The organism is Candidatus Steffania adelgidicola (genome assembly GCF_020541225.1).
GTDB lineage: Bacteria > Pseudomonadota > Gammaproteobacteria > Enterobacterales > Enterobacteriaceae > Steffania > Steffania adelgidicola.
The window spans coordinates 346,028-403,698 of sequence record NZ_CP045889.1 but is presented as its reverse complement, the minus strand read 5'-3'; the positions used below and the strand labels follow the sequence as shown (position 1 = coordinate 403,698).

Below are 57,671 nucleotides of genomic sequence, written 5' to 3'. Positions count from 1 at the left end.
TCGTTTTCCCCGTCTAGCATGTAATTTTAGTCACCAAGAAAGGGTAGGATATCAGCACCCAATAAAACAAAATGAAAATCATCTATATTTTTATTGGCCAATTAAATAATACTGCTTGCCATCTTCAGAAAAAACGATATGGCGCTCAAAACTAGTAGGCCCCTTGATAATTCCAGACAGCGTGAAGAATTATCCGGTTTACCCAATCCATCCAATTGAGGGTATTCAATCGGATTTTATCAACCTACCATACAATAATCGCTCGATACTATTATTTATCGTCGTCATACTTCTTAGTATTCTTCTTCCATGATAGGAAATCTCGAGCCTAGCTAAACCAGCTTGAAAACTATAATAAACTGCAATGAAGTGGCGTCTGGAAATATTCAACAGCATTCTAAAATTAACACAAGACCTCAAGAATTTTAATCTACCGGTGTCAGTTTCAATTAGATGGTCAGTGTAATAGTGAAAATGATAACAACTCAGCAACATTTTCTTTCCGATATTTCTTATGAACTCCGTACACCTCTTACCCAATTGCAGTTGGCTACTGCACTGATATGAGACATCGGCATGGTGAAGAATGTAAACTTGCGCGTATTGAAACGGAATTACAGCGGATTAATAGAATGATTAAGGGTTTACTAGTTCTATCTTAAAATCATCATAAAGATATACTATCGGAAGAAATCTACCGAGCTAACGATTTAGGGTTAGAGGTACTTAATAATCTCCAATTTGAAGTAGAACAAACAAGAAAAATTCTAGAGGTTGCCTCGCTACCAAACAACTTAACGCTATTAGATAACGCTACCGCGCTGAACAGCGCCCTAGAAAATACCACTCAAAATACCCTAACTTATTCAAATCATCAGATAATTATAATGTTTAGTACTGATCATAATAGAATTACCACCGCTATAGACGATGATGGTTCCGGTCTCTATCCAGAGACCTACAAAAAATTGCGATCATTACACTTCCTAAGTTTAGCGGAAGTGGGCTGAGACTATCGATTATCGAAAGTACAAGAATTCCGCAACCTAGGATCAATAAGAACCAAGAATAGTCCGCTTGGCGGGACTACGGCTGATTATCTGATTTCCTCGATTACTTTAGTACAAAACAGTACTGGTCATGGATGAGATTTTATCTCGACGGACAGGGAACCTTACCAATTTTTAATATTATAGGACAGGAGGTACCCTAGAGAAAACATTTTCTATTCATAGTTGTGATAAAAATCTTTTTTCTATAAAACATTTATATATCTATAAAATAGATGGGTCTCCTTCTATTTAAAGAATTTATTTTTACTTACTAAATAAGTCGCCGACTCTTATAACATTGCTACGCCTCAATCTATATTTAAAATTGTGTACTTTTTCCAATGGTGTACTCAACGTTTGATTACACTATAATATCAACTCTTTTCACTTAATCTTTTCCATAAAAGATACAAGATCTATAGAAAAAACATGATCATCGCTCACCCTACTATTCCAGAATAGGAAGCGTGTAAAAATCAGAGCGTTATTGCTTTATATACCTCATGAATCTATATCTACATTTCTCTAAATCTTATAGGATCTTGGCGGAGGATTTCTAAAAAGCTTTAAACATCATAGTGATAATAATCTTAAGTCTATTGCTAGCTCTTTAGACATGTTAGTATCTAGTACATCCATTGGCAAAGAATTAACTTTCAATGTTTTAAAACGCTATGCGGGGTCATTTGTAGGTAAATGTAAAGTACCTTTTAGAGATGGTATTTAAAACTTCATAATACTCTTTTTTCTATAAAAATGTAATTTAGTTACATAAGTACTACAGTCAAAATTTACAAAGGATTGCTAATCCTTCACCCAGACTTTATCAATGCCATACATCAATACGCTCTTTTTGAGCTGAGCACGCACTCCGCCGAGTGATTAATGTTCCAGTCGATATCACTTTATATATAACTTTCATGGTTAACTTAAAGATGAAAGGTATAAAATATGTGCTTTAAAACTATTTTCATCATCTTGATCAAGCATATAAGTTCACACCGGAGCGATTTATTTTACTCTACAATAGGATCTATAAGAAATTGCTAAGCTATTCAAGCTTCTCATTTAATTAAAGAGTGCGATGCCTATCTGGTAGATAATGGAATCTCCCGTTTTTAACGTTTCTTAAAATGAGAAAACAACCCCCTCTAATTATAGAGGGATTATCTCGATACTCAGGCATCTTGCAGAGATAAGCCCTGCTGCTCTTAGGTATAGATAAAACGTGAAGCGGCTTCATCCCAGTTTACTACATTCCAAAATGATTTAATGTAGTCTAAGCGTCGGTTCTGATATTTCAGATAATAAGCATGCTCCCAAATATCTAACCCTAGAATTGGGTAGCCAGAAGTTCCAGATATTGCTTTTCCCATTAAGGGGCTATCCTGGTTAACGGTAGATACTACAGCTAATATCTCATCTTTTTTTACAAGCCATACCCAACCGGAACCGAAATGAGTCGCAGCAGCTTTCTCAAACACCACTTTGAAAGTGTCAACACTGCCAAAATCACGCTCAATAGCATTTTTTAATTCACCTTGAAGGACAGTACCTTGTTTTAAAATTTTCCAAAAGAAACTATGATTCGCATGACCACCAGCGTTGTTACGCACTATGTTTTTTTTATCTAAAGGAACCTGGTCTAGTTTTTGAATAAGATCTTCAACTGGAAGATTCGCAAATACTGGCAAGCTTTTCAAAGTATCGTTGGTATTGTTGATATAAGTTTGATGGTGTTTAGCATGATGAATTTCCATGGTTTCTTTATCGAAATATGGTTCTAAAGCATCATAGGCATAAGACAGAGCTGGTAGCATAAAAGTCACAATAATTTCTCCATGTTGTATTAAAGTGGTTCCTTTAAAATATATCTAACATATCGCGTCAAGATACTGCTGATTATGTGAATAAATATTAATGGATATAAACACTCCATGAAAAATAGAGTGTAGCCATTATTCCACAATATCAAATTGTATGGTAATATTTTTACTACGTTAAACGGCCAGTCCGTGACTTTATTAATGTTTTTAACGCTGAATTTCCAACGTTCATCTGTTAAGTGAAACACAACTTAAACAAGCTGCAGCGCTTTCTTATATTTTTCATTAATAACAGCCTGGATTATTAGACTGGAATGAATACTTTGCTACCCAATACTGTTATTGACAAGATTTTTATCCAGTTTGCTATAGTCTATTATGGCAATAATATCTATTATACATTTAAAGATGTATATTTGCATTCCATTTTTGCCTGACCACCTCACGCCTTCTAAGACAAGATTCTTTGCTTATATTATATATCGAAGAAGTATGTTAAATATTGTTAAATTTTAATCACCTCGAAATGCTTTCTTATTTTTAAATATTCATAATTCGATTTAGGTTCATTATCTAATATGCTTAGCACCTTATTTTAAAAGAAGCTAGATACTTAGAAAGTGATACACTTGAGCACAACACATCATAATAATACATCTCTATATAACTAGACAACGATCCCGTTTAAACTTAAAGAGCAGTTAGAAGCCACAAGTCTTCATGTTTTTTTTGGAATAAAATTCCGCGTGATTTGAATTAACTATTTATGATTCATGGCAATATAGTGATATTAATAATTAAGATTTCATGTTTTATAAGTACCCAGTAATATAGATTGAGTAAATCATCTTGTGGTTCTCTAAAAATAAGCGACTCTTATGATCCCTGAAACAAGAAATAGGAGATGTACAAAAAAATAAAATAAAAAAATACTAAATCAATAGCAAAAACACTAAAATATTATATTTTCCGTCGTTTACATGAAAATTTTAAAGTCAAGCATAGTACTTCACTTTCTTTTAATTACTGGTTTATACAAAGCATATCCATCTATACTACAACCATTTTATATGGACTCTAGGTCCATATCAGATACGTTTTTACTTAACACATCTACAATCTTTAACTACACCTAAGCAATAGATTAACCAATCTAAAATTAAAAAAGATCTCAAATAATATAACGAGGTTTACTAACAGTAACTGAGTGCGAACTTTACTATTTCGAATTAAGGTTACTGAATGCATATCTAAAATAGATAGATGATCATAGATCATGATAATTTTTACTAGATCAACAGTGTTTCTAACAGATTTACATTGAGAAATCGAGCTATTTTTATAGATTGAAACTTTCCTCAATCAAGAAAAATAACCCACTATGGGGTTTCTGTTTCTTTAAACAGAACTCTAACTTTTAAATTATTCATTTATTTTTCTATAAAATACAAAATCAATCCCTAGTCATCAATATTGCTTTCGCACATTCTCGCTCCTGCACGATATCATACTGATTTCCCATTTTTCGATGACTAGCAATATCAAGACATTCCGGATAACATTCGATCAACGCTACTCTTTCTAGTAAGATGCCACACTATCCAACCTCGCTAACATTGCCACAAAGGAGACACCAGGTACGCCCGTAATCCCTTTAGAAGTAAAACCATTAAAATCAACACTCACACTATCTGCGGATCGAGAGATCACTCAATTCCGTAAAGTTGAGCGATGAAAATAACGGTAACACTTTGATATAACGCCGAACCATCTAAGTGATATGAATAACCGATCGGCACCACGAAGCGCCTAATGGCTGCCGGTACATTATATTCCTCTATTTTTTTCGATAATACACTTTATAAACTAGCAACAAAAAAAGCCAGAAATAACCCCTTTTTTAAAATTTAGATTAACGTCAAAATCCTAAGGCGACAAAGCCGAGCTACAGCTCGCAGGACAACTAGCACAACAAATAATAGCACTCTAAACTAGAAAAACTAATTTTGCTAGTTTAGAGTGAAGTCATACCAAAGGTCGCTACAGTGACTGAAATTACTGAAAAACCCCACTGGGGAATATCCCATGACCATTTACATGACTTTAAACATCGTTTCGGCTATTACAATAGAACAAATACAGAAGAGGCTCTCTGGTATTTATCAGTAATGCAGCTAAATCAATCCTAAATAAGACAGAAAAGAAAACAATTAGTAACATATCCTCCCAAGGCTATTAAAGCTAAAAGCTCCTCTGGAATCCGAGGAGGAAATTATTTTCACCAGAAAATAAACGCCAGATTGCCTTACAACAATAGTTTGTTCGTATTTAGATATATCCACTCCCATCAACGTGGATATATCCAATCCATCTCCAGATGGATTACAAGAATCGTGATTGTCTCGACATATACGATAACTTTACATCAGATACTTTTAAACCTTTTATCATCGCCAATATCGGCAATCCCGACAACCAAAGTTGGCACCACAATAGTAACCACGATCATTTTGATTATCTGGATAAAAACATCCCTAACAGGGGAAAGAATATTGAAAATTACCCAATCACCTACTTTTCCCTGGTTATGAAATACCACTCCAAGCAAAATGCTGAATATCAAAATAATAAGAATTTTCCAGGCAAGCGTAATTTTAAACTGCTTTTATAAAAAATACCTTCTATAGTAAACCTCATCGTCACAAATATTTCTCAATCCCTGTTACCAACTTCATTTCATTGATCTCTTATCATCATGCATAAACCAAGGTGTTTTAAAAAACTTTATAAACCGAAAACAAAAAAGTATTGGCCATTCTGAGTAGCCAGTTTAGACTTGATTTGTAATTATTACTTGAAATCAATATTTCATTACTGTACGAATTTTATAAAAAACTCTATTCAATTATTGATAAACGTTAATTAACATAAATTAACCCACAATATTTCTTATTATAAATCTTGACTATATTTTATCTATGTTTTAAAAGCGGATAAAAATAATGAAGTGCTATAAAATAGTGTAAATATGTCATGTCTGTTTATTACCTCAGTGTTAGTAAAAATATCTTTTCCGGTACTTTTAAGCGATACACAATCTATTTTAAAAAAAGAAACAAAGCACATTTTATTGAATTTAATCAGAAAATCGTTGAGGCTTTATTGAGAAAATGAAGGAAAAAGAAGTCAATATCAATTGACCTTATCCTTACCTAATGTGTTTATGAACATATGATCTAGAAAGTAATATAATTGGTTTTAAAATAACTTAAGTTTCAACATGTGCCAGTCCATCATAAACTGCAGTGGCATGTTATCACCCATTAATAATCAATTCATTTATTTATTATGGAATTATTCATATTCATGCCAAATAAACCAACACTCCTCAATAAAGGAAGATAACAGTGCATTCATATCTTCTGTATTGAAAATGTAAAGCCGAGTGAAAACAATACTAAATATCAATCACTACATGTAATTGCTCATTTTAATCTATTACTCTGATCAGATAGATATGAAAATTTAAAAAAAACTATCTATATGTTACCTAACCATGATCTTAATAATACCTTAACGAATAGTAACCAAGCAGCAAACTTTTCATCTTAATAACAGTCTTACTGTTATTAAGATGCATATTGATTTATTAAGTTCTATAATTCATATAGATACAAGATATCATAATAAACTTTTAAGGATAGGATGCCTCACTCAATGAGGCACAAGTTCAGGAAAATATTCCAGCTTCTGGGTTATATCACTACAAGCAACGGCTTAAATTTTCATTACTGCATCGCTTTATAGAAATGATTTGCTCTGTACCGATGTAAAACGTATTTTACAAATCTGATTAAACAATATTCAGCTTGGTACATTGATGTGAAACAACCAAAAAATCATTGAGAAAAAAATGTTTTTTGTTGGAAAATCATTATCGCTTTCTAAATAAATTTAAGTGTTATCTGAATAAGAATAAGAATAAGAATAAGAATAACCAATATATCTTTATTCTTTATCATTACTATGTTTTCCATGTCAGAATACAGGCAGTGCAGAAATATCATAATATTAAACTCAAGTAGAAACAGCGTTGTCACTTTTCTTGAATTTCGTTTTGATGTTAGGCATCGTCTGTAATTAGCTATAGTGATTCACGGCTATATGAACTTAATAATAAAGTATGTAGATTACATTACCTGGTCATTTTGTAATAAAAATCTTATTAAACAAACACCTTGGTAAGGTATACAGTTAAATATGTTAGCAGACTGCTATTTGGAGTTTTTTAATAGAAAAAAAGCACGTTAGCCATGCCTTTTTTCGTGCGATTGGTACATCATTTCTTTATCAGTCGCAACTTAGATGTAAGAATTAAATATATGTGATATTTTAAATATATACTGACATTAAGAACAATGTTATTAATCTATTGACTCATCATACCGATCGATACAAATCATGCTGATCATGAAGAGTTCTATAACTATAGAAAGTTTTTTAGATATTAGAAATACAATCGTTTTTCACTACTTTGTGATAAATATCATACATCTACTTAATTTTAATCAGACTTAAATCGCTATCTATTTCTAAGATATCTTCAAAGAGTTGCTTTAGCTACAATAAAAAAAACACCATGCTCCTCGAGACAGCTAGCTACATGTAGTATGACATATCTAAAAAAATAAAAAACATCAGGATTTTGTCGTTTCGTTAAATAAATCATAAGGCTTTATAAGTTTTATATCTTTTACGCAATAAAAACCACGATTAGGATAAAATCCTTCTTATGGAATCTTAATCCAGCATACTTTATCTTTATCTATATTGCTTTATTCATTATAGATATATAATAAGAAGGAATGGACACAGTATCTTCTTGATTTAAGATGCACCATCACATAAAGCAAGATACATTCGAATAGTTGCGTTCAAAGCTTAATATAAAATCGCTTGCTTAGGCTATTGTTACATCTGAAAAACAAAAGCATGAATGAAAAGATTCCAACAACTGATTCACATAGAAAAAAATACCATACACGCAATACTATATGACATATAGCAATATTCAGTTACAGTACATGCATATACTTCACATCACACTTAGGTATTCTTACAATGACTAATCCAACACTTGTTAGTCTCTAAAACACTAGGAAACACTGACACTGGAAATCATCTTTCCTTTCAACAACCAATAGCCGTTCTATTTTCCATTTTATTTAAATTCTCTCAGTCGGCAATTCCTTAGAGATACTCTTAAGGGTGCTAAAGATATCTATTTACATTCATACTTACTGTTAAGGATTTACAATTTTATATTGTTTGATAATGATCATTTCGCATTTCCTGTGTCTTTTTCTACTTGTTGCTCTCATTCAATGCGGAAGCATGAAGGATTGATCACTTAAAATCGTTTTTTACGCCGAATGCTGGCGCGAAAACCTCTGTACGGTTATGCTGGCCATCGGTTTTAGAACCATCATCACAGCAACAGTGTTTCCTTTAAACTATGACAATGTCACTCAAAGAGTGAATGGATTTTTTTCACGGGAATTTAATGCTTGTTTGACCTTAAATATTCGGAGCGTAGATTAAATTGATTCCTAGTCACCTGAATCAGTACAGTAAAATTAACACCGTCTTTAAGATAAAGGTTTGCAGGAGGAAGTAACGAATGTTTACCCAACGTCAATTGTTGCTTACCGGTCTGATTACCGGGTTACTCATAGCTGCTTCTGTATCCGCTAAGCAGAAAACGCTACATGTATATAACTGGTCAGGTTATATTGGAGCGAATACCGTATCTAATTTTGAAAAAAAAACCGGTATCAAAGTGGTTTATGACGTTTTTGATTCAAATGAGGTACTCGAAGGCAAACTGATGGCCGGTAGTAGCGGATTCGATATTGTAGTCCCCTCTGTGAGCTTCCTGGAACGCCAGCTATCAGCTGGGGTATTTCAGCCTATCGATAAAAGCAAACTACCAAATTATAAAAATCTTGACCCTCAGCTACTTAAAGTTATTAGTCGCCATGATCTCGGCAATAAATATGCCATTCCATACATGTGGGCTACGACTGGTATCGGTTATAATATCGATAAGGTAAAATCAGTATTGGGCACGGCTGCACCCATAGATCACTGGGATCTAGTACTTAACCCGGATAACCTTAAGAAATTTAAAAGCTGTGGAGTCTCGTTTCTTGACGCACCTTCTGAGATTTATGCAACAGTGCTCAACTATCTAGGGAAAGACGCTAATAGCGAAAAATCCACTGATTATACCGAAGCAGCTACTAACCTACTGTTAAAACTACGACCTAACATTCGGTATTTCCAATCATCGCAGTATATTAATGACCTTGCTAACGGTGATATTTGTGTCGCGATCGGTTGGGCTGGAGATGTAATATTAGCTGCCAACCGAGCCAAAGAGGCGAGAAATAATGTCCATATTGCGTATTCGATTCCAAAAGATGGAGCATTAATGTTTTTTGATGTGTTGGCTATTCCAGCAGACGCTAAAAATCTCAATGAAATATATCAGTTCATTAACTATTTACTCGATCCACAAGTAATTGCTAACGCTAGTAATCAGATTTTTTATGCTAACGGAAATAAGACTGCGACGGCGCTACTGAATCCAGAAGTCCGTAACAACCCGGGTATTTATCCACCACCGGAGGTATGCACTAAATTGTTTATGCTAAAAGTTCAGCCACCCAAAATTGATCGCGTGATCACTCGCTCTTGGATGAAAGTAAAAAGTGGTAAATGAGTTAATATGTTATTGTATTCACAGCTTAAGAAATAGGCAGATTCCCTCCTGCCTATTCTGCTTTGTTCACGGTGATGCACCGTACCGCCTAATCTGGTCTGCTTCCTCGCCGATATCGGAGAGTAATATTAGTGAACGATGCCATACCCCATCCCCTGTCCAATGGAACCAAAAAAAATGGTTATACCCCTCCTAGAAATCCGAAATCTCACCAAGAGATATGATGGACACATAGTTGTAGATGATGTGAGCCTAACGATCTATAAAGGGGAAATATTTGCTTTATTAGGCGGTTCTGGCTGTGGAAAATCTACACTGTTACGTATGCTAGCAGGTTTTGAAACACCAACCCACGGCGATATCATTCTTGACGATCAAGATCTCTCTCATACACCCCCCTATCAACGACCTATCAATATGATGTTTCAATCCTATGCGCTATTTCCCCACATGACGGTAGAACAGAATATCTCCTTTGGTCTAAAACAGGATAAACTGCCAAGCCAGGAGATTAAACAAAGGGTGACACAAATGCTAGCGATGGTACATATGCAGGAATATAAAACGCATAAACCACATCAGCTTTCCGGTGGTCAACGCCAGCGGGTTGCTCTCGCACGAAGTTTAGCTAAACGGCCTAAACTTCTTCTACTTGATGAACCATTGGGAGCATTAGATAAAAAGCTACGCGATCGCATGCAGTTAGAAATAGTAGACATTCTTGAGCGAGTCGGTGCGACCTGCGTCATGGTGACCCACGATCAGGAAGAAGCGATGACTATGGCAGGTCGTATCGCTATAATGAATCGTGGAAAACTTATACAAATCGGTGAACCAGAGGAGATTTATGAACACCCGAATAGCCGATTTAGCGCCGAATTCATTGGGTCAGTAAATATATTCACAGGATTATTGAAAGAACGTTCCGACAATGCACTTGTCCTCCAGAGCACAGAATTAGTCTCTCTTCTACGAATTAACACCGATGCATCAGTAGTAGATGGCATACCAGTTTACATAGCACTGCGACCAGAAAAAATTATGTTTTGCAACGATAGACCGGCGGACAGCTGTAACTTCGCCATCGGCGAAGTAATCAATATTGCATACTTGGGGGATCTATCTATTTATCACATCCGCATTAAAAGCGGGATGATTATTATCACTCAACTAACTAATGCATACCGTTACCGAAAAGGCATGCCTACCTGGGGAGATCAGGTAACTCTATGTTGGGATGCGGATAGCTGCATTGTTCTTACCGTATAGGGAGGGGTATGTTTAATCCTCACTCCACCCAAGCACCCGGCGGGATACGAGATACGCTCATTCCAATATTTTTAAAATATTGGAAAACATTACATAGTCGTAACTTAATCATTTTCCTGCCATATCTTTGGCTACTGCTATTTTTTATGCTGCCATTACTCATCATATTGAAAATTAGTCTAGCTGAAACAGCACGCGCAATCCCGCCATATACAGATTTGCTTAACTGGCTCGATGGAACGCTAACAATATCACTTAATCTCGCTAACTTTATGCGACTCTTAGATGACCCTTTGTATATCGAAGCTTTCCTACAATCCCTACAAGTGGCAACAGTATCAACCTTCTGTTCACTGCTACTAGGTTATCCCATGGCTTGGGCAATAGCACATAGTCGAACATCCACTCGTAATATTTTGTTACTGCTGGTAATCCTACCCTCGTGGACCTCATTTTTAATTCGCGTATACGCCTGGATAGCTATTTTAAAAAATAATGGTATTCTAAACAATATACTAATATGGTTAAGGATTATCGACCATCCTCTGATTATTTTACATAACAATCATAGCAATCTAGCAATATATATTGGTGTCGTATACGCTTATTTACCCTTCATGATCCTACCAATCTATACTGCGCTAACCCAACTAGATTATTCACTAGTAGAAGCTTCGCTAGATCTAGGAGCACGCCCATTCAAAACCTTTTTTAAAGTCATTTTGCCACTTACGAAAAGCAGTGTTATAGCAGGTTCCATGCTTGTATTCATCCCAGCTTTTGGAGAATATGTGATCCCCGAATTGCTTGGCGGATCAGGTAACATTATGATCGGCCGAATTTTGTGGGAAGAGTTTTTTTATAACCGAGACTGGCCAGAGGGATCGGCAGTGGCAGTAGTAATGCTGGTAATGCTGATCGCGCCTATTATGTGGTTCCACAACTATCAGAAAAAAGCCATGGAGAAACCCTGATGAGCCATTTACCGATCGTGCGTTCACCATGGCGTACTTTAATTTTACTGGTAGGCTATGCGTTTCTCTACACACCGATATTAATGTTGGTAATTTATTCCTTTAACAGTTCGCGGCTGGTAACTGTCTGGGCTAGCTGGTCTATAAAATGGTATCAAGTTCTAGTGCATGATGATGTGATGATTAGGGCTATGACATTAAGTATGATCCTGGCTGCCTCCACAGCTACCATGGCATCAGTACTGGGGACCTTGTCATCGATCGTGATTGTCCGATTCGGCTACTTTCGGGGTTTTAATGGGTTTGAATTTATGCTCACTGCACCGCTTGTAATGCCTGATGTGATTACCGGCCTCTCTCTACTACTGCTCTTTATCTCTATGGGGAATTCGATAGGCTGGCCTGAAGAACGCGGTATGCTCACTATCTGGTTAGCACATGTTACCTTTTGTACTGCATATGTAGCAGTAGTAGTGAGCTCTCGTCTACGCGAGGTAGATCAATCAATCGAAGAAGCTGCGATGGATTTGGGTGCAACTCCAGTGAAAATATTTTTTATTATTACCTTACCAATGATTATAACAGCTATTATTGCATCCTGGTTCCTGGCTTTTACCATATCGCTTGATGATTTAGTTATCGCTAGTTTTGTTGCTGGTCCCGGTTCCACCACGCTACCAATGCTTGTTTTTTCCAGTGTTCGCATGGGAGTCAACCCTGAGATTAATGCCCTAGCAACGCTTATTTTAATAGCAGTAGGCATGATCGGATTCATGGCTTGGTGGTTAATAACCCGGAAGGAAAAGCAACATAAGCATGAGGGCCAACGATCTTCCCGTAACTAAAATAAAGAGGTTTGCCCATACTAAACTAGTATCGTATGCAGAGAAAAAACGACACTAAAAGTAATGCTATCTAATCATCTCTCTTTAATAGAAGAGAGATGATTTTAAAATCACTACCAAACATTTTAACAGTAATTTTTATAACCACATGATGATATTCATGTATTTAAATACTAATTTAGTAACATCTGTTTATTACAGATAAACAGATTCATGCGAAATCTTTTATACTCTTTGCGAAAAATGGAAATACCAATACTATATCTTATACGATTATTAAAACACTTAGCTATGTCTTAAGTTTCTCATGTTCTTCTCTATCTTCGTCTCTAAATAAAAGCAGATATATGTATATCTCAATTTTTACGAAGCATTATCACAACCTACCCCCCTCGCTTAATAAAGCGACGTGATATTTAATTTAAAACAAGAAAAAGATATTATGTATTTCACTAAAGCTCTGTCTACTGACAATACACGTATCACAAATCATCATGGCGAACAATCTGCATCAATGCTGCTCTATCGGAATAAGCATTAATATTATCATCAGGAATCACTGTACACGTATGTATAGAAAACCTCACTTCTTTTACCTAAAACCGTAAAGGCACACTTTTTACCGTTCGGATTTAATTCCATACATATTCTTTTTTCCCTTTCTCAGGTAATGTGAGAAAAAAACTTGATCAAGAAGTAGAGGAATTTATGTATTATTGTCAAAACTCATTAAGACATCAGGCATTTTTTCCGGACACCAATATGACTTATTCATGAAGCGAAAACGTCTTCTAGACAGAAGAGAACACCCAGTTATTCTTCACTAAACTATCTGTCTTGTACCGATTGAAAGACAATACGGTATATTGAAAATATTCTCAGCTACCTATGCAGAAGTCCATAACGATTTCATGCCTTCCATAATTCCTCGGAATTATACTCTTATCATAAACATGTCTGACAAACAAGGATATCTCTAATAATCTTTTAGATTAAAATATTCAGTTATATCTGAGTCGTTTAAAAAAACTACAAACTTTCTCATACATGACACCAACCACTTTCCTAGGAATAAAAGGTTATTCGCATCCCCTAACGCACAGAATAGAACTGCTATGCTATACTAGCACAATTTACAACAATCAGGGAAAATGAACCCCCTGAAAGACTGGTATAACGATACCCCCGATAGTAGTATCCATTGGGGCGAATAGTACAAACAACGAGATCGTGGCAATTAATAATGACTCATTATCTAACCTTTCCTGAAATTGATCCTGTTATCTTTTCTTTGGGACCATTTTCTCTTCGCTGGTACGGTCTAATGTACCTAGTGGGTTTTATTTTTACTATGTGGCTAGCGATACGGCGAGCAAAGCGCCCAGGAAGTGGATGGGGAAAAGAAGAGGTAGAAAATTTTCTCTACATTGCTTTTCTAGGACTATTTCTTGGCGGGCGTATTGGTTATGTTCTATTTTATAATTTTCCGCTATTTCTTGAGAACCCCTTGTATCTGTTTAAGGTGTGGACAGGGGGCATGTCATTTCATGGCGGTCTTATAGGCGTCATTATGGTAATGTTATGGTTTTCCCATCATACTCAGCGTCATTTTTTTCAGGTAGCCGACTTTATTGCACCAATGGTACCTTTCGGGCTAGGTGCTGGCCGTTTAGGTAATTTTATTAATGGAGAGTTGTGGGGGAGAATAGCTACTGATATACCTTGGGCGATGCTTTTTCCTGGTTCTCGGGATGCCGATTTAGCATTACTAGCGAATAATCCAAAGTGGAAAACACTGTTTGAGTTTTATGGTGTGCTTCCCCGGCATCCATCCCAAATTTACGAAATGATACTAGAAGGTGTCATACTATTTATCATTCTCAATCTCTTTATCCGTAAGCCGCGGCCTATCGCTAGTGTCTCCGGTTTATTCCTGATTTGTTACGGCACTTTTCGTTTTTTTGTAGAATTTTTCCGCCAACCAGATTCACAAATAGGCCTGTTTATTGGCATTCTTAGTATGGGGCAGATTTTATCTATACCGATGATTCTGGCTGGCGTGATTATTATGGTGAGTTTAGTGTATCGCCACAGTTCTCGGTAATATATCTCCTGAGGTATTATGAAACAATATTTAGATTTAATACGCATGGTTCGCACACAAGGGATCCCGAAACCGGATCGTACTGGCACCGGTACCTTATCATTATTCGGTTATCAGATGCGCTTTAATTTATGCCAAGGTTTTCCGTTAGTAACGACTAAATATTGTCATTTTCGTTCAATTGTTTACGAATTACTCTGGTTCCTGAAAGGCGATACTAACATTATTTATTTACATAAGAATAATGTTTCTATCTGGGATGAATGGGCAGATGAAAACAAAGAGTTAGGCCCAATCTATGGTCGACAGTGGCGCGCCTGGAATACTGGAGATGGACACCAAATAGACCAACTAGATAAAGTAATACACCAACTTAAACATGATCCGAATTCCCGCCGCATTATAGTTTCTGCCTGGAACGTCGGCGAACTAGACAAAATGGCCTTGGTTCCATGCCATGTACTGTTTCAGTTCTATGTCATCAATAGCACTTTATCATGTCAGCTCTATCAGCGTTCATGCGACATCTTCCTCGGTCTACCGTTTAATATTGCAAGTTATTCTTTGCTAGTACACATGCTCGCACAACAGTGTAATTTAAAAATCGGTGATTTTATCTGGACTGGGGGCGATATACATCTCTATAATACCCATTTAGATCAAGCAGATCTTCAACTAACTCGAGATCCCCGGCCATTGCCAACATTACTCATAAAACGACGACCGCTATCGCTATTTCATTATTGCTTCGAAGATTTTGAACTAGTGGGCTATAACCCACATGCTACGATTAAAGCACCAGTTGCAATATGAATATACATGACTAGAGCACACCGAGGGTGTATGGAATCTTATACACACATAAATGCAAGGTGCATTGAATTCACCATTATATTTTATCATGCTTATTCATAATAAGCAAAACTCTTTACCATTATACTATTCCAGTACCGCTACGTCTTCCGACGCAGAAAATAATTGCTTCTAAAATGTATTCTAGAACCTCTATCCTAATTTTATGCGTTCTCTAATGTAATCTTTTTTAATGATAACAACTTAGTGGTTTTGAAGATCCTGGCTATCTCATCTATTACCTATTACAGGTAAACATACCTATTAAAAGAACTGTTTTAGTATTTCTCTAAAATAATTTTATATTTTTTAACGATTACTGGATGATCGAATATAAATTTCGGAACTCTACAATATTTTAATTAGGCTAAGTTTCGTACTTATACAGGTAAAAACATAAGAGATTCATATCAAACATAGTACGACTGAGTTTAAGAAAACCGCATAACCATCTCATACGAAACGAATTATAATGTTGATATATTAATCAAATTATCTTATAGATAATGCTATATAACACCTCATGGTTCTATATTTTTTACTATAAAAGACAGAACATTATACATTTTATTCATATTTGCAAGACATAATATATTATGCATTCACTATAATTATTTTTTTGATACTAACCAAATATCATTAAAAAAATGAATTTACAATTCATCTTTTAATCTAATGATGCGGCCAAAAGAAGAAAATATATATTTGAAAAGATATATGTAAAAGGGTTATCTAATTGATAGATAGAACATAGCCTTAGAAGCTACTATTTCACATCTGATTAAGCAACTTTCTAGCTCACCGTGCTAAGCTAACTCGTTCTAGCATAAATTCTTTCTTATGGGCAGAAGAAAGAATTTAAATAACATGATACTCTATAGATATATTTTTAAAGATGCGTTCTTCAATAAGAACGCATAAACCTTAAGAAGATACTCTCTCTAATATATGCGAGGATTGTATCCTAAAAATAATCATATGTTAACTCAAATATAACTTAAAAACCATAAGTGATATACAATCATAAAGTTTTCATCAAGCCTTATAAAAAACTATTTCCCAATACAAAAGCTAGAAAAAATCTTGCTGAGCAAATCATCTGAGCTAAATTCACCTGTAATTTCACTAAGCGCTTGCTGAGCTAACCGCAGCTCTTCCGCCAAAAATTCTCCTTGAGAAGTGCTTATCCATTCCTTTTTTCCCTGAAGCAAATGAGTAGCAGCAATTTCCAGTGACTCGAGATGACGACGACGCGCTAAAAATCCTCCCTCCTGGTTCCCAATAAAATCCATACTCTTTTTTAGATGGCTTCGAAGTAGATCCACAGCTGCGACAGAGTGAGCTGAAAGAATAATAAGTGAATAATCTTTAACCTTACTAATACCGACTTGTTCACCAGTTAGATCGGCTTTATTGCGCACTACTGTAACTGGAATTCCACATGGTACACCGGCGATAAATTCAGGCCACAGCATATCTGGATCACTATAGGGGGTGGTAGTACCGTCGATAATGAGAAGTACATGATCTGCCTGTTTGATTTCATACCAGGCTCGCTCAATCCCGATCCGTTCTACCTCGTCTTTAGCGGAACACAGACCAGCGGTATCGATTACGTGCATCGGCATCCCATCTAGATGAATATATTCACGCAATACATCACGTGTCGTACCTGCAATTGCCGTAACAATTGCAGCTTCGTATCCTGCAAGCGCATTTAATAGGCTGGATTTACCAGCATTAGGCTTACCGGCAATCACTACTTTTATACCTTCGCGTAAGAGGCTACCCTGTCGCGCTTCAGCGCGTACCCGCTCTAGCATATCAATAAGATTATTTAGGCTAGCTTCAATCGTATTATCAAATACACGGTCAATCTCTTCATCTGGAAAGTCAATAGATGCTTCAACATCGATACGCAGGTTAGTGAGCGCCTCCACCAATGTATGAACGCGGATAGAAAATTCCCCCTGAAGAGAATGCATTGCAGACCTGGCAGCTTGAACAGAATTGGCATTAATGAGGTCAGCAATAGCTTCTGCTTGCGCCAGATCTATCTTTTCATTTAGAAAAGCGCGCTCTGAAAACTCGCCAGGACGAGCCATACGTATGCCGGGCAGTGATAGAATCCGCTGTAACAATAGATCTAAGATTACCGGACTACCATGCCCTTGTAGCTCAAGAACATCTTCGCCAGTAAAGGAATGAGGACCTGGAAAAAATAAGGCAATACCATGATCTAATATAGCGCCGCCGGCATCGTGAAAAGGTAGGTATTCCGCCTGGCGAGGTGGAGGTAACTTACCAAGTAGCTCTTCAGCAACCCGGGTAACAAGTAAGCCGGAAACACGTAGAACTCCTACTCCACCCCGTCCAGGTGGAGTGATCAGAGCTGTAATAGTCTCCGTCTTGCTTATTGCAGTACTCATTTTTACCATAATCACGATTACAAGAATAAAACATTCAGGTTAATTACAACTATTTTATTAGCAGATATACAGTCTAGGACACTGATTTATTTAACTTTTTTATCTCTACTGTAGAGTCCACACTTTTCTAGACTACGATAGATTAATTGCTGTTGAATAACAGTTACCAGGTTATTAATAATATAGTATAAAACTAGACCTGACGGAAACCAAATAAAAAATACACTAAAAATCAATGGCATAAAAGTCATGATTTTCTGCTGCATCGGATCGTTAACAGTAGTGTTCGAGATCTTCTGGATAACAAACATGGTAACGCCCATTAATATTGGTAGAATATAGTAGGGATCTTGAGCCGACAGGTCATGGATCCAAAGTGCGAACGGTGCATGACGTAATTCAACAGAACCAGATAGCATATAGTATAGGGCCAGGAAAATTGGCATCTGAATTATTAGCGGGAGACATCCGCCCAACGGATTTACCTTTTCGGACTTATATAACGCCATTATTTCTTGACTTTGTCGATGCTTATCATCACCTAATCTCTTTCGTATTTCCACTAGTTTTGGCTGCAGGATTCGCATTTTAGCCATAGAGGTATACTGCGCCTTGGTAAGTGGATACATGATGCCACGGACGATAAAGGTAATTATGATAATAGAGAAACCCCAATTACTAATATAACTATAAATAAGTTTTAGTAACTTAAATAGCGGTTGAGAAATGAACCAAAGCCAACCGTAATCAACTACCAAATCTAGGTGGGGGGCGATAGCTGCCATCTTATCCTGGATTTCCGGGCCCAGCCATAATATAGCTTTTAATTCACTTTTCTTACCAGCCGAGACCATGACTGGAGAGGATTGAAACCCAATGGCTACTGCTTTTCCATTGTCTAACTCGGTCGTGTAGATAGTATTCTTACCCTGTATAAGAGGTATCCATGCTGCAGCAAAATATTGCTGTAACATAGCAACCCACCCTCTCTTTTCAGTACTCACTCTTAGATTCTGACTCTTGATATCTTTAAAGGTATATTTCTGATATTTTTCATCGATCGTAGAATACGCCGCACCACGGTAGGTACGTAACGCAAAGTTAACACCAGTAACATCATGAACTTCATGAGGTTTAACTGACTGTTTTAATTGACATAACAATACCACGTTTAGTGGCTTCGCACTGGTATTATTAATATCGTAATTAATCTTCAAGGCAAAATCACCACGTTTCAAAATAAAGCTCTTGGTGTACACCACTCCCTCCGGAGTGGTGTAGGTTAAAGGTACACGTAATTCGCTCTGGTTCTCCTTCAAAATATACGTATCCTGCTTCGTAGAATAAATCGGGCGAGCGCCGTTATTGGGATTATCAAAATTATTTTTACCAATTAAGCCACTTTGTGCCTGATAGACAAAGTCTGAAGATGTTTCGAGTAGATGAAAAGGCTCGCTCGAACCAAGTTTATTAGAATACGTCAATAAGGCAGCCTGCTCAATGTCACCACCATGCGTGTTAATTTTTAATGCCAGCACATCGCTTTTTACCGTGATGAACTGACCTCGTCCCCTTTCCAACACTCTTTGACTGTCCGAGTCTGCCACAGTTATATTCATATTCTGTTTTAGGCTCTGCACGACAGGCTGAGGAGAATGGCTCGTTTGCCAAGTCTGCCAGATAAGACAAGACAGAGAGAGTAGAGCGATGATAAGAAGATTTCGGTGCGAATCCATTGTTAATGTTCTCTATTATTAAGAATTTTTGGCGGAACAGGATCATCCCCACCTGGATTCAAAAGGTGGCATTTTAATACGCGCTTCAACGTCAATACAGTACCTTTAAAGATACCAAATCGACGCATCGCTTCAATTCCATACAATGCACAAGTGGGACGGAACCGACAATGCGGTCCCAATAACGGGCTAATCACTAGTTGATAACCACGGATTAATCTAATCAGGAGCATTGATACTAGCGACAATGGCGACGCCATAATTTTCCTAAAGCTTCTATTAAAAGATGGTTATTCAAACCGTCCACACCTTTTTTAGCAATAACAACGAAATCCATGTTCGGCAAAATATGCTGATGCAAACGAAAACTTTCGCGTGTTAACCTCTTAATCCGATTACGTTCATGAGCATACTTTACATATTTTTTAGCAACCGCAAGACCAACTCGGGGATACCCTAACGTATTTAGGCGACCCAGAATAGTCATATGCGGCGTACGAGCCCATTGTGGCTTCTGAAAGACGAAAGTAAAATGATTAGGAGTTAACAACCGAGAGTTCCGAGGCAACGTAAACTTAACCACTTGGTGGTACACTTGTTTACTTTGAAGAAACAGTCAGACGTGTACGGCTTTTTGCACGACGACGTGCCAAAACCTGACGACCGTTCTTCGTTGACATACGAGTACGGAAACCGTGAGTACGGTTGCGTTTTAATAAGGACGGTTGAAAAGTGCGTTTCATAAAGTTTTCTACCTAAATCTTAATGATTGCTAATCAGCAAATAAGGTTGACCATACGGTTTAAAAACGACCGGATGCTCTTTTATCATATAACGATAAAAGAGAAAGAATTGTAATTATTGTATCCTCCGGAGTCAATTCAGTTTATGCATGGAATACTTGAATATCCATATTCCTATCAGAATCTCTTCCTACTATATAGAATTGAACGATAGAGAACAGGGAACACTAAAGAGTCGAACTCCGCATCCTACGGGGTTCATACTACAAAACAGTATCTATTAGGGTTCTAGATAATTCATTATCTATCCGTCTTTTCAGCTAAACATCTAAAGAATGTTGTATTATATTGATTATAAGACTAGATTTTTATCTAGCATTCCTCTGATCCTATATGATCTTAAAAATCCGGCACTCTCTGGATAAAAACTATCTAGAAGAGGAGGATCTCCGCTACAGTTTGCGTTATGATCTAAAATCCATAATGGCATCCTCAATCGAATCCGATGCAAGAAACATCGCTTAAAATGGTCCGGTTTCATTATGGTCATGTGTACCAAAAGATGATGAACTGTAAGTTTTTCTTTTATTATTGACCTTGTGCGATTGGAGTTTTTTGTGTCACTTTCACTTTGGCAGCAATGTCTTGCCCGATTAAAGGATGAGTTACCTGCCACAGAATTTAGTATGTGGATACGCCCTCTACAAGCAGAACTGCGTGACAACACTATGGCGCTTTACGCCCCAAATCGATTTGTTCTAAATTGGGTAAGAGATAAATACTTGAATAATATAAAAACATTACTAAACGATTTCTGCGGTACTTCCGCCCCATTACTTCGCTTTGAAGTTGGTAGTAAACCGCCAATAATAAGAGCATGCCACCTAACTAGCCAGCATACGAGAAGACCTTCCAGACAAACAGCCTTCACCTATCCGAAACCAAGGCGGACAAACTGGAATAATGCATCATTGCAACTAAACTTATCTTATCGCTCTAATGTAAATCCTAAACATAACTTTAATAATTTCGTTGAAGGTAAATCAAACCAACTAGCCCGCGCAGCAGCGAGACAGGTTGCTGACAATCCAGGCGGGGCCTATAACCCTCTCTTTCTTTACGGTGGGACTGGGCTAGGGAAAACCCATCTTCTGCATGCGGTGGGGAATAGCATCATGGCGACAAAGGGGAAGGTCAAAGTAGCCTATATGCATTCCGAGCGTTTTGTCCAGGACATGGTTAAGGCTTTACAGAATAATGCAATCGAAGAGTTTAAACGCCACTACCGATCAGCAGATGCATTATTGATTGATGACATTCAGTTTTTTGCAAATAAGGAGCGATCGCAAGAGGAATTTTTTCATACTTTTAACGCGCTACTAGAAGGTAATCAGCAGATTATTTTAAGTTCAGATCGCTATCCCAAAGAAATTAACGGCGTAGAAGATAGGCTCAAGTCACGCTTTGGCTGGGGTCTAACAGTAGCAATTGAACCCCCGGAGCTAGAAACTCGCGTGGCTATCTTGATGAAGAAAGCTGACGAAAACGCCATCCATTTATCTGGGGATGTAGCGTTTTTTATCGCAAAACGGTTACGTTCCAATGTACGTGAACTAGAAGGAGCTTTAAATCGTGTCATCGCCAATGCAAATTTCACTGGTCGAGCAATTACCATTGATTTTGTACGCGAAGCGCTACGAGATCTACTGGCACTACAGGAAAAATTAGTTACCATTGATAACATCCAGAAAACCGTAGCAGAATATTATAAAATTAAGATTGCGGATTTACTTTCAAAACGGCGTTCACGGTCAGTAGCACGTCCTCGACAAATGGCAATGGCCTTATCGAAAGAATTGACAAATCATAGTCTTCCAGAAATTGGAGATGCGTTTGGTGGGCGCGATCATACTACAGTACTCCACGCCTGCCGAAAAATAGAGCAATTGCGTGAAGAAAGTCACGATATTAAAGAAGATTTCTGCAATTTAATTAGAACATTATCTTCCTAGCTATGAAATTTATAGTCAAACGTGAGTCTCTTTTGAAACCACTGCAACAGCTCACCAGTTTATTGGTAAGTCGCCCCAGTTTAACCATTTTGAGTAATCTACTCTTACAAGCAACAAAAGATCAGTTACTGTTAACCAGTACTAATTTAGAAATAGAAATAGTTACACATGTCAGGCTGAGCAAAACCCTTAAATCAGGTACTACCACAGTATCGACTCGAAAATTTTTCAATATTTGCCGTGGTCTCCCGGAAGGTTCAGAAATCGCTATAGTCCTAGAAGGCGCACGTCTATTAATTCGATCGGGACACAGTCGCTATTCACTGTCTACACTACCAGCCTCCGACTTTCCAAATATAGATGATTGGCAAAGTTCAGTGGAACTTGTTCTATCACAGTCAACTTTGAAACGACTAATTGAATCCACTCAGTTCTCCATGGCATATCAGGATGTACGGTATTATCTTAATGGGATGCTGTTTGAAACGGAAGTCAATGAACTGCGCGCTGTGGCCACTGATGGACACCGTCTGGCTGTCTGCACTATGCCCATTTACGAACTGCTGCCTTCCTGTTCTGTCATTGTCCCACGCAAAGGCGTGATCGAGCTCCTTCGCATGCTAGACTACGTCGAAAATCCGGTAAAACTAACCATTGGAACTCATCATATCCGCGCCAATATTGGTAATTATATTTTCACTTCTAAACTGGTTGAGGGCTGTTTTCCTAATTATCGGCAGGTATTACCAAAAAATCCCAAGAATATACTCGAAGCGGAGTGTGATATGCTAATACAGGCTTTTAGCCGGGCCGCGATCCTCTCTAATGAGAAGTTTCGTGGTATTCGGCTGTATCTTAGTACCAACACACTACGAATTACCGCTAATAATCAAGAACAAGAAGAGGCGGAAGAAATCCTCGACGTTAACTATCAAGGTAATGAAATGGAAATTGGTTTTAACGTTAACTATATACTTGATGTATTGCATGTCTTGAAGTGCGAGAAAGCACGCCTCCTATTTACAGATGGAGTGTCCAGTGTGCAAATCGAAGACAACACAACCCAATCTCGAACTTATGTTATTATGCCGATGCGTCTCTAAGACGAGATAGCAAGGTTATGTGAATAAATCTCTCTTATATCTTCTGCTGAAGAATGTATAACATATTGATTCTTCTAATTTCAACTCACCTACTCAAACTAATAACAATGATCACACTGGTATTTTAAAGACTATGAATAAGCTTCCTCGAAGCTATGTGTCTTACAGAGTGAAATACAGGCAAGTTTCACTAATGATTTATTAGCCTTCATCTTTCAGAAACGCCTCAAACCCGGAGAGATCTGACTTTCTGGTAGAGACCATGCATCATTCATAGCGTAACAGAAGAGTCTGCATGAAAAATAGAGGCTACTATTAAAATGATGGCATCCGCTGCATATCCTGTTTAACGAATGAAGCCGGAAAAGATTTTTTCTTCCTACCGGAAGCGGATTGAAATAAACATTTATGAAATTTCATCTAGTTTAATAACAAACTCACGTTCTTTATAGCCTTGAATAACCTCAAGCACCAATAAAATAGTAAAAACAATTTACATCACCTCAGCTGTTATCAATAGCGTCGCCGGCGAAATTGACGTAATGTTAACAAACTACTGGAATGCTAATTAAAAGGTAATCGCTTGATAACTTACACAACTTCTAGTTTCTCTCAACCAGATTGACTGATCCGAGAGGTAGCATACCACTGATGAATATTTTATTGCGCAGTTATCCTACATGATTAATATAAATTCTATGTCTGGAATAAAATCTATTCCTTAGTTACCAGAATGATGTATCTTATTTTGATTTTATTAACGACTTCGCTTAAAAAAGCTGTCGGAGATTACCGCTTATTAACATAGCGTTCACGCTTTACCTAATCCAAGATTTTCATCAGCCGAGTTAATAATATAACGTTCACAATACCACTAATGAAAAGGTAAACCATCTAAGATAAAACAAGATAAAATCAACTTTTAATCATAAGTTTAGAATAAGCGGGAAAGATTGATGTCAAATTTTTATGACTCCTCAAGTATAAAAGTACTCAAAGGACTAGATGCGGTACGTAAGCGGCCGGGTATGTATATTGGCGATACAGATGACGGTACTGGTCTGCATCATATGGTATTCGAAGTTGTAGACAATGCTATCGATGAAGCTCTTGCCGGCCACTGTAAAGAAATCGCCATCGTGATTCACGAAGATAATTCAGTTTCCGTTCAAGATGACGGTCGCGGTATTCCAACTGGTATTCACGAAGAAGAGGGGGTATCCGCCGCTGAAGTTATTATGACCGTGCTACATGCAGGTGGGAAGTTTGACGCTAATTCCTATAAAGTATCAGGCGGATTACACGGGGTCGGTGTATCAGTAGTGAATGCTCTTTCAGAAAAACTTGAATTAATAATAAAACGCGAAGGTAAAGTACATCAGCAAACCTATTACGCCGGCGTACCCCAATTACCACTTCAAGTAGTGGACGATACCGACCAAACGGGGACCAGTGTCCGATTTTGGCCAAGTGTTACCACCTTTACTAATAATATTGAATTTCAATATGAAATCCTAGCAAAGCGAATACGGGAACTCTCTTTTCTTAACTCTGGGGTATCTATCCGTTTACATGATAAGAGAACCGAAAAAGAAGATCACTTTCATTATAAAGGCGGCATCAAAGCTTTTGTAGAATACTTGAACAAGAATAAAACACCGATCCACCCAAACGTGTTTTATTTTTCTACCGAAAAAGATGGTATTGGCCTGGAGATCGCATTGCAATGGAATGATGGGTTTCAAGAAAATATTTACTGCTTTACCAACAATATTCCACAACGTGACGGCGGCACTCATTTAGCTGGCTTCCGGGCGGGTATGACCCGGACGCTAAACTCCTATATGGATAAAGAAGGCTACAGCAAGAAGGCTAAAGTCACAGCCACTGGTGATGACACCCGAGAAGGACTTATTGCCGTTCTTTCAGTAAAAGTGTCAGATCCAAAATTTTCTTCGCAAACCAAAGATAAACTTGTTTCCTCGGAGGTAAAATCTTCAGTAGAATCACTGATTAATGAACACCTTTTAGCATATCTTCTAGAAAACCCTATTGACGCTAAAATCGTCGTCGGTAAAATCATTGACGCTGCCCGTGCCCGTGAATCCGCTCGTAAGGCACGTGAAATGACACGTCGTAAGGGCGCTCTAGATCTGGCAGGCTTGCCTGGTAAATTGGCAGATTGCCAGGAACGCGATCCAGTACTGTCCGAACTATATCTGGTAGAGGGTGACTCTGCCGGGGGGTCAGCCAAGCAAGGCCGTAACCGAAAAAACCAAGCAATATTACCTCTAAAAGGCAAAATTCTTAACGTCGAAAAAGCCCGTTTTGATAAAATACTCTCTTCCCAGGAAGTCGCTACGCTAATAACTGCTCTCGGTTGTGGAATCGGTCGTGATGAATATAATCCGGATAAACTGCGGTATCATAGTATTATTATTATGACTGATGCTGATGTCGATGGCTCACATATCCGCACTTTATTATTAACTTTTTTTTATCGTCAGATGCCAGACATCATCGAGCGAGGATATGTATTTATCGCACAACCGCCGCTATATAAAGTCAAAAAAGGTAAGCAAGAGCAATACATCAAAGATGATGAGGCTATGCAGGAGTATCAGATTGCCCAAGCAATAGAGGGCGCCACTTTACATACCAACAACACCTATAGGTCAGGTCTAGACAATGAGTCATTGAAGCATCTTGTCGCTGAATATTATGCTGTCCAAAAGATTATTCAGCGTATGGAGCGCCGTTTTCCACGCGTGCTGCTTGAACAATTAATTCACCAGCCTCATCTTCATCAATCTCAATTAAATCAATATGATCATGTGACAAGTTGGATTACATTGATAGTACACGCGCTAAACGATCACGAAAAAACTGGCAGTAGCTATAGTTTTAAAATACAGGAAAATCTTGAACGACAACGATTTGAGCCGCTTCTGCAGATCAACATGTATGGTATGGATACTTATTATTTGCTAGATTATGATTTTTTTCAAAGTAGCGAGTATGGAAAACTCACAAGACTTGGTAAAAAGCTTAGTGAGCTTATCGAAGTTAATGCTTATATTAAACGCGGTGAAAAACAACAGCCGGTAAGAAACTTTGAACAGACATTGGCATGGCTTCTAAAAGAATCACGTCGAGGTCTAACAGTACAACGTTATAAGGGTTTAGGTGAGATGAATCCCGTACAATTGTGGGAGACCACTATGGATCCAAACAGCCGCTGCATGCTACGTGTCACAGTTAAGGATGCCATCGCAGCTGACCAGCTTTTTACTACACTAATGGGAGATGCAGTCGAGCCACGTCGTGCGTTTATTGAAAAAAACGCACTAACAGCCGAAAATATTGATTTTTAACGACGATTATGATCTTAGGTTCGTTTATCAGTTTAAACAATTACATTTTATCTAATTTTTTTTTAATAAATGATTTCGTATTGTTTTAATATAGAACAATGGATGTAAATATCTAGGTTAAAATTGTAGCTAAACGATATGAAGATTAATTATAACATATAGACCCGGAATATCATATCTACACCGCGATTATTATTTCTTTTATACATATTCACCGTTAATCTTATCAAACTCTCACAATATCCAAGGAAGTGCTCTAAGCGATACCTGTTCTTGATAACACTTGATAATGAATCACAATTGTACATTGCATAAAAAATATAGTTGTTCATATTTCATTTATACTAAATATTTCCAAACCTATTGAAACGTTGATCATATTTATGCTTTTATTGACTTCTGCACTCTAAGACCCATACTTTATTGGTTTTTTTTAGAAAACACTCGAAAATTAATAAGCTATTGCATAGAAATCACTTTCACCAAAAACAATAGTTTTTTATTTTTATACTATTTGTTATTGCAATACTTACTAATCGCTAGCCAGCGATTTGCACCTGGGTTAGAGTGTTTAAAAATGCATTTTTTCATCACTTGGATTAATTGATAACTGAATGCTCATATATTGCATGATAATATTATACCTTTCTGATCAAATCAGAAAAGATTAGATTAAAGAGAAAAATATTTGATATTATCGGGGGGTAAAGTACCGTTGGATTTCTCTATGCTATAGACGCAGTTTTACATACTATCTTCTTACCATTTGAATAACTCTCGAATTTTAAAAAAATATTAGAAACAGATGCGACAGTAATGATCTAACAAAATCGTTCTCAACTTGTTTTATTATATTAAGAATCACCATGACATCTATTCTTTTCTCAGGTTGAAAAGATTTAAAAACACTTGTTCACTTCTATAATCATGGGAATACAAAGAAAAAAAAGGTCTCTTCTTGCTATTACGCAGACTATGTCCATAGTCCGTATAGCATGCGATATGCTATAGAAGAGAATCCAATCATAATTAAAAACATATTTTTCGTATAGATAATATTATTACAGCATTCATATCTGGATCAAAATTGATCGATGAGCGTTTTGGTATCCATTAGTGATACACTATCATATCTCTACACCATTTTTATAAATCACAAAAAACAAATTTATTAAAGATTACCCCTATGATTTTCTATCGTTTATGGGTAGGGATACCGTCTATACAAAAAAGTCTTGATTCTCTTTCTGAGAGCCGTTCCTTTAATCTATTAATGATTTTCTGATGGATATATGTGAATTTCTAGATTCCACATTTTTCGATTAGAAAATTCAGCAGCACCTACTTAAGAAGTAACCGAAACTCCATGAGTCAAATACCTCTATAATAAAACTTTATGAGAATTTTTATTTAGTTCGACACTCAGATTGTCTTGTAATGCAAGTTCTATCTTTCAGAACACAAGATAAAAGATTGATATTATCTTATATTTTTATTTTAAAACCAATCTTATTAGATGTCATGCGTAATGTGTTATTATATACTTTACAATATATTTTAAGCAATATTGGCACATCTTGTGCCTTCCTTCCTTCTATTGAGAATTGAACTAACGGTAAGAGGACACATATTAATTATTGTGAAGAATTTACTAGAACATTGCTTTGATCTATTAAAAATAATACATAATACTTTTACAAGATTCTATCCAGCTTATCTCATTATAAGGTAATGAAAAATATACATAAAAGATAGAAATTTCTCCCAAAACATTTTTAAAAACAAAATCGACGCATATTAAAATTATTAGACACTTTGCAAGTATTTTAGAAGATCCAGCGATCTTAATTAACAGATTATATTGTAAAGGATGCTCCTGTTATGCTTAAAATGATCTCTTGTAACCTTGAGTTACCCTAAAGTTCCCCCATATCCACTCTCATACATGCTTTTTACAGGAAATCTTATGATTGCCAGCAAATTTAGTATAGGACAGCAGGTCCGGCATAAACTACTCGGGTACTTGGGCGTAATTATCGACGTAGATCCAGAATACTCTCTAGAGAAACCTTCACTAGATATGATCGCATCTGAAGATAGCCTCCGTCAAGCTCCTTGGTATCATGTTGTCATGGAAAATGAAGAAGGAAAACCCTTTCATACTTATCTAGCTGAAGCGCAATTAGGGTATGAATCCTTTCCCGTTCACCAAAAACAATCCACATTAGATGAGTTGGCGGCATCTATTCGTCTGCAACTTCAGACACCTCGTCTAAGAAACTAAATATCACGGCTGCGCGTGAACGCGCACCCGCGTTTTACTCTTCTCCGAAAGATCATTGTCTAAAAAAAGCAGAGTCTTTTCTTAATTATTTAGTTTGTATTATTTATCAAACTTTAATCTTAATTTAAATAAAGTTATGATAAGTCATTGGTTATTATATATTTTCTCATGATCTTCTTATATATTGTTTCTATTTTAGAAGCGGATCACTTAACAAGATGTTCGCTTAATAAACGATATATTCATTCAAATAATATTACGCGACAAGAAAGATACATGTCTTATGTCCACATAAACCGTTCAATTGATTATATGAATCAAGAAATGTATATATTTCTTGATCTAAAGATATACGTTGAGTTGACTACACCTTTAAAATCATAAGTATAACATCGCTTTTCGAGCGTTTTCTATCTTCCAGGCACAAAACCATTATTCCCGTACCTGATATAAATCACAATCCTAGTTTTCATCCTAACCATCAGAAAATAGCTGAATCAATTATTAATAAACTTCTCACAATCAAAAATAAAACATAAGTATTTTCAATGTTAATAATCTAGTGCTAAAACAAGCATCACATCAAAATAGATCCGATTTACTACAAAAACGAAGAGCATATCAATTTTAACTATGTTTTATTAAAAAATAAAACCGTGACTGATTTATATTAAAATATAAACATACACTTTTATATTGTGCTATAATCGGTTGTCGCAACATATATACTCAAAAATATAATGTAATAAAATATTGCATAAAAAAACTACGAGAGCCTCTCCACTCAAAGATTGCATTCAAGTACAGAACAGCTTGACAAAACATTCCTCTTTATTTTTAATGATTTTTAGTAGGTTATTGTACAACTTCATTAATATCCGATAGATACTCAATTCAATCTAGGTATGACATCGTTGATATAGAGTACAACTTATACGTCAAACGACACAGAATATACCTAAAGCTTCTAGATCATGTATTTGAAATTGATCACCCCCAATGATCTTTATATAGATTTGCAGTGTTTTCCATACTTTTTGTGCAAATTTTGTAATTTGATGAACTTTTAATATTTTTCAAAATCCACATCCTAACTACCGTACGACGCTTCTTGTTATGCGCTGCATTATATATTTTTTACACCTAGTGTGGTGGATACAAAACTGAGAATGTACAATAAAAAGTAAACAGATCCTCTTTTAACCTACCTATAAAGCTTGCTAACATACAACTGATATTATAATTGATTATCCATCAAACTATATATATCGCATCATTAAAATTTCTTCTATACCTATAAATATAAAATATGCGTCATAAATTTTCATAAGCATTTGGATGCTAACGCTATAAAAGCGTTATCTTTATTAGATAATAAATCTGAACTTACATTAAACATGTATATTACTCTCTAAAAAACAGCACCACTTTTATTCAATCGAATCCGAATTATTTATATCAACAGTATGAAACTTTATATAGCAAATAAGCTATTGAATATTAATTTTTTTTAAACAGCAAGACGTTTTTCAATCGCGTCCATCAACATACCGGTAATAGAAATAGGGAAAACCGCTTCAATTTCTTGGACGCAAGTGGGACTGGTGACGTTTATTTCAATCAGGCGATCACCTATAATGTCTAGTCCTACAAAAATCAGTCCTTTTTGCTTCAGCACTGGCGCTACATCTTGGGCGATTCTCCAGTCACTATCGCTAAGCAACCGGGGCTCACCACGACCCCCAGCTGCTAGATTAGCACGAGTTTCACCAAGTTTAGGCATGCGTGCTAAACAATAGGGGACTGGCTTACCATCTATCACTAATACCCGCTTATCCCCGGCCTCAATAGCAGGCACATAAGTTTGTGCCATACAAAAATAATGGCCATACCCGGTTAGAGTTTCAACAATCACCGTGAAGTTAGGATCATCTGCCTTCGCACGAAAAACCGAGGTTCCCCCCATACCATCAAGCGGTTTCAAAATAATATCAGTATGCTCTTTCCAGAATTCGCGAATATGCTTATCACACCTACTTACCAACGTATCAGGGGTATGGCAAGAAAACCAGACGGTAAATAATTTTTCGTTACAATCTCGAAGACTCTGCGGTTTGTTAACAACAAGAACACCCGCATCCTCTGCACGCTCCAAAATATATGTAGCATAAATTAATTCAGTATTAAAGGGAGGATCTTTTCGCATTAGGATAACATCTAATTCGCTGAGACTGATATCCTGTTCATCATAGAATCTATAGCCCGTATTAGAGTCTTGACTAAGTGACAATAGACGGGTAGAAGCCCGCGCTGAACCACTACGCAGATATAAAGAACTCATTGTCATATAATAAATTTTATAACCGCGCTTCTCTGCTTCTAACAGCATAGCGAAACTGCTATCTTTTTTAAGATTGATGGAAGAAATCGGATCCATCACAATACCAAGATTAATCATTGTTTTTTCCTTACGTTAAAACTGGGCAACTGACCTACAGGCAGAGAATGGAGGGGGGTTATCAGTACGTAATTATATATATGTTTAGAAAACAACCTATGTTTTTTTAATGATTTCACTTTAAGTGTGTATTCCACTTTTGTTGAATACAGTGGAGTCTATTAGACTGAGTATAACTCAGAAATGTATTTAGATAATATCCAATTAAATTAGAAGAAAGATTTTATATCCCAATCAAAAACATTGTTTTATGATGCTCGATTTTACAAAATTCAGTTTACCCTTCTTTAATATATAAATAAGTACAATGCCAGCTATCTCGCATAGATGCTAACGTATTAAAGAAAAAACCTCTTCTGAAGAGGTTGTATAGTACATTGATTTTTTTAAAATAACTTTCATCTCTAAATATGGAGATACACTTAAACCAATATCATTTCAATATAAAACATACCCCTTTCGAAATCTGACAATAAAAACAAGCGCCAAGCATCAAATTTATGCTTTTGGCTCAATCCAAGAGGATACTATGGCAATAAAGTTGATTGCAATTGATATAGACGGAACCCTATTAAATCATAAACATGAGATTACCTCTACAGTAAAAGAGGCTATTGGATTGGCGCATGATCAGGCGACGTACATCGTGCTGGCTACCGGTAGGCCCTACGTTGGCGTAACCAAATATTTAATCCAACTAGATTTACAAAAAAATGGGAATTATTGTATTACCAATAACGGCGCTCTGATACAACGGACAGTTGACGGATCATGTATTTCGCAAAAATTGCTGGATATCAATGATTACCTCTACTTAGAGGCTTTATCCCGCCAGCTAGACGTACATTTTCATGCATTAGATTTTGATACCCTGTATACCGCTAATCGTGATATCAGCCAGTATACAGTTTATGAGGCTGCACTAACCGGCATCCCTTTCAAGTTTCGTGCAGTTGAAGAGATGGACATTTCCTTGCGTTTTCCAAAAGTCATGATGATAGACGACCCGGATATTCTAAACTCAGCGATTAAACGAATTCCAAAAGAAACTTTTGAGCGCTATACTATCATGAAAAGCGCACCATATTATCTAGAATTACTGAACAAACAAGCCAATAAAGGCAAGGCGGTAAAAGTGTTAGCGGAATATCTTGGATTAAATCGTGATGAAGTTATGACGATTGGAGATCAAGCTAACGATCTAGCGATGATTCAGTATGCTGGAACGGGGGTGGCAATGGAAAATGCAATTGATGAAATTAAAGCTGTCAGCCAATTTATCACAACGAGTAATGTAGAAGATGGAGTTGCATTTGCCATTCAAAAATTCATACTCGACACACCCTCGCCCACTAAGCGAGGATAAGTATCTGTTAGCTATTATTGCTCGTAACACACGCGATGCTACATCGCATGTTTTATAACATTTGCTTTTTATAAAGCAAAGACTCTTTTACTTTTAGTAAAAAGTAAATTAAATGTAAGATGTAAAATTAAATGATATCTCTCTATCTACCAGGGTAGGTTTTTGAAGGAAAAATATAGCATTCAGAATATACAAAAGCACTGTATTAATAGAAGATAGATACAGTTATGCGAAGGCTAAAAACCTGACAGGCTATCGCAAACTACATATAACATTTACCCTCAGTCTATTTCCTTAAGACTGATTAGGGAACGAACTGGTTATACCACTCCATCTCTGCAATCAAATCGTGATATTTCTTTTGCAACATGTTTCCATATGCCAACTCTGTACATAATATGAAATATAATATAACACACTACTTGATATTGATCTTTAAGTGTTTCATGGCATATTAGGTAATGATAGAGTGACTATGTCGGTATTGCCATCAAACTATGATTTGAGTTTGATGGCAATATATAGTGACTCGCGCAATCCATACTGAGCATAGCAGTGAGAACTTTATGTTTAACCTCAATGATTTTTCTGTACTCTACGTATACTCCTAACACTAGATCTGCCTAAAAAACAAATATGAGCCTGATAAAGGCATAAATTAATTCGGGCTGTTATTTAAAACTCTTACTAAATAATTTAAGAGGGAGAGACGATCTTTTTTATGAATAGAGTGTCTCTATTTACTGAATAAAAAGTCACTGCATCCATGATAAATAATATAGATAATATTCTTTAATATGATTATCTTTTTGTTATCAATAGCTATTTATTCAGAAAATAATAACTTTTAACCTCTATTAATTAAAGGTAAGTATAGATGCCTCAATATCTAATCCAAACTTAAAAATAACAGTTTATCCTTATAAACCGATAGAGAAATATATTATTATAATGTTTACCCTTATAAACAGGATCTGTTATAGCCAAGTTTTTACTAAAAAAATATGCGATGTTAATTTGTATATAATCATCTCACATACAATTTCCATAAATTCCTAATTATATCATCATATTGACCCTAAACTTTTAAATAAAAGAAATAAAAAACTGATATTTTAAATACAGCGTACAAACAAAACATGAAGGGTTTGATTTTTAATCACTATTGTATTAAAACCATTTAGCTTCAAGATCAAGTTTAAGTTTATTTTTTTAGCCTAGACATCAGGGCTTTTATCTCGCTCCTACGTTTCAGTTATACGAGGAATAAATCCCTCGCTTATCTTTTACAGGATAAACGGGCAGACCTAGCAAACAGATTTTAAGGCAGATCTTTAATGATCAAGTAGATGAAATTCTTGTAGAGTTCTTTAAATTGTTCTAAAAACACTAAGAGATACTTGAATTAATATTCAAACAATATAGGGCAATACTCTCTAAAATTGTTTCTATGATTAGCATGTATACTAGATATACCCTTCATCATCAGATTTCATTAACTCAAAATCAAGTATCCTTGATTTATTGAGTCATTTTTTCTAGTAGGCTAAAACCCAAATCCGAAAAAATAAGATTAACACTGATTGGAATAACTTCCATCGAAATTATCTATAACACTTCTTAAATCAGTTTTATAGTACTGATTACTGGAGTATAATTATTTCTCCAAATTAACTATAACTTAAGCATGTTGTCTATATTTTCTCAAGCTTACTAAAAGTAAGCTTGAGCTTATAAAATACCAAACATAACGAAGTCTACATAAACATCTCCCTATTACTAAAGACTGGAGCTATAAGCCTCGACTAAAAATAACAGCACAATTTATCTATAGATCCTGCTATCAGTTTCATTTACTTAAACAAAGCAGAGAAGTTTTTTATCAAAGCAATCTCTTGGCCAATCCATGTTCTTGCTAAGAATATCATGAAAGATCCATGAATCATCTAATCGAGAACATATTTAACTAATTCATTTCCGCGAGTAGAATAAGTAGTATTACATAAAAATTGTATTATCCTAGTTCTCGCTCAGTAATCATTTATATCGTGATGAGTAGATTACTACTGTCAAAGTCCTATAAAAAATGGAATAATAGGCACTAAAAATAGGAGAGATGCCGGAGCGGCTAAACGGAACGGTTTCGAAAACCGTCAAGGGAGTAATCCCTTCCAGGGTTCAAATCCCTGTCTCTCCGCCCGTTATGAACGATATAAAATATCAAAGATTAAGATAACTCTCATCCATGTCATATTCACTTAAGTTAAATTAATACATATACGTTATAATATATTTGTCTTAATTAGTTATATACTGCTAAAACCCAATACAATCTATAAACAGGAAATTCATAAACAAATAATTTCTTCAAATATAACTTGAAATATTTATAATATATATTGAATTTCTTTACTTTTCTGGTTGTAAAAACAGAATCCTTTCCTTTTTATAATTACAAAAATATAATAAAAATCTTAATCTTTCATAAAGATTATTGCTAGTCTACTAGCAGTATCAACGATTACGTCGCCATCATCAGCATATATGTTTCAGATATCTCAGAAGGGTATAACAAATACTTACCACCCTAATATATTCATGTATTATATTTAAAAGACTCTGATATATAGTTAATCAATTTTTTAATGGAAAAAATGGTGGTTTGTATATTTTAGACAACACTGTCAGTCATAGGATGTACTCATAATACTAAACAATAAAAAATAGTTTGATTTTTTATGATATAGATGATATTAATCAAATTAATACTTTAGTCTTCATCCCTAAATATCGATAATAACTTTCAATACCTTTTCCAAATGATTTACGTATCTTTTATGTTTCAAATGCCACAATCCACACAAAGGTGTTCTACATTAACTATTATGTATACATTGTCTGATTTATATTCCCCTGTAGTCGCATATTTTCTTACAAGTAAGATCCAAACTTATATAGAAGAGTTATTAAAGTTACTTATCAATTCATAGCAAACACTTTACATCTAAGTTTAGGTAAGCTAGCTATTATTTTTATACAATGGATACTACAGATTTTATGATTTATCTTTCACGAAAATGCTTTACTACCTAGTATGTCACAGTGATTTTTACCATCTAGGAGATATAGAAAGATGAAAACATACACATAGAATCAATAGAAAATTATAAATAGGGAGCATGTTTTAGAAAAATTTTCTATGGATTATGCAGCAACCACAGCGTTCTATATATAAATAAATAGAAAATGTTACTCTCATCTTAAATATCATTATTTTTGTTATTTATCAAAAATCAATACTAATGCCATTACTATTCACCATATTCGACAACAATCACTACATCATGATATAAATAGAAAAATATAGTATTGATTGTACATTCCAATAGATTTTATCTATATCTAATATAATATAGGACATTGTTGTATAATATTCTTAGATGAAAAAAATTTAACTTTTCCCCATCAAGATTTAGGAGTGATCTATCAAGATCATGATAAAAATTTATGATAGTGTTAAAATATTAAAAACAACAGCGTTTCTGGTAAAAACCATACTTTAATGCTCACTAAAACTGCTGCAGATCACTTAACCCATTCTATTATTAATTGCCTGAAAGCCGGCAGTGTTTTGTGTTCAGATAGCTAAGAAGCTTGCTCCAGCCAACTAAATCACGTAAAACTATGTAACTCCACTAGAAACTTACTAGCATCCACTTTCCGGACACTATGCTTCAAGATAATCCGCTGCTTGCACAGCTAAAACAGCAACTTCATTCTCAGACACCACGTGTTGAAGGTATAGTAAAAGGCACTGAGAAAAAATTTGGATTCCTCGAAATTGATTCCCAGACAAGTTATTTTATTCCACCGCCTTTTATGAAAAACGTGATGCACGGCGATAAAATCACTGCCGCGTTACATACAGAGAAAGATCGTGAGATTGCGGAACCGGAAAAGCTTATCCAGCCATTCCTGACCCGTTTTGTAGGTCAAGTACAGGTTAAAGATAACCTGGTTGCTATTGTTCCGGATCATCCTCTAATTAATGATGTTATTTTGATACAAACACAACCCCCTACCTGTCGGACCCTTCAAACCGGCGATTGGGTTATTGCAGAAATGCGCCAGCACCCATTAAAGGGTGCTCGCCGATTTTATGCAAATATCACCGGATTCATTACAACTTCCAATGACCACTTGGCACCATGGTGGGTAACTCTTGCCCGATATAATCTCGATCGTACTGTGCCTAATATGCCAGAAACAGTCGATCTTTTGGAAGATGGATACATACGCAACGATCTTACCTCGCTTGATTTTATCACTATCGATAATGCCAGCACTGAAGATATGGACGACGCTATTCATCTAGAAAACAGACCAGACGGTTCTTGGATTATGACTATTGCTATCGCGGATCCAACTTCTCGCGTACCAGCCGGTAGCCCGCTAGATCGTATTGCTCGTGAACGCGCGTTTACTAATTACCTCCCGGGTTTTAATATTCCCATGCTACCACGTACGCTATCTGACGATCTATGCGCTTTACGCGCCAATCAACGACGACCCGCCCTATCGTGTCGTGTCACAATATACCAAGACGGTACGCTTGCCAATGACGCTTGCTTTTTCCTTTCTTGGGTCGAATCTAAAGCAAAGCTAATCTATGACAACGTTTCGGACTGGCTAGAAAATACCGGCGTTTGGAAACCGGAAAACGACGCTATTACCCATCAGATTCGATCACTATATCATCTTTTTCAAGTCCGCAGCGCCTGGCGTCACCGTCACGCGCTGCTCTTAAGAGATCGCCCTAATTATCGTTTTGTACTAGATGAGAGGGGTAATGTAGATGATATTATTCTCGAACCTCGACGTATTGCCAACCGCATGATTGAGGAGGCGATGATTACTGCCAACGTCTGCGCCGCACACATATTACGTGATAACTTGGGCTATGGATTATATAACGTACATAACGGTTTTGACCCACTTCTAGTAGAACAAGCAGTGACTTTCTTGCGAAAGCATTGTATTGATGTTGAACCTACTGAACTACTTACCTTAGAAGGATTTTGTGCGCTACGCCGTCGACTGGATTCTCTCCCCTCCACTTATCTAGAGAGTCGTATGCGCCGTTTTCAAACCTTCGCCGAAATCAGTACTGTGCCAGGTCCCCATTTTGGGCTAGGACTAGTTGCATATGCAACTTGGACTTCTCCTATCCGTAAATACAGTGATATGCTTAATCACCGCTTATTAAAAGCGGTAATTGGCATTGGTGAAGCAGAGCAGCCAGCTAAAGAGATAACACTTCATCTAACGGAACGCCGGCGACAACATCGCCTAGCAGAACGGGATGTAGAGTCTTGGCTTTATGCTCGTTTTCTTAAACCGCAAGCCGGTAGTAATAACCGTTTTTTAGCGGAAGTAATCGATATCTCAAGAAACGGCATGCGAGTACATTTACTAGATAATGGAGCAATAGCTTTTATCCCTGGCTCTTTTATTCATAACATACGTAATGAATTATTTTGTAGCCAGGAAATCGGTACTATTCAGGTTAAGGGGGAAGAACGCTACCGGCAAGGTGATATTATTAATGTCACCATTGAAGAAGTTCGAATTCGAAATCGCTCTATTATCGTCCGCCCAATCTAAACCGACTAAATTCTATTCTATTTAATTCTATTAATACAATTATTTTTAGTAAACTCCTTAGTTAAGGAGCAATCTTTACCTTTTAGGTAATTTTATATCGTAGTAAGATACTAAATCAACAATATGATTTCAAAAGATTTTTTTTCTTATAATGCATCTCTGTTTTCTCTTTTAGATTATACTGATTTTCGATTGGTGCTAAACAATATTAAAGACAATACCCAGATCGACACCAAACGTCGATAGTCCCTTATTTAATGTTTCACCTGAAAATGCAAAATAAGATGCTCCATTGCAATGATGGGATTTTTAACGAGAACTCAGAAACGATAAGAATTAATTTTACCTAAATATAGAAACCAGCATCCATGAAAATATGCTGCTAATATGATCTATTTGTAATGCCACGTCGCCGACATTACTAGAAAGTAATAGACGGTATTTCCTTTACAAGCATTCTTATATAAAACTATGAAATGATATTCCATAAACCACAGTAACCTTTTACTACCGACCACTTCATGGGCAGCAAAATCTGCTCTAACTCTATAAAATTTTAGTAAAAAGTCAACATAGCTACATCAAGCAGCATATTATCTTATCAAGATTTAGAACACTCATTGCACTAGTTATGCACTATTTATATTTACTACATGACATGGACATAATAAAAAAGCATGAATAATTATAAATCTTAAAACACTCACTTTAAAACTATTGCGGTTCTTAACCGATAGATGTATAATTTGGTTCTCTAAAAATTATTTAGGTCTGCATATCGTATTGCCATAAAGCACAATACCAGGGGGCAGTTTATTACTGAGATCTTACAGATCTCATCCTTACCAGTATTTCTTGATGCTCTATGACTTCATCAATCGAAAAATCACTGCTACGACAATCACTACGTAATCATATTAGGCAACAGCGGCGCGCGTTATCTCAAAGAGAACAATCTAATGCCGCTTATCGTCTAATGAAACGTATTATGCATGACGCACGCATCCACTCTGCCAGTACCATTGCCGTATTCCTTTCATTCGACGGTGAGATAGATACTAGTCCTCTGATTACTGCCTTATGGGAATCCGGCAAGCAGGTTTATCTCCCAGCACTTCACCCATTTTCCGAGAAATCTTTGATATTTATGCACTATAAGAATACTACACCGTTAGTACTAAACCGTCTAAGAATCCGTGAACCCCAAATGGATATCACAACGTCATTACCGATAGTGAATCTTAATATTATATTCACACCACTGGTGGCATTCGATACCCAAGGGCAACGTCTTGGCATGGGTGGCGGCTTTTATGATCAAGCCCTAAAGAACTGGAAAACACAAGCGAGTTTTTATCCAATTGGGTTAGCACATGACTGCCAGCAGTTAGTCAATCCACTACCAGTTGAAGAATGGGATATCCCGCTGCCGGAAATAATCACCCCATCTCACCACTGGCGCTTTCCAGCGCCAGCTATAAAAAAATAAAAAAATGCCATATATCCATATATCCATATATATGGATACATAACGAATTCACTAAATTCCAATCAAAATTTTCAAACCAAGAATTACATCTCTCTCTTAACACATGCCTTTTTTTGTTTTTCTACTTTCTCCCAGATATAGCCAATATAGATCAATAACCTTATTTTTATACATGGATAATAAAATTACTTTAAATGTAAAACATAGTTTTCAAGAAAAAGCAAACGTTAACGTTAAATTTTAGAGAAATAACGAACTTGTTGCGGGTAATTTTTTTTCACGTTATACAACAGATGCATATCTTCTGAGCTAAAGTAATGAGCGATCAAGATAAAAACAAATTTTATTAGCAATATTGCTAGACATGATACGCTTACTGCCATGTTATTAGCAAAATTCTTATACACGCTATCGCTAAGCATTCATACTGATAAGTAGCGTAAAAATCCGTTCAGCATTGCTGTCCGAAACGATTATTATAAGATGCATACTTATTCTAAATTAAGGTATCCGATTATAAACGAGTTATGTTACGAGATAGATATCTCACAACTCCTTCAGGTGAAGGAGTCATCCCTTCCTCCCCTTTTTTCCACTGTGCTGGACAGACTTCGCCATGTTTTTCATGGAACTGTAAAGCGTCAACCATTCTCACCATTTCTTCAATATTGCGCCCTAGCGGCAGGTCATTAACGACCTGATGACGAACAATCCCTTCTTTGTCGATCAGAAACGAACCACGTAGCGCAATACCTAATTCAGAATGTTCAACACCGTAGGCCTTCATAATTTCGCGTTTTATATCAGCCACCATCGGATAGTGGACCAAACCGACACCCCCTTTATCAATCGGCACCTGCCGCCAGGCGTTGTGTACAAACTCAGAGTCACAAGATACACCAATAATTTCTACACCGCGTTTCTGAAACTCTGCATGACGCTTATCGAAAGCGATTAATTCAGACGGACAAACGAAAGTAAAGTCCATCGGCCAAAAGAAAACGATCGCAGGTTTACCCTGAATATAAGATTGAAAATTAAAATCATGAATAATTTTACCGTTACTGAGTACAGCAGAAGCCGTAAAATCCGGGGCTCGACGAGTCACCAATACCATATTCACTCCTTTTAAATAAAATTTTCAAAAATATAACACAAGAATTAAAGAGAACTAATATAGAGCACTACTGGAGGGCGAACAAAATAAAACATACTGATTTCTTTAACAGATAACACCCTTTTAAATAGAAATCAATATTGGAAAGATTAAATCTTAATATTTTTATAAATAAAAACAAAGAATATTTTCTGCTCCTCTTAACTCCATATTACTCCCACCGAAGGCGGGATAATGATAGAATCACAGATAAAATCTGAATTTAGAGATGCATAGTGTCTTATTAACGCTTGTAATAATTACATGACCCGACCGGGTATATATGATTTCTTGTAAAGTACGAATAAAATCTTTCACTCTTATATAAAATATTATTTTTGTTCCTGAATTTAACTTTACCTTATTCAACTTTAGCATAAATGAGATTATTATGTTTATTTTTTCCTCTTAGTCAACATAATTTTGTTGGAATAATAAGGTAGCAGAAGATCATGAAAATCCATTAAACACTGATAATCTATTAGATTTAATTTATGTGTTAAAAAACAACATGTATATCTTAATGTAAGACTACAAATTAGATTTACGATTTAGTTATACTGTTATTATAGAGAAAGTCAAGTAGGTATACTACAGCACATAAATAACTGCATAATGCAATACTTATATAGTATTGGACACTACTTGACTTAATTTAAGTATTATACGCTATCAGCGTAGCACTTCTGTGGAGAAGTGCTGCAATCTTGAACTGCTATTTTTTTTAATATAAAACAATGTTTTTCTATTTATCAGAAAAACAACCTTCAGTAAATTTGTTACCATTTTAACAAAATGAAAACTAGTTTTGGCTTTCATTGTATACTTAGATATATAATAGACATAATCAACATTCATGATACAACTACGTAAGTTTTTAAATAACCTGCTATATCACCGTTTATTGAGTTCTTTAAAATATAAACAGCCATACGAAAGAAAAACATAACCAGCATCTAGAAATATACAACCTCACTTTTCATACCCAAATCAAATTTGGTATTGATAATACTATCTCCTGTTCAAATTGAACAGTATTCAACCGCCAGTTTATTTATAAACTGGAACAGTGTTATCCGTAACATATAGTTAACTAGTTCCACTAGCAGTGAGAATAAAAATCACTCTACTCCATCGATTGTCTAATCGCCTGAAAATTTTCACTAAACAGTATAGCTACTAACCAATAGCCTACAATGCTAAAAAACAACACTATCTAGAGAAAGCGTAATAAGCACCTATCATCCCTGATAGTATCAGGATGGCGCTATATTTAAAATTAGATTTAGGGCGCCTTTATCAGAAAGGGCAATAATAGATATTCTTATCAGCGCCTAGGCCCTCCAAATGACCTCATCCCTTCAATACTAGACCATGGAGTCTCAAGAAAAACTCTTTACAGCGGAAATGTTCAAATACTGTCATTTCTAAATGTTTTGCAATCACTTCTTCCATAAGATAAACCGGTATAGACAGTGGCTGTCAGCCCAGATCTGACTGGTTTTGAAAATGTTTTTAGAATATTTCTATGCGTTTGAAACTAAGAGTTTTAATCATATTTTGATTCATCAAAAAAATCTTATTTGAAAAAAGCAAATGAAGGCCACCAGGTTACTCTTTCATACACTAGCGAATTACGCAACATCAAAATATGAGTGATTGCCAGTAGCGTAATTTCATAGCCCGTACCCCATAGAAAACAATTATTAGCAATCGATATTAATCATCACAAGATTGATAAACCAGACATTATTTCCATTAGCATTGAAATATTATAAAATCTCGGTTGGAGCCAAGAAATACATGTGATTGCGCTATGCGCAGAATCACAACCGAGGCAATCCCAGACATATGCAAGGTAGTTGAACTAGATTTTCTATCAATAATCATTTACCGACTAATGACAACTCACGCTTATTTATCGTAGATAAAATAGTACACATGGTAAGTAAAGCTCTATAATACCGCCTCGCGCTTTTTCCGGAGATTCATAAAATGAAGAACTGCGACTTATCCTGTTCGCTCATTTCACGTCTAAATAAGATATCGGTTACCATTATCCTCGCTGATACCAATTAGTTCCGAATGGGATTATTTACGATAGTGTAAGTATTAAATACAATATGCGATTTGAATTTTTAAAGCTCTCCCTCAATTTGATTGATTACCATCAATCTGCAGCTCAGATAAAAATCACCGGTTATATCGTTACGAATAATGCAATTCTTATCCTTGATGCATCGCTTCAGGAAGAATTGTCAATCACCGAGACTTCTTTAGCAAACGAGTCGATAATGTTCTTATAATCCTAGTGATAAATATAGTCTACCATGATCTTTAAACACAATACCAATCACAAAGGAGACAAAGATACGTCAGTATCACTAGAAATTATAGTGACTACTTCAGCTACTTAGCTGAGTAGCTAACCTTTAGCACTGTACTACATTATAAAGAGTCATTACATGACAATATAATCCATGTATATCTTATCAAAAGATCGATTTAAACCACATATAACAACATATCCCTACTCGATGTAAAGGTAAATCTCTTTGTATTTCTTTTATTACATCATGCCAAATAAGATTGGTGTTATAATTATCGCCATCTCTTCCCTTACTTCATAAGTCTTATTCCTATGCCAGTAGATCTTCACCATATAATTTAGTCGTATTGGATGATGAGTACCTTGTGCTTTTAAAGAAATAAAGACAATGAAATATTAATTTCACCATGGAAAAATATGGATATGTGCTATTACTACAGCGAATCACATAAAACAGCCAATATCACCGCGACAATTCCCAGTATTTTTACCAAAAAATCTTAATACTATCGGAAATACTCTTTTAGTATTATCGCCTTCTCTAATCCGATCAAGATACGGAGATTTTTTCCGTTACCAAAATACCTACGCAAGATTAACATTTATTTTCAATAGAGCATTATCTCGGTTTCGGTAAGTACCTGGTTATAAACCAGGGGTTGAAGAATTATTACAAAACAATAACTCTTATACAAATAGACTTAATCACTTCCCCCTGTTAAGATAAAGAACACTAGAATATTATTAATGGATAAGACAAGTGTTTTATATAAATAAAGATTTATAATCATATCATGATTAAAAATCAATACCAATCATTACCTTATATTTCATATAAATGATCCACAACAGACTATTGTAGATTTAAAATTAAACAACTCTGACTTTGCATTTCAGAACCCAGTCAACCATATAATAATCCTGTAGGCATGCAATAAAAATCCATTCAGTAGAAGTTCCATAGCAAATCTTCTCGCCATATTTAAAAATATGGAGATTCTCTAAAACACTTTTCTCTCTTAATAATACAGTCATTATTGTATAGATTTCACTCCATCTTATGCAAGCATAAAATAAATAAAATACGCTAAAACACCATGAAATATCTAAAGACAAAAGTATACGGTAATTGAAAATTATCAATTGAATGATGGGAATACCATTGCACGAATATTTATTCTTGAATAGAAATTGCGCAACACTCAGAAGAAATAAATATTCGAAAATCTAACATCAATGCTAGATGTTGTGACTTCCCTGGATATTTACCAGGTTTCATTACATGCAAAAACAATAAATTCTAGAAAGAAAAAGATGTTGATATCAACAAAGAGATTATCTTCTTAGTTCGAATGGAAAGATTTTACTATCATCTTCATAACTATAACCCCGCATCACTACGTTATACGTCATAGCGCCTAAAATCCTTACGATAGATTTTCTTTTAAGTAAAGAACTCTTTTAGTTAAGTCCGTTAGCGTCAAAAAACAATAGCATCCATATTTATAATCGAAAATCAAAAAAGATAAGGAATCTTTGCGAACCCAAAACAACATACAACATATAAAATACTTTCCGGTTAAAGCAATGTAATATAGACCTTGCCTCAATCTCTATTGCTTACTTTATTTCGCCATCATTAACAACCTCAGCAACTTTGGCAGCCATCTCATTATCCTCTGTAAGATAGTAATGCTTAACCGGCTTCATATGGTTGTTAAATTCATACACTAATGGTATCCCTGTCGGAATATTAAGTTCTATAATTTCTTCTTCGCTTAGATTATCTAAAAATTTTCCCATGGCACGAATAGAGTTTCCATGAGCGGCGATAAGAATCCGCTCACCACGCTTCATGCGTGGTAAAATTTCCTTATTCCAATAAGGAATAACACGATTTACTGTCAATTCAAGACTTTCTGTGCTAGGAAGTTCTTCCTGACTGAGATTGGCATAGCAAGCATGGTGACTTGGAAAGCGTTTATCCTCTCGAGACAGTCCCGGAGGCGTAATCGCGAAACTTCGGCGCCATTGTTTCACCTGCTCCTCACCATATTTTTCTGCAGTTTCAGCTTTGTTAAGTCCTTGTAGAGCGCCGTAGTGGCGCTCGTTTAAACGCCAAGATTTTTCTACGGGAAGCCAGGCTTGGTCCAATTCATCCAGAATATCCCATAGGGTATGAATGGCGCGCTTCAATACAGATGTATACGCGTAATCAAATCGATAACCTTTCTTTTTTAAAACTTTACCCGCTTCTTTTGCTTCAATACGCCCCTTCTCAGACAAGTCGACATCGGTCCAACCTGTAAAACGATTTTCGTTGTTCCACTGGCTTTCACCATGACGTATAAGAACTAATTTAGTGAAAATCATTAACCGACCTCTCAAAATTCAATCCTAAGGTTCTTATGATAACTCGTATGTTATATAACCCATTTACATTATTGAGTAACTTAAAAAGTTTAATATCAGAAATAAATAACGCATTACTTCGGAAAAATAATGTCTTTTTTAAAGATGGACATTTAATTCCAGATTAATCTTGAATACAACTCGATGGAATTTTTCTTCCCCAATACCGACTAAGACAATGCTTAATTCTAGAGAATATTATCTTACCCGGATCCTTATCGGAAATATAGTGTCTATATCCCTATGACAGACATCCAAGGATGCACGGTGTTTACCTATAACCATACACGATGAGAGACGTCAGTCCTCTTTACACAAGTCCTTATCAATAAATAATTAATTTTATTTTACCCAACATAATCTCTTTCATCCGAGATGAAAAGTCTATCGTTCAATTTATCACCATTATCGATCAGTACCTAATCAACGCTATGCAAGACACTCCGATTATCTTACTCCGTAAACGTCTTTCATTGAAAAGATACCCAGCGTTAATGATAGCATCTTTAGGATGATGCTTCTTGTGGAAAATGAGATCACCAATTAAATGAATAACGAACACATCACACGATCAAGATCAATATATCCAAACATAAGACAAGTCATAAATAGTTTATTCATGACTAATCTGACGCCAGAAAAACATCGATAATATTTAATATATTAATCTAAACATTTGTAATTTTTAAAAAACATAGAATTTTTTAGATTCTATATCTCTTTTTTTAAAATCACAAATAAATTTATAATAGGAGACATTAAGATCGTTTAGTGATTTTTTTTTCGATAGCAGATAAATGTTTTTAAAATTCTTGCATAAGTCAGGTGTATCTCTATTTCTCTCAAATCTAGTGTATGTTTATGACTCTGTAAACATCATGTCATAAGATATAGAGTGCAAGTATAGAAGTATTCTTCTATATTACAGATATACATCCTTCCTTTTCTTTTATCGATAGCACTCTCATTCCAATAAAGTAACTATTTAGTATATAAAAAACACTGTGTGTTATATATAAACATAAATAAAATCACGTTGCTTAGCTATATAGTCGCGCTCGAATCATTAGATGATTTTTTATCGATCAACCCTGTGTATGGGTGATGAGATCCATACTCAGGGATTTCTATCGCGAAGCAACATCCTCCCCCTAAGATAGGAAGCGGGTATTCTTTAGATTAACAATCTTATATTATCTTTCAGATAAGTGTTGGAAGATCTCTTTATATGAAATATCATCATATTGGCGATTAAAACTATATTTCTTATTTATTTAATAGAAACACTGAACTCCTGATCAAGCAATTGGATTGTATTTACTTAAAAAGAACTTCTTTCGATCTAAATGATTTTCTAAAAATCACACGTACATATACCTCTCCTGCTATATCTCAATCAAACTGCATACATTAAGGCACTAAGCAGAAATTGATGAATTATTCTTTAGGAAAAGAAAGCGATAGGCGCATATCTGTCTCTAAAAACATTACATCTTCGATGTAATCGGAAATGTTTTCATCTTGTACATTGATTTTTTTAATTTCTATTTATTCACCACTAACAGTCAAACACTAAGAAATAAATGGACTGTATTTACAATATCAATACCACGACGCTACAGGGAAGGATAAACCCCACAAATTATATCAAGCAAATTAATAATCTTCTGCATCCAAAACCCAAGGGTATAATTAAGAGGGGGGGGCAATTAAGCAATATAATTATAAATTATATGATATGATGAGAAGTTCATTCTCCTAAATTAGTTTAGTGTTTGTACATCACAATCTACCGATATCTTGGAGATTATCAGCAAACTTTATATGAACATGAAATTAATATTCAGACATTAACCCATATTACTTTCTATGAAAAATTCATACCAGAGTTCACTCTGGTAGCATTAAAAAGCCATTTTATATATACGACCTTTTGGGTTATTGCAGAATATATAACTACTAAAATATCAAATTCGAAAGAAACCTACCTTACTTAAAGCAAAAAGTAAGCAATCAATAAATATTGCGTGAAAAACAATAGGCCATATTCCTATAATTATTTCTTAATGTTTTAATTTTAAGAAATAATTGGTTGAGAGAGGATGTAACACTCTGCTAAAGCAAACACAAGACTATAATTATAGTTCAAGATTGCTGATTCTCACTTTAGGAATAAAAATAAATCATGATGATGTTTTTCTTAAGTAGGTTCCTTAGTTAGGATATGTTAACATGCTGAACTGAGGTTTTCTAACTGATATAGTAACTTAAAACAGAATTTATAGTTTATAACCCTAGGTTACCACTAAGAAGACACGTCTTTAACATAGCGGTCAATATTTTTACAATGATAAAAACAAAGACGACCTGAGATTTTTTTATCGGTACTAAAAAACAAAACTTTTGCTCACTACAGTTAGTAATATAAAAACACAAAAAATGGAGCGGGAAACGAGATTTGAACTCGCGACCCCAACCTTGGCAAGGTTGTGCTCTACCACTGAGCTATTCCCGCTTAAAATTAAAACGCGAACATATTGCGTCATAAAACACTTATCATACGGAAAATTTAATCAACTGCAAGCCATTCTGAATAAATAGCTAATTGGGGTAGTGAGAAATTAGCCTAAAACATTACAACAATTCAATAACATCTCTCCAAGCTGGCTATACCCGGATAAAATATTTACGATAGTACATCAGTTGTGATACCGACTCCCGGATATCATCCAGCGCCTGATGATGGCTCTTCCTCTTTAATCCGTTTAGGATTTCTGGTTTCCAACGGCGCGCTAATTCTTTTAATGTACTAACATCTAGATACCGGTAATGAAAATACGCTTCTAGCACCGGCATATGACGAAATAAAAAACGGCGATCCTGACCGATGCTATTACCGCAAATCGGCGATTTGCCGGCAGGTACCCATTCAGATAAAAAACACAGCGTCCTTTCTACCGCTGCATCTTCATCTAGTTGGCTATGTCGAACACGGTCAAGCAACCCACTAGCAGTGTGGGTTCGCACATTCCATTCATTCATGAGATCGAGCTGGGCGATTGATTGATGTATGGCTAACACCGGGCCTTCCGCCAGAATAGTCAGATTAGCATCAGTGACCAATGTAGCAATTTCGATAATCCGATCGCGCTCAGGATCCAGACCAGTCATTTCCAAATCAATCCAAATTAGGTTGTTATCATTTAGCTGCATAATTTTCTCAAAGAGAGAGATTTTACGATTTATTTAATAGGATACTCTGTATGATAGCTATTTTTTATTATTTCGGATGATATATCCGTACTAAGTGAGACTAGTGAGTAAAAATAAACTGACTAAACGTCAAGAACGCCTGGTAAAAGTAACTTATCAACGTCGTCTTCAACCATATGATCGCAAGAATACTCCACGAGATGCGTTTTCGTATCAACAGAGTCAAGATGGAGTTGTCGTCAGTCGGCTTGGCATGCATGCCGACGTCGAGAATGCCGCGGGCCAGATATATCGTTGCAATCTTCGTCGAACACTCACCTCGCTAGTGGCCGGCGATAAGGTGGTCTGGCGCACTAATAACCAACAATTATCCGGAATTAATGGTATCATCGAATCGGTCTATCCGCGTAGTTCCGTGCTAACGCGCCCCAATTTATATAACGGGATCAAACCAATTGCAGCCAATATGGATCAAATCGTCATCGTTGCTGCTCTTTTCCCCGAGTTCTCTTTAAATATTATTGATCGCTATCTCGTAGCGTGCGAAACTACCATGGTAGAACCACTGATAGTCCTGAATAAAATTGATTTGCTAGGACCCGCATACCGGGCGGTAGTGGAGAAACAAATCGCTATCTACCCTCGGATCGGATATCGAGTATTATTAGTATCTAGCCGAACCGGTGAGGGAATCAAGCCTTTTCAAGAGGCACTAACCGGACGAACAAGCATTTTCGCTGGTCAATCTGGAGCTGGAAAATCAAGTTTACTCAATATGTTGAGGCTGCCAGATCAAGAAAAAATTCTGGTTAACGTCATTTCCGAACACTCAGGACTAGGACAGCATACCACTACAACTGCCCGTTTATATCATTTTCATCATGGTGGTTATCTAATCGATTCCCCAGGGGTACGTGAATTTGGTTTATGGGATCTTGAACCTAGACAGATTGCTTCGGGTTTCGTTGAATTTAGGAATTATCTAGGCACCTGTAAATTTCGTGACTGCCGACATAACATCGAGCCAGGATGCAGAATCCGAAGCCTCGTCAAAAGCGGTGTCATTCCTCAAGAACGTTTTGATAACTATCATCGTATTCTTAATAACATAACGCAGATTAAAACTCGTAAATCGTTTTGATATCCTGAATGCTAATATTTATCCCTATTTCTGGTACAATACCATCTGTTTTCACTATGAAATGAAATGGGAAAGAGATCGGCGTGCTAATAAGGATAAAAACAGCTCTAACACAATACTTTCTCCCTAAACGCTTGCTAACTGTGATAGCCGGTAGCTGGGCTGAACATCGTGGAGGATGCCTTACGCGCTGGGCAATCGCGCTATTTATACGGATATACAAAGTTGACATGAAGGAAGCACAACAGCCAAATATCTCCGCCTATTCCACCTTTAACGAATTTTTTATTCGACCATTGCGCAATAATGCTCGGCCCATTCATAACGACCCTAATGTGCTAGTATTACCGGCGGACGGGACTATTTTGCAGCTTGGTTCCATTCAGGGAGAGCAGGTATTCCAAGCGAAAGCGCACTACTATAGTTTAGAGGCATTGCTTGCTGGCAACGAGTCTATGATCGCTTCTTTTCGAAATGGCAGTTTTGTCACTACTTATCTAGCACCACATGATTATCACCGGATTCATATGCCCTGCAACGGCGTATTGCGAGAAATGATGTATGTGCCAGGTAAACTATTTTCGGTGAATCCGCTAAGTTCGGCTAGCATTCCCAATTTATTAACTCGAAATAAACGGGTTATCTGTCTATTTGACACTAATTTCGGCCCGATGGCGCAAATTCTAGTTGGCGCGACCATTATTGGTAATATCGAGACCGTTTGGGGAGGAGCGCTTCCCTCCTCACAAGGAGGGAAGATCAAACGGTGGCAGTATCCGCACGCTGATGCTGATGAGGCCGTGATAATTTTGAAAGGCCAGGAAATGGGACGATTTAAACTCGGTTCCACCGTTATCAATTTATTCCCCGCTAAAAACGTATTGCTGTATGATCATCTTTTCAGCGGATACGTAACCCGCGTCGGTCAATGCTTAGCGCGAGGCATAACACAGATATAGGGGTTATTCAAGATTAATATCTTATTCAGCTAAGAGTTTTCCGGATACTTAATTATTACCGTTTTCTTCTTATCTAACTGCTAGGCTACCCGGTCATACATCCGCTACTCATCTAGCTAATAGTCTTACTTAATGTTAATCACATACCCTTTACACCAAGAATGGAGTTCGTTATCTCGTAACGAATATCTCTCTTTTATTCCTGTATGATAGTAGAATATATATTCTACTATCATACAAAAACATGCTGCACTAGACAATCAAAACCGATGTTGTTTTCTTATTAGATATTATCTAGAACAACATCACTTTTATAAAAATTTTAAGGGCATTACAAATAGTAATACAATGTTGAAAACTATCATTGACATTCAATATTCGCCAACAAAACGCGCACAGGATAAGGACCCTAAGCCAAACTGACCCACAACTATTACTCCAAAACTTATAGTTTTAGTCTTTATTCGCAACCATTACAATACTTGCGAATTAACAGCGACCCTTTAAATCAAACATTACAGGTATGAATTAAAATATGCCAAGCGATTCATGTTGAGCCATATCGACTCAAGGCATGACACACTAACCAGTTTTAAATAAAAGAGATACAGAGCGTTTTATAAAACACTAGAAACCCCTGTGATTGCACGGGAAATCATTTAAAAATATTCATACTATATAGCCATGATGTAATAGATACTATATTTTTGATAAATGGAAACAAAAATCTATATTCCTCATCTGAATATGAGCAAAACAAAGCAATACACCAGACAATATTCCTGGTGCCCGATGATTAACTAATCCGGCACTTTTATTACAAAGATCAATAAAACTAGCCTAAAATCGAAGAGAATTAAATTTAATGTTTCACTATACGTTATATTTTCAATTAAGTCATATGACTATGTTAGTTTCCCGTATCTTATACGTGTATCATTTCTGATATTGCAGAATAAATATGTTTTAATTTTTTTTATTTGGTTCTGTAAACTCAAATCCGAATTTTTTTTAATTACCAAAAATTATTCTCATCATCATGCATTGATTAATAAAGTATTCAACATTATATCAATAATTTTCATCGGTTTTATACATGTCTCGCTCTAAAATATTTTTCACAAAAATATGGGATTGTAAATTTAATTAAACTGTATACTAATCTTTCATAAACTTTACAGTTTATGAAAGATTACAGTCATTCATTTCCAGAATTGAAAATTCCGCTTCATGATAATCTTAACCTATTGAATAAAATTAGATAGTGATTTTTAAATATTTTACACCTATTCTATCATTAACTATGTATTTCTATTTTCTGATACAGCTATAGGTTAATTCTACAAACTTCATCATATTAACTGTCATATGCAAGGAGTTAAATGTATATTTTCCAGTGCTGACTTATTTTTGATGGCTTTTAATAGAGCCTCGCAATTTCCTACCGCTATATATTGCTTTCTAATTAACTTATATAAATAGTGTTATATATAACCACTCGTCTTAATCTCGGTAAAAATAGATAAAATTATTGAATTACTGAGTTGATAGTGGATGTAGTACAGATTTCCCATGGATCGGTTTTGATTCCAAAGACCACCTTTTTTACTTTGACGTACATTTTTATTATTTTATACACAGTAAAATACTGAGGTGATTAATCAATACTGACATTCAGGATCTATTTCAAAAGTGATAATTTTCATTATAAACAGAATTTTTATCATACTAATATAATCATTAAGTATTATTTGGAATAAGGATTCATCTCATTAAGGTGTTGATTAAATAAATACGTTAAACGAATAATCAAGCTTAAAGATAGTTAACACAGTATTACCAATAATCTTAGCGATCACGTGAGTATAGAAGTCAAAGTTAATACAAAATTTAACTCTACAATCTTATTTGTACGTTATGATTTAATATAATTAATTTGAATCTTTATTCATGAAAATTTTTAATAATTAATGGCATTCTTATGAAGCCACTTGGGATATCCGAAAATATTGATACATCTTTTCCCTAGATGAGTTTATCCTATAGTACAATCTCCTGCTGTTGGACGAATAGCGCCTTACTCATCCAGTTCCGGTGAGTAGAGAGATTATTAGTTATAATTTAACTTAACTTAGTCTCATTTACTTTAAAGTGATAAGGTCATGCGATACCATCGGCCATCCATCGATACTCTCAGCTCAGTAATATAGGACTCCAAGGGTTATCGCTATTTTAGCGCAGCATGACGAGGGAAAATACTTAATTCCTCACCTTTTTATTTTAGAAGCGATAAGTATCTTTCTGCGCATACATGACAGCATCGATAAGTTTTGATCCCACTGAAAGTAGGAGAATAATAATGCAACGTGCATTTATCATCGTCTTGGATTCATTTGGTATCGGAGCAGCAAAGGATGCCAATAAATTTGGAGATTACGGAGCAGATACCCTAGGTCATATTGCTGAAAGCTGTGCAAAAGGTCTAGCCAATCAGGGTCGAAACGGCCCATTAAAATTGCCTAATCTAACGAGCCTTGGGTTAGCTAAGGCTGCTGAACAATCCACAGGTTTTTTCCCGGCAGCCCTAGAGAAAAAATCAGAGATTATTGGTGCTTATGCCTATGCCAGCTCGATTTCTTCCGGTAAAGATACCTCGTCGGGACACTGGGAGATAGCAGGCGTACCCGTATTATTTGACTGGGGATATTTTCCAGCAGAAAAAAACAGTTTTCCTTCAGAACTGCTCACTGATCTGATTGCCCGTGCGGATTTAGTTGGTTTTCTCGGTAATTGTCACGCTTCAGGGACAGTGATTCTTAAGCAGCTAGGGGAAGAACATATTCGAACGGGAAAACCAATTTTTTATACCTCAGCTGATTCGGTATTTCAGATTGCCTGCCATGAAAAGACTTTCGGACTTCAGCGCCTATATCATATATCTCAGATAGCGAGAGAACTGCTCACTGAGAGTGGTTACAATATCGCCCGCGTCATTGCTAGACCTTTTATTGGCGAAATATCCGGTTATTTTGAACGCACTAGCAATCGATATGATTTAGCCGTTCCACCACCTACTGATACCATATTACAAAAGCTAGTAATGGAAAAGGGTGGCAGAGTGGTATCGATAGGAAAAATTGCTGATATTTATGCACAGGTAGGGATCAGCAAAAAAGTGAAGGCTATCGGCCTTGATAACTTATTTGACGAGACGATACGAGAAATAAAATTAGCCAGCGATAATACGATAGTCTTCACTAATTTTGTTGACTTTGATTCTAACTACGGACACCGACGGGATGTTACTGGTTACGCGGCGGCGCTAGAATTATTCGACTATCGTTTGCCGGAACTACTATCGCTCCTAAAAGGAAATGATATTTTAATCCTAACCGCCGATCACGGCTGTGATCCGACCTGGCAAGGGACCGACCATACTCGTGAGAATGTGCCAGTATTGATATACGGTCCAAAAGTAAATCCCGGTTTTTACGGCCATCGTACAACCTTTGCTGATATTGGGCAGACAGTAGCACAATATTTTGATCTCTCACCAATGCTGTATGGCAGAGCAATAATTTAAGCCATACATCTATTTTTAGAGCGATATTCTCGCCTCATTAATATAGAAAAACACTGGTAGTGTTTCATGATCACAGCCATACTGAGAACTAAGTCTCGATGTTAATCGGATAAAATCCCGCCTTAATAACCTCTATTACATGATACACCTGGTAAATGTGAAGATTCTCGAGTGCAATAATACTGAAATAAAAATTTGTATAATTTAATTATTAGCCAAATAAACAATCAGATTCAATTCGCAAATAGAAACAACGTGATTATGTTAACGATAATCGATAAAAAACACCATTATGCCATGGTTTTAATAGGAATACGAAACCAGTGATATAGTCATATGGAGCCAGACCCTGATGTAACTACGCTATATATGCGCTGGTTACAACAGAACACTCACATAGACAAAACTTATCGGCTTATCTAGAAATATTTCGAAATATTCCATTAGATAGATAATGTGTCTAGATATTCAATTTCCGAGGATTATAATATTCTTGTTATAATAGAGAGAACAACATCATTTAAAATTCACGCTGTATTTTAAAAAAAGCTGAATTTATTATCACTCATTAAGCATAATAATGGCTCTATGCTAAGTACGTTAAAATAGAACATGTGATGGTGATTGATAATCATGGTAATCTTCTACATTCTTTATAGAAGATGCAATGGGTAAAACAGGTACTACCCGTTAGGGTTTCCCTAAGAAATGTTTTTCATCCTTTAATCATTAAAGAATGCTTGTTAGCTAACACCTTCCTCTCTCTGAATTTTAAATAGTTTTCGCTCGCTGTTTACATAGGCATAGAAGACAAGTGAATACACAACATAATAATAAGATACAAAATTTATCGCATCAAGTATTTAACTGCACTTGACTCAATTATTACATCATTAGAATGATATAAAGCATCCTTCTCAACTTATGTATAAAATCTTGCAGTGCAACTTTATACTAGTATAAGTTGAGAGACGTATAAGTTCTTTATCATGGTTTCTCCTAGATTTCTAAAATTGCAATCAATAAAATACTTCTTAATCGATGTTTACCAAGTAAACACATATCCATTCATGTGTGCTAATAGTAAATACCAAAGAATTCACAACTAAATTTTAACTCACCAAGATGCGATAAGTTCAGTAAACACAAATGTTTACAATTATATATCAAAATTTATGTAAAAACATAAATTTTACTGACCAGTAATACAAAAAACAAAGCTGATGCTAAAGTGATTGTAAAAAATACATATAGCTGTATGAAGTATTCTACTTCAACACCAGTCGTATCCTTCTGCTTAAAAAGCAGAGTTCAAAGTACATCTCTATCTTTAATTCTGTTATGAGTTATTAGTATCAATAATATTTAGATTAAATTAGAATAGCTGCATATACAAAATTAACTACAGATTAAATATAAATTATTTAAAAACCATGTTATCATTCTAAGAATGATAGATGAGCAACTTCATTTTGATTATATCACTTATATAACTCATATATGGGTATAAAGTACTATACCCATAGTATAACATATGGATTTCAAAAAATATATAATCCTTAACAAATCATCATCAATGCCAAGCATCTAATCGAATGTTTACCCATATCCTAATTAGATCTAGATCTAACTAGGTAAGACATAACTAAAAAAAGAGATATCCTTTACAATAATAAGACTAGTATATAATTGTTGGTTTTTGACATTGGTTATCCGGAATCGCTAGTCTATTTTAAACATCTATAAAAAACGAATGGAGAGAAGTATGGCCACGCCGCATATTAACGCTGAAATGGGTGATTTTGCTGAGGTTGTACTCATGCCAGGCGACCCATTGCGAGCGCGTTATATTGCCAATACCTTCCTTGATAATCCTAAAGAAGTCAATAAAGTGCGTGGTATGCTAGCCTATACCGGCACCTATAAAGGACATACAATCTCGATCATGGGACATGGAATAGGTATTCCGTCTTGCTCTATTTACACCAAAGAACTGATTACTGATTTTGGTGTGAAACAAATTATCCGCGTAGGATCCTGTGGCGCGATTAGAAGTGATGTTGATATACGGGATATTGTTATTGGTATGGGGGCCAGTACTGACTCTAAAGTAAACCGAACCCGTTTTAACGATCATGATCTTGCCGCTATTGCCGATTTCGATCTGGTGCGAAATGCAGTGAATGCTGCTAAAATCGCTGGGATTCAAGTGCATGTGGGTAATCTCTTCTCCGTGGATCTATTCTATACACCCAATCCAAAAATATTTGATATCCTAGAAAAATACGGCATTCTAGGGATCGAAATGGAAGCGGCGGGGATCTATGGGGTAGCAGCAGAATTTGGCGCGCGAGCGCTGGCAATTTGTACTGTGTCTGATCATATCCGAAGCGGTGAAACTTTAAGTACTGCTGAACGAGAAACTACCTTTAATGATATGATTGAGGTTGCACTAGAATCAGTGTTATTAGGCTATAACCAATAATTCCACAGAAAACCAGATACGATGATCCT

The 57,671-nt window shown here is 35.9% G+C and carries 31 protein-coding genes and 2 tRNA genes; 19 read left to right on the top strand and 14 right to left on the bottom strand.

The window, feature by feature from the left end; genetic code table 11:
- Positions 1-2,263 precede the first annotated feature (2,263 nt).
- From sodA to GFK82_RS04000, 3 genes are all read right to left on the bottom strand, one after another.
- Complete coding sequence (gene sodA / locus GFK82_RS01035; RefSeq protein WP_420885617.1) at positions 2,264-2,872, bottom strand: superoxide dismutase [Mn]; 609 nt, start codon at positions 2,870-2,872, stop codon at positions 2,264-2,266.
- A 1,587-nt stretch (positions 2,873-4,459) separates the two neighbouring features.
- Positions 4,460-4,588 (bottom strand): hypothetical protein, encoded by a 129-nt coding sequence (locus tag GFK82_RS04005; RefSeq protein ID WP_320412894.1) that lies wholly within the window; start codon positions 4,586-4,588, stop codon positions 4,460-4,462.
- Positions 4,585-4,677 carry a cation:dicarboxylate symporter family transporter gene (locus GFK82_RS04000; RefSeq protein ID WP_320412893.1) on the bottom strand — a complete coding sequence of 31 codons (93 nt, stop codon included), beginning with the start codon at positions 4,675-4,677 and terminating at the stop codon, positions 4,585-4,587. Before GFK82_RS04000 ends, GFK82_RS04005 begins: the two co-directional genes overlap by 4 nt.
- Before the next feature lie 246 nt (positions 4,678-4,923).
- Here GFK82_RS04000 and GFK82_RS03995 point away from each other — a divergent pair, with 246 nt between their 5' ends.
- Positions 4,924-5,067: a hypothetical protein gene (locus GFK82_RS03995; RefSeq protein ID WP_320412892.1), complete on the top strand. Its 144-nt coding sequence runs from the start codon at positions 4,924-4,926 to the stop codon at positions 5,065-5,067.
- Between the two features lie 236 nt (positions 5,068-5,303).
- Here GFK82_RS03995 and GFK82_RS03990 read toward each other — a convergent pair whose 3' ends face one another.
- Positions 5,304-5,501 (bottom strand): cation:dicarboxylate symporter family transporter, encoded by a 198-nt coding sequence (locus tag GFK82_RS03990; protein ID WP_320412891.1) that lies wholly within the window; start codon positions 5,499-5,501, stop codon positions 5,304-5,306.
- A gap of 3,057 nt (positions 5,502-8,558) precedes the next feature.
- Between GFK82_RS03990 and potF the strand changes: the two genes are divergently transcribed.
- The 6 genes from potF to thyA all read left to right on the top strand — a co-directional run bounded on the left by potF (position 8,559) and on the right by thyA (position 15,667).
- Complete coding sequence (potF, locus tag GFK82_RS01025) at positions 8,559-9,662, top strand: spermidine/putrescine ABC transporter substrate-binding protein PotF (RefSeq protein ID WP_226811078.1); 1,104 nt, start codon at positions 8,559-8,561, stop codon at positions 9,660-9,662.
- A gap of 138 nt (positions 9,663-9,800) precedes the next feature.
- Entirely contained in the window at positions 9,801-10,931 is a 1,131-nt protein-coding gene (gene potG / locus GFK82_RS01020) for a putrescine ABC transporter ATP-binding subunit PotG (RefSeq protein ID WP_226811077.1), read from the top strand.
- A gap of 8 nt (positions 10,932-10,939) precedes the next feature.
- Positions 10,940-11,905 (top strand): putrescine ABC transporter permease PotH, encoded by a 966-nt coding sequence (potH, locus tag GFK82_RS01015; RefSeq protein WP_226811076.1) that lies wholly within the window; start codon positions 10,940-10,942, stop codon positions 11,903-11,905.
- A complete protein-coding gene (potI, locus tag GFK82_RS01010; RefSeq protein ID WP_226811075.1) occupies positions 11,905-12,750 on the top strand; it encodes a putrescine ABC transporter permease PotI in 846 nt (281 codons plus the stop codon). The genes potH and potI overlap by 1 nt, the downstream gene beginning before the upstream one ends.
- Before the next feature lie 1,243 nt (positions 12,751-13,993).
- Positions 13,994-14,854 (top strand): prolipoprotein diacylglyceryl transferase, encoded by an 861-nt coding sequence (gene lgt, locus GFK82_RS01005; RefSeq protein ID WP_420885615.1) that lies wholly within the window; start codon positions 13,994-13,996, stop codon positions 14,852-14,854.
- Positions 14,855-14,872: 18 nt separating this feature from the next.
- A complete protein-coding gene (gene thyA, locus GFK82_RS01000; protein WP_226811074.1) occupies positions 14,873-15,667 on the top strand; it encodes a thymidylate synthase in 795 nt (264 codons plus the stop codon).
- A gap of 1,091 nt (positions 15,668-16,758) precedes the next feature.
- Here thyA and mnmE read toward each other — a convergent pair.
- The 5 genes from mnmE to rpmH all read right to left on the bottom strand — a co-directional run bounded on the left by mnmE (position 16,759) and on the right by rpmH (position 20,614).
- Entirely contained in the window at positions 16,759-18,123 is a 1,365-nt protein-coding gene (gene mnmE, locus GFK82_RS00995) for a tRNA uridine-5-carboxymethylaminomethyl(34) synthesis GTPase MnmE (protein WP_226811251.1), read from the bottom strand.
- A 98-nt stretch (positions 18,124-18,221) separates the two neighbouring features.
- Entirely contained in the window at positions 18,222-19,871 is a 1,650-nt protein-coding gene (gene yidC / locus GFK82_RS00990) for a membrane protein insertase YidC (protein ID WP_226811073.1), read from the bottom strand.
- Positions 19,872-19,873: 2 nt separating this feature from the next.
- The gene (yidD, locus tag GFK82_RS00985) at positions 19,874-20,131 is read right to left on the bottom strand and encodes a membrane protein insertion efficiency factor YidD (RefSeq protein ID WP_226811072.1); all 258 of its coding nucleotides are present in this window, start codon (positions 20,129-20,131) and stop codon (positions 19,874-19,876) included.
- Complete coding sequence (gene rnpA, locus GFK82_RS00980) at positions 20,110-20,454, bottom strand: ribonuclease P protein component (RefSeq protein ID WP_226811071.1); 345 nt, start codon at positions 20,452-20,454, stop codon at positions 20,110-20,112. The genes yidD and rnpA overlap by 22 nt, the downstream gene beginning before the upstream one ends.
- A gap of 16 nt (positions 20,455-20,470) precedes the next feature.
- Entirely contained in the window at positions 20,471-20,614 is a 144-nt protein-coding gene (rpmH, locus tag GFK82_RS00975) for a 50S ribosomal protein L34 (RefSeq protein WP_226811070.1), read from the bottom strand.
- A gap of 617 nt (positions 20,615-21,231) precedes the next feature.
- On the opposite strand from rpmH, the gene dnaA reads away from it, so the two are divergent.
- From dnaA to hspQ, 4 genes are all read left to right on the top strand, one after another.
- Positions 21,232-22,626: a chromosomal replication initiator protein DnaA gene (gene dnaA, locus GFK82_RS00970; protein WP_226811069.1), complete on the top strand. Its 1,395-nt coding sequence runs from the start codon at positions 21,232-21,234 to the stop codon at positions 22,624-22,626.
- 2 nt (positions 22,627-22,628) lie between these two features.
- Entirely contained in the window at positions 22,629-23,729 is a 1,101-nt protein-coding gene (gene dnaN, locus GFK82_RS00965) for a DNA polymerase III subunit beta (RefSeq protein WP_226811068.1), read from the top strand.
- 956 nt (positions 23,730-24,685) lie between these two features.
- Positions 24,686-27,103: a DNA topoisomerase (ATP-hydrolyzing) subunit B gene (gene gyrB, locus GFK82_RS00960; RefSeq protein WP_226811067.1), complete on the top strand. Its 2,418-nt coding sequence runs from the start codon at positions 24,686-24,688 to the stop codon at positions 27,101-27,103.
- A 1,966-nt stretch (positions 27,104-29,069) separates the two neighbouring features.
- Entirely contained in the window at positions 29,070-29,387 is a 318-nt protein-coding gene (gene hspQ, locus GFK82_RS00955) for a heat shock protein HspQ (protein ID WP_226811066.1), read from the top strand.
- A gap of 1,510 nt (positions 29,388-30,897) precedes the next feature.
- Here the strand turns inward: hspQ and gshB are convergent.
- Positions 30,898-31,845 (bottom strand): glutathione synthase, encoded by a 948-nt coding sequence (gene gshB / locus GFK82_RS00950; protein ID WP_226811065.1) that lies wholly within the window; start codon positions 31,843-31,845, stop codon positions 30,898-30,900.
- 529 nt (positions 31,846-32,374) lie between these two features.
- Between gshB and yidA the strand changes: the two genes are divergently transcribed.
- The 4 genes from yidA to GFK82_RS00930 all read left to right on the top strand — a co-directional run bounded on the left by yidA (position 32,375) and on the right by GFK82_RS00930 (position 40,364).
- On the top strand, positions 32,375-33,211 hold the full coding sequence (gene yidA, locus GFK82_RS00945; protein WP_226811064.1) for a sugar-phosphatase: 837 nt from the start codon (positions 32,375-32,377) through the stop codon (positions 33,209-33,211).
- A gap of 2,110 nt (positions 33,212-35,321) precedes the next feature.
- A tRNA-Ser gene (locus tag GFK82_RS00940) sits at positions 35,322-35,408 on the top strand.
- Positions 35,409-36,940: 1,532 nt separating this feature from the next.
- Entirely contained in the window at positions 36,941-38,875 is a 1,935-nt protein-coding gene (locus tag GFK82_RS00935; RefSeq protein ID WP_226811063.1) for an exoribonuclease II, read from the top strand.
- Between the two features lie 865 nt (positions 38,876-39,740).
- Entirely contained in the window at positions 39,741-40,364 is a 624-nt protein-coding gene (locus GFK82_RS00930; protein ID WP_226811062.1) for a 5-formyltetrahydrofolate cyclo-ligase, read from the top strand.
- Positions 40,365-40,878: 514 nt separating this feature from the next.
- Here the strand turns inward: GFK82_RS00930 and GFK82_RS00925 are convergent.
- The 4 genes from GFK82_RS00925 to orn all read right to left on the bottom strand — a co-directional run bounded on the left by GFK82_RS00925 (position 40,879) and on the right by orn (position 49,474).
- The gene (locus tag GFK82_RS00925) at positions 40,879-41,481 is read right to left on the bottom strand and encodes a peroxiredoxin C (RefSeq protein ID WP_226811061.1); all 603 of its coding nucleotides are present in this window, start codon (positions 41,479-41,481) and stop codon (positions 40,879-40,881) included.
- A 3,988-nt stretch (positions 41,482-45,469) separates the two neighbouring features.
- The gene (gene gpmA / locus GFK82_RS00920) at positions 45,470-46,222 is read right to left on the bottom strand and encodes a 2,3-diphosphoglycerate-dependent phosphoglycerate mutase (RefSeq protein WP_226811060.1); all 753 of its coding nucleotides are present in this window, start codon (positions 46,220-46,222) and stop codon (positions 45,470-45,472) included.
- Between the two features lie 2,479 nt (positions 46,223-48,701).
- Positions 48,702-48,776 (bottom strand) — tRNA-Gly (locus tag GFK82_RS00915).
- A gap of 152 nt (positions 48,777-48,928) precedes the next feature.
- Positions 48,929-49,474 (bottom strand): oligoribonuclease, encoded by a 546-nt coding sequence (gene orn / locus GFK82_RS00910; protein ID WP_226811059.1) that lies wholly within the window; start codon positions 49,472-49,474, stop codon positions 48,929-48,931.
- Between the two features lie 103 nt (positions 49,475-49,577).
- Here orn and rsgA point away from each other — a divergent pair, with 103 nt between their 5' ends.
- From rsgA to deoD, 4 genes are all read left to right on the top strand, one after another.
- Positions 49,578-50,615 carry a small ribosomal subunit biogenesis GTPase RsgA gene (gene rsgA, locus GFK82_RS00905; RefSeq protein ID WP_226811058.1) on the top strand — a complete coding sequence of 346 codons (1,038 nt, stop codon included), beginning with the start codon at positions 49,578-49,580 and terminating at the stop codon, positions 50,613-50,615.
- 83 nt (positions 50,616-50,698) lie between these two features.
- The gene (gene asd / locus GFK82_RS00900) at positions 50,699-51,574 is read left to right on the top strand and encodes an archaetidylserine decarboxylase (protein ID WP_226811057.1); all 876 of its coding nucleotides are present in this window, start codon (positions 50,699-50,701) and stop codon (positions 51,572-51,574) included.
- Between the two features lie 2,359 nt (positions 51,575-53,933).
- Complete coding sequence (locus tag GFK82_RS00895) at positions 53,934-55,157, top strand: phosphopentomutase (protein WP_226811056.1); 1,224 nt, start codon at positions 53,934-53,936, stop codon at positions 55,155-55,157.
- A gap of 1,765 nt (positions 55,158-56,922) precedes the next feature.
- On the top strand, positions 56,923-57,642 hold the full coding sequence (deoD, locus tag GFK82_RS00890; protein WP_226811055.1) for a purine-nucleoside phosphorylase: 720 nt from the start codon (positions 56,923-56,925) through the stop codon (positions 57,640-57,642).
- Positions 57,643-57,671: the final 29 nt, after the last annotated feature.

What these genes read in the sequence shown, in the direction of transcription:
- yidD (WP_226811072.1), bottom strand. Translation starts at nt 20,131, where the DNA reads ATGGCGTCGCCATTGTCGCTAGTATCAATGCTCCTGATTAGATTAATC.
- dnaN (WP_226811068.1), top strand. Translation starts at nt 22,629, where the DNA reads ATGAAATTTATAGTCAAACGTGAGTCTCTTTTGAAACCACTGCAACAG.
- potG (WP_226811077.1), top strand. Translation starts at nt 9,801, where the DNA reads ATGCCATACCCCATCCCCTGTCCAATGGAACCAAAAAAAATGGTTATA.
- orn (WP_226811059.1), bottom strand. Translation starts at nt 49,474, where the DNA reads ATGCAGCTAAATGATAACAACCTAATTTGGATTGATTTGGAAATGACT.
- hspQ (WP_226811066.1), top strand. Translation starts at nt 29,070, where the DNA reads ATGATTGCCAGCAAATTTAGTATAGGACAGCAGGTCCGGCATAAACTA.
- thyA (WP_226811074.1), top strand. Translation starts at nt 14,873, where the DNA reads ATGAAACAATATTTAGATTTAATACGCATGGTTCGCACACAAGGGATC.
- gyrB (WP_226811067.1), top strand. Translation starts at nt 24,686, where the DNA reads ATGTCAAATTTTTATGACTCCTCAAGTATAAAAGTACTCAAAGGACTA.
- rpmH (WP_226811070.1), bottom strand. Translation starts at nt 20,614, where the DNA reads ATGAAACGCACTTTTCAACCGTCCTTATTAAAACGCAACCGTACTCAC.
- yidC (WP_226811073.1), bottom strand. Translation starts at nt 19,871, where the DNA reads ATGGATTCGCACCGAAATCTTCTTATCATCGCTCTACTCTCTCTGTCT.
- GFK82_RS00935 (WP_226811063.1), top strand. Translation starts at nt 36,941, where the DNA reads ATGCTTCAAGATAATCCGCTGCTTGCACAGCTAAAACAGCAACTTCAT.
- GFK82_RS00925 (WP_226811061.1), bottom strand. Translation starts at nt 41,481, where the DNA reads ATGGTATTGGTGACTCGTCGAGCCCCGGATTTTACGGCTTCTGCTGTA.
- yidA (WP_226811064.1), top strand. Translation starts at nt 32,375, where the DNA reads ATGGCAATAAAGTTGATTGCAATTGATATAGACGGAACCCTATTAAAT.
- GFK82_RS00930 (WP_226811062.1), top strand. Translation starts at nt 39,741, where the DNA reads ATGACTTCATCAATCGAAAAATCACTGCTACGACAATCACTACGTAAT.
- deoD (WP_226811055.1), top strand. Translation starts at nt 56,923, where the DNA reads ATGGCCACGCCGCATATTAACGCTGAAATGGGTGATTTTGCTGAGGTT.
- gpmA (WP_226811060.1), bottom strand. Translation starts at nt 46,222, where the DNA reads ATGATTTTCACTAAATTAGTTCTTATACGTCATGGTGAAAGCCAGTGG.
- lgt (WP_420885615.1), top strand. Translation starts at nt 13,994, where the DNA reads ATGACTCATTATCTAACCTTTCCTGAAATTGATCCTGTTATCTTTTCT.
- gshB (WP_226811065.1), bottom strand. Translation starts at nt 31,845, where the DNA reads ATGATTAATCTTGGTATTGTGATGGATCCGATTTCTTCCATCAATCTT.
- sodA (WP_420885617.1), bottom strand. Translation starts at nt 2,872, where the DNA reads ATGCTACCAGCTCTGTCTTATGCCTATGATGCTTTAGAACCATATTTC.
- potH (WP_226811076.1), top strand. Translation starts at nt 10,940, where the DNA reads ATGTTTAATCCTCACTCCACCCAAGCACCCGGCGGGATACGAGATACG.
- potI (WP_226811075.1), top strand. Translation starts at nt 11,905, where the DNA reads ATGAGCCATTTACCGATCGTGCGTTCACCATGGCGTACTTTAATTTTA.
- GFK82_RS00895 (WP_226811056.1), top strand. Translation starts at nt 53,934, where the DNA reads ATGCAACGTGCATTTATCATCGTCTTGGATTCATTTGGTATCGGAGCA.
- potF (WP_226811078.1), top strand. Translation starts at nt 8,559, where the DNA reads ATGTTTACCCAACGTCAATTGTTGCTTACCGGTCTGATTACCGGGTTA.